The organism is Allobosea sp. P2_B12 (assembly GCF_056404835.1).
In genome coordinates this window covers 329640-383719 of record NZ_JBFUDG010000004.1, presented here as the reverse complement: position 1 = coordinate 383719, position 54080 = coordinate 329640, and the positions used below count along the sequence as shown (strand labels likewise).

Annotated in this window: 57 protein-coding genes and 2 tRNA genes (1 of these 59 only partly in view); 25 read left to right on the top strand and 34 right to left on the bottom strand. The window is 67.5% G+C overall.

Annotated elements, in window-relative coordinates:
* Window positions 1-414: the 5' portion of a TRAP transporter small permease gene (locus AC1DYU_RS13585; RefSeq protein ID WP_158482523.1), read on the bottom strand. Its footprint begins 150 nt before the window's first position; 414 of the gene's 564 nt are visible here — the first part of the coding sequence; its start codon is at window positions 412-414; its stop codon lies beyond the left edge, outside the window.
* A 418-nt stretch (window positions 415-832) separates the two neighbouring features.
* On the opposite strand from AC1DYU_RS13585, the gene AC1DYU_RS13580 reads away from it, so the two are divergent.
* Entirely contained in the window at window positions 833-1798 is a 966-nt protein-coding gene (locus AC1DYU_RS13580) for a Bug family tripartite tricarboxylate transporter substrate binding protein (RefSeq protein WP_476792074.1), read from the top strand.
* A 45-nt stretch (window positions 1799-1843) separates the two neighbouring features.
* On the opposite strand, the gene AC1DYU_RS13575 is transcribed toward AC1DYU_RS13580, so the two are convergent.
* From AC1DYU_RS13575 to AC1DYU_RS13550, 6 genes are all read right to left on the bottom strand, one after another.
* Complete coding sequence (locus tag AC1DYU_RS13575; RefSeq protein WP_476792073.1) at window positions 1844-2311, bottom strand: YHS domain-containing (seleno)protein; 468 nt, start codon at window positions 2309-2311, stop codon at window positions 1844-1846.
* 26 nt (window positions 2312-2337) lie between these two features.
* Window positions 2338-2826, bottom strand: coding sequence for a hypothetical protein (locus tag AC1DYU_RS13570; protein WP_476792072.1), 489 nt, complete (start codon window positions 2824-2826; stop codon window positions 2338-2340).
* A 51-nt stretch (window positions 2827-2877) separates the two neighbouring features.
* Window positions 2878-4278 (bottom strand): tetratricopeptide repeat protein, encoded by a 1401-nt coding sequence (locus tag AC1DYU_RS13565; RefSeq protein ID WP_476792071.1) that lies wholly within the window; start codon window positions 4276-4278, stop codon window positions 2878-2880.
* 70 nt (window positions 4279-4348) lie between these two features.
* Window positions 4349-5548 (bottom strand): OpgC family protein, encoded by a 1200-nt coding sequence (locus AC1DYU_RS13560; RefSeq protein ID WP_476792070.1) that lies wholly within the window; start codon window positions 5546-5548, stop codon window positions 4349-4351.
* Window positions 5548-7194 carry a thiamine pyrophosphate-binding protein gene (locus tag AC1DYU_RS13555; RefSeq protein ID WP_476792069.1) on the bottom strand — a complete coding sequence of 549 codons (1647 nt, stop codon included), beginning with the start codon at window positions 7192-7194 and terminating at the stop codon, window positions 5548-5550. Before AC1DYU_RS13555 ends, AC1DYU_RS13560 begins: the two co-directional genes overlap by 1 nt.
* Before the next feature lie 71 nt (window positions 7195-7265).
* Window positions 7266-8186, bottom strand: coding sequence for a CE1 family esterase (locus AC1DYU_RS13550; RefSeq protein WP_476792068.1), 921 nt, complete (start codon window positions 8184-8186; stop codon window positions 7266-7268).
* A 165-nt stretch (window positions 8187-8351) separates the two neighbouring features.
* Between AC1DYU_RS13550 and AC1DYU_RS13545 the strand changes: the two genes are divergently transcribed.
* Both AC1DYU_RS13545 and AC1DYU_RS13540 read left to right on the top strand, forming a co-directional pair.
* Complete coding sequence (locus AC1DYU_RS13545; RefSeq protein WP_476792067.1) at window positions 8352-8924, top strand: sigma-70 family RNA polymerase sigma factor; 573 nt, start codon at window positions 8352-8354, stop codon at window positions 8922-8924.
* An 84-nt stretch (window positions 8925-9008) separates the two neighbouring features.
* Window positions 9009-9650: an NrsF family protein gene (locus AC1DYU_RS13540; protein ID WP_476792066.1), complete on the top strand. Its 642-nt coding sequence runs from the start codon at window positions 9009-9011 to the stop codon at window positions 9648-9650.
* 12 nt (window positions 9651-9662) lie between these two features.
* On the opposite strand, the gene AC1DYU_RS13535 is transcribed toward AC1DYU_RS13540, so the two are convergent.
* Entirely contained in the window at window positions 9663-10565 is a 903-nt protein-coding gene (locus AC1DYU_RS13535) for a LysR family transcriptional regulator (protein WP_476792065.1), read from the bottom strand.
* Window positions 10566-10684: 119 nt separating this feature from the next.
* Here AC1DYU_RS13535 and AC1DYU_RS13530 point away from each other — a divergent pair, with 119 nt between their 5' ends.
* Both AC1DYU_RS13530 and AC1DYU_RS13525 read left to right on the top strand, forming a co-directional pair.
* Window positions 10685-11320 carry a pyridoxamine 5'-phosphate oxidase family protein gene (locus tag AC1DYU_RS13530; protein ID WP_476792064.1) on the top strand — a complete coding sequence of 212 codons (636 nt, stop codon included), beginning with the start codon at window positions 10685-10687 and terminating at the stop codon, window positions 11318-11320.
* Between the two features lie 87 nt (window positions 11321-11407).
* Window positions 11408-12220 (top strand): DUF72 domain-containing protein, encoded by an 813-nt coding sequence (locus tag AC1DYU_RS13525; protein ID WP_476792063.1) that lies wholly within the window; start codon window positions 11408-11410, stop codon window positions 12218-12220.
* 21 nt (window positions 12221-12241) lie between these two features.
* On the opposite strand, the gene AC1DYU_RS13520 is transcribed toward AC1DYU_RS13525, so the two are convergent.
* The 6 genes from AC1DYU_RS13520 to htpX form a co-directional block, all read right to left on the bottom strand.
* The gene (locus tag AC1DYU_RS13520) at window positions 12242-12709 is read right to left on the bottom strand and encodes a YbaK/EbsC family protein (protein WP_158482536.1); all 468 of its coding nucleotides are present in this window, start codon (window positions 12707-12709) and stop codon (window positions 12242-12244) included.
* Window positions 12710-12713: 4 nt separating this feature from the next.
* The gene (locus AC1DYU_RS13515) at window positions 12714-12980 is read right to left on the bottom strand and encodes a hypothetical protein (protein WP_158482537.1); all 267 of its coding nucleotides are present in this window, start codon (window positions 12978-12980) and stop codon (window positions 12714-12716) included.
* A 23-nt stretch (window positions 12981-13003) separates the two neighbouring features.
* Window positions 13004-14596: a bifunctional phosphoribosylaminoimidazolecarboxamide formyltransferase/IMP cyclohydrolase gene (gene purH, locus AC1DYU_RS13510; protein ID WP_476792062.1), complete on the bottom strand. Its 1593-nt coding sequence runs from the start codon at window positions 14594-14596 to the stop codon at window positions 13004-13006.
* Window positions 14597-14699: 103 nt separating this feature from the next.
* Window positions 14700-16445 carry a heparinase II/III family protein gene (locus AC1DYU_RS13505; RefSeq protein WP_476792061.1) on the bottom strand — a complete coding sequence of 582 codons (1746 nt, stop codon included), beginning with the start codon at window positions 16443-16445 and terminating at the stop codon, window positions 14700-14702.
* Between the two features lie 63 nt (window positions 16446-16508).
* Window positions 16509-17882, bottom strand: a complete 1374-nt coding sequence (locus AC1DYU_RS13500) for an RsmB/NOP family class I SAM-dependent RNA methyltransferase (protein WP_476792060.1) — start codon at window positions 17880-17882, stop codon at window positions 16509-16511.
* A 4-nt stretch (window positions 17883-17886) separates the two neighbouring features.
* Complete coding sequence (gene htpX / locus AC1DYU_RS13495; RefSeq protein ID WP_476792059.1) at window positions 17887-18816, bottom strand: zinc metalloprotease HtpX; 930 nt, start codon at window positions 18814-18816, stop codon at window positions 17887-17889.
* Between the two features lie 142 nt (window positions 18817-18958).
* Here htpX and AC1DYU_RS13490 point away from each other — a divergent pair, with 142 nt between their 5' ends.
* The gene (locus AC1DYU_RS13490) at window positions 18959-19189 is read left to right on the top strand and encodes a DUF1674 domain-containing protein (protein ID WP_476792058.1); all 231 of its coding nucleotides are present in this window, start codon (window positions 18959-18961) and stop codon (window positions 19187-19189) included.
* A 115-nt stretch (window positions 19190-19304) separates the two neighbouring features.
* Here AC1DYU_RS13490 and AC1DYU_RS13485 read toward each other — a convergent pair whose 3' ends face one another.
* The 3 genes from AC1DYU_RS13485 to AC1DYU_RS13475 are packed head-to-tail and all read right to left on the bottom strand — an operon-like array spanning window position 19305 to window position 22379.
* On the bottom strand, window positions 19305-20501 hold the full coding sequence (locus AC1DYU_RS13485) for an ABC transporter substrate-binding protein (RefSeq protein ID WP_476792057.1): 1197 nt from the start codon (window positions 20499-20501) through the stop codon (window positions 19305-19307).
* A 56-nt stretch (window positions 20502-20557) separates the two neighbouring features.
* Complete coding sequence (locus AC1DYU_RS13480; protein WP_476792056.1) at window positions 20558-21619, bottom strand: N-acetylglucosamine-6-phosphate deacetylase; 1062 nt, start codon at window positions 21617-21619, stop codon at window positions 20558-20560.
* Between the two features lie 16 nt (window positions 21620-21635).
* Window positions 21636-22379 carry a glucosamine-6-phosphate deaminase gene (locus AC1DYU_RS13475; RefSeq protein ID WP_158482543.1) on the bottom strand — a complete coding sequence of 248 codons (744 nt, stop codon included), beginning with the start codon at window positions 22377-22379 and terminating at the stop codon, window positions 21636-21638.
* A gap of 141 nt (window positions 22380-22520) precedes the next feature.
* Between AC1DYU_RS13475 and AC1DYU_RS13470 the strand changes: the two genes are divergently transcribed.
* The 13 genes from AC1DYU_RS13470 (at window position 22521) to AC1DYU_RS13410 (ending at window position 35632) form a co-directional block, all read left to right on the top strand.
* Window positions 22521-23705, top strand: a complete 1185-nt coding sequence (locus AC1DYU_RS13470) for an ROK family protein (RefSeq protein WP_476792055.1) — start codon at window positions 22521-22523, stop codon at window positions 23703-23705.
* Window positions 23706-23868: 163 nt separating this feature from the next.
* Window positions 23869-25041, top strand: a complete 1173-nt coding sequence (locus AC1DYU_RS13465) for an ABC transporter substrate-binding protein (protein ID WP_476792054.1) — start codon at window positions 23869-23871, stop codon at window positions 25039-25041.
* Window positions 25042-25050: 9 nt separating this feature from the next.
* Window positions 25051-26076: a Gfo/Idh/MocA family protein gene (locus AC1DYU_RS13460; protein ID WP_476792053.1), complete on the top strand. Its 1026-nt coding sequence runs from the start codon at window positions 25051-25053 to the stop codon at window positions 26074-26076.
* A gap of 13 nt (window positions 26077-26089) precedes the next feature.
* Window positions 26090-27112 carry a Gfo/Idh/MocA family protein gene (locus tag AC1DYU_RS13455; protein WP_476792052.1) on the top strand — a complete coding sequence of 341 codons (1023 nt, stop codon included), beginning with the start codon at window positions 26090-26092 and terminating at the stop codon, window positions 27110-27112.
* A 174-nt stretch (window positions 27113-27286) separates the two neighbouring features.
* Complete coding sequence (locus AC1DYU_RS13450; protein ID WP_476792051.1) at window positions 27287-28033, top strand: GntR family transcriptional regulator; 747 nt, start codon at window positions 27287-27289, stop codon at window positions 28031-28033.
* Entirely contained in the window at window positions 28030-29571 is a 1542-nt protein-coding gene (locus tag AC1DYU_RS13445; RefSeq protein WP_476792050.1) for a xylulokinase, read from the top strand. The genes AC1DYU_RS13450 and AC1DYU_RS13445 overlap by 4 nt, the downstream gene beginning before the upstream one ends.
* Window positions 29572-29577: 6 nt before the next feature.
* Window positions 29578-30390 (top strand): BtpA/SgcQ family protein, encoded by an 813-nt coding sequence (locus tag AC1DYU_RS13440; protein ID WP_476792049.1) that lies wholly within the window; start codon window positions 29578-29580, stop codon window positions 30388-30390.
* A gap of 3 nt (window positions 30391-30393) precedes the next feature.
* Complete coding sequence (locus AC1DYU_RS13435; protein WP_476792048.1) at window positions 30394-31173, top strand: SDR family NAD(P)-dependent oxidoreductase; 780 nt, start codon at window positions 30394-30396, stop codon at window positions 31171-31173.
* Window positions 31174-31178: 5 nt separating this feature from the next.
* A complete protein-coding gene (locus AC1DYU_RS13430; protein ID WP_476792047.1) occupies window positions 31179-32135 on the top strand; it encodes an ABC transporter permease in 957 nt (318 codons plus the stop codon).
* Between the two features lie 38 nt (window positions 32136-32173).
* Window positions 32174-33115, top strand: a complete 942-nt coding sequence (locus AC1DYU_RS13425; protein ID WP_476792046.1) for a sugar ABC transporter substrate-binding protein — start codon at window positions 32174-32176, stop codon at window positions 33113-33115.
* Between the two features lie 136 nt (window positions 33116-33251).
* Window positions 33252-34016, top strand: a complete 765-nt coding sequence (locus tag AC1DYU_RS13420) for an ATP-binding cassette domain-containing protein (protein ID WP_476792045.1) — start codon at window positions 33252-33254, stop codon at window positions 34014-34016.
* A 142-nt stretch (window positions 34017-34158) separates the two neighbouring features.
* On the top strand, window positions 34159-35088 hold the full coding sequence (locus AC1DYU_RS13415; RefSeq protein WP_476792044.1) for a nucleoside hydrolase: 930 nt from the start codon (window positions 34159-34161) through the stop codon (window positions 35086-35088).
* A gap of 22 nt (window positions 35089-35110) precedes the next feature.
* Window positions 35111-35632: a hypothetical protein gene (locus tag AC1DYU_RS13410; RefSeq protein ID WP_476792043.1), complete on the top strand. Its 522-nt coding sequence runs from the start codon at window positions 35111-35113 to the stop codon at window positions 35630-35632.
* A gap of 9 nt (window positions 35633-35641) precedes the next feature.
* Here AC1DYU_RS13410 and tsaA read toward each other — a convergent pair whose 3' ends face one another.
* From tsaA to AC1DYU_RS13385, 5 genes are read right to left on the bottom strand one after another with little or no spacing between them, the layout of a single operon-like run.
* Window positions 35642-36124 (bottom strand): tRNA (N6-threonylcarbamoyladenosine(37)-N6)-methyltransferase TrmO, encoded by a 483-nt coding sequence (gene tsaA / locus AC1DYU_RS13405; RefSeq protein ID WP_476792042.1) that lies wholly within the window; start codon window positions 36122-36124, stop codon window positions 35642-35644.
* Window positions 36125-36136: 12 nt separating this feature from the next.
* Window positions 36137-36958, bottom strand: coding sequence for a molybdate ABC transporter substrate-binding protein (locus AC1DYU_RS13400; RefSeq protein ID WP_476792041.1), 822 nt, complete (start codon window positions 36956-36958; stop codon window positions 36137-36139).
* A 4-nt stretch (window positions 36959-36962) separates the two neighbouring features.
* Window positions 36963-37841, bottom strand: a complete 879-nt coding sequence (locus AC1DYU_RS13395; protein WP_476792040.1) for an ABC transporter substrate-binding protein — start codon at window positions 37839-37841, stop codon at window positions 36963-36965.
* 52 nt (window positions 37842-37893) lie between these two features.
* Window positions 37894-38616 carry an ATP-binding cassette domain-containing protein gene (locus AC1DYU_RS13390; protein ID WP_476792039.1) on the bottom strand — a complete coding sequence of 241 codons (723 nt, stop codon included), beginning with the start codon at window positions 38614-38616 and terminating at the stop codon, window positions 37894-37896.
* Complete coding sequence (locus tag AC1DYU_RS13385; RefSeq protein ID WP_476792038.1) at window positions 38609-39334, bottom strand: ABC transporter permease; 726 nt, start codon at window positions 39332-39334, stop codon at window positions 38609-38611. The genes AC1DYU_RS13390 and AC1DYU_RS13385 overlap by 8 nt, the downstream gene beginning before the upstream one ends.
* Window positions 39335-39412: 78 nt before the next feature.
* On the opposite strand from AC1DYU_RS13385, the gene AC1DYU_RS13380 reads away from it, so the two are divergent.
* Window positions 39413-40303, top strand: a complete 891-nt coding sequence (locus tag AC1DYU_RS13380) for a substrate-binding domain-containing protein (protein ID WP_476792037.1) — start codon at window positions 39413-39415, stop codon at window positions 40301-40303.
* 4 nt (window positions 40304-40307) lie between these two features.
* Here AC1DYU_RS13380 and AC1DYU_RS13375 read toward each other — a convergent pair whose 3' ends face one another.
* Together AC1DYU_RS13375 and AC1DYU_RS13370 are read right to left on the bottom strand one after the other, a co-directional pair.
* Entirely contained in the window at window positions 40308-41099 is a 792-nt protein-coding gene (locus AC1DYU_RS13375; protein WP_476792036.1) for a hypothetical protein, read from the bottom strand.
* A 10-nt stretch (window positions 41100-41109) separates the two neighbouring features.
* Window positions 41110-42246: a DSD1 family PLP-dependent enzyme gene (locus tag AC1DYU_RS13370; RefSeq protein WP_158482563.1), complete on the bottom strand. Its 1137-nt coding sequence runs from the start codon at window positions 42244-42246 to the stop codon at window positions 41110-41112.
* A 136-nt stretch (window positions 42247-42382) separates the two neighbouring features.
* Here AC1DYU_RS13370 and AC1DYU_RS13365 point away from each other — a divergent pair, with 136 nt between their 5' ends.
* Window positions 42383-44203: an ABC transporter ATP-binding protein gene (locus AC1DYU_RS13365; RefSeq protein WP_476792035.1), complete on the top strand. Its 1821-nt coding sequence runs from the start codon at window positions 42383-42385 to the stop codon at window positions 44201-44203.
* Between the two features lie 40 nt (window positions 44204-44243).
* Here the strand turns inward: AC1DYU_RS13365 and AC1DYU_RS13360 are convergent, their stop codons facing one another.
* Window positions 44244-45566: an MFS transporter gene (locus tag AC1DYU_RS13360; RefSeq protein ID WP_476792034.1), complete on the bottom strand. Its 1323-nt coding sequence runs from the start codon at window positions 45564-45566 to the stop codon at window positions 44244-44246.
* Window positions 45567-45616: 50 nt separating this feature from the next.
* Entirely contained in the window at window positions 45617-45976 is a 360-nt protein-coding gene (locus AC1DYU_RS13355) for a MarR family winged helix-turn-helix transcriptional regulator (RefSeq protein WP_476792033.1), read from the bottom strand.
* 142 nt (window positions 45977-46118) lie between these two features.
* On the opposite strand from AC1DYU_RS13355, the gene hisE reads away from it, so the two are divergent.
* Together hisE and AC1DYU_RS13345 are read left to right on the top strand one after the other, a co-directional pair.
* Complete coding sequence (gene hisE, locus AC1DYU_RS13350) at window positions 46119-46493, top strand: phosphoribosyl-ATP diphosphatase (protein WP_476792032.1); 375 nt, start codon at window positions 46119-46121, stop codon at window positions 46491-46493.
* Window positions 46494-46667: 174 nt separating this feature from the next.
* A tRNA-Arg gene (locus tag AC1DYU_RS13345) sits at window positions 46668-46744 on the top strand.
* Window positions 46745-46925: 181 nt separating this feature from the next.
* Here AC1DYU_RS13345 and AC1DYU_RS13340 read toward each other — a convergent pair.
* From AC1DYU_RS13340 to AC1DYU_RS13330, 3 genes are all read right to left on the bottom strand, one after another.
* Window positions 46926-47795 (bottom strand): dienelactone hydrolase family protein, encoded by an 870-nt coding sequence (locus AC1DYU_RS13340; protein ID WP_476792031.1) that lies wholly within the window; start codon window positions 47793-47795, stop codon window positions 46926-46928.
* A gap of 154 nt (window positions 47796-47949) precedes the next feature.
* A complete protein-coding gene (locus tag AC1DYU_RS13335) occupies window positions 47950-49425 on the bottom strand; it encodes a M48 family metalloprotease (protein ID WP_476792030.1) in 1476 nt (491 codons plus the stop codon).
* A 25-nt stretch (window positions 49426-49450) separates the two neighbouring features.
* Window positions 49451-50269: a hypothetical protein gene (locus tag AC1DYU_RS13330; RefSeq protein ID WP_476792029.1), complete on the bottom strand. Its 819-nt coding sequence runs from the start codon at window positions 50267-50269 to the stop codon at window positions 49451-49453.
* A 28-nt stretch (window positions 50270-50297) separates the two neighbouring features.
* On the opposite strand from AC1DYU_RS13330, the gene AC1DYU_RS13325 reads away from it, so the two are divergent.
* Window positions 50298-50374: transfer RNA gene (locus AC1DYU_RS13325), tRNA-Arg, on the top strand.
* Between the two features lie 69 nt (window positions 50375-50443).
* On the opposite strand, the gene AC1DYU_RS13320 is transcribed toward AC1DYU_RS13325, so the two are convergent.
* The gene (locus tag AC1DYU_RS13320) at window positions 50444-51082 is read right to left on the bottom strand and encodes a hypothetical protein (protein WP_476792028.1); all 639 of its coding nucleotides are present in this window, start codon (window positions 51080-51082) and stop codon (window positions 50444-50446) included.
* 78 nt (window positions 51083-51160) lie between these two features.
* On the bottom strand, window positions 51161-51418 hold the full coding sequence (locus AC1DYU_RS13315) for a hypothetical protein (protein ID WP_158482394.1): 258 nt from the start codon (window positions 51416-51418) through the stop codon (window positions 51161-51163).
* Window positions 51419-51738: 320 nt separating this feature from the next.
* On the opposite strand from AC1DYU_RS13315, the gene AC1DYU_RS13310 reads away from it, so the two are divergent.
* Entirely contained in the window at window positions 51739-52074 is a 336-nt protein-coding gene (locus AC1DYU_RS13310; RefSeq protein ID WP_476792027.1) for a hypothetical protein, read from the top strand.
* A 56-nt stretch (window positions 52075-52130) separates the two neighbouring features.
* Here AC1DYU_RS13310 and AC1DYU_RS13305 read toward each other — a convergent pair whose 3' ends face one another.
* The 3 genes from AC1DYU_RS13305 to AC1DYU_RS13295 form a co-directional block, all read right to left on the bottom strand.
* A complete protein-coding gene (locus AC1DYU_RS13305) occupies window positions 52131-52409 on the bottom strand; it encodes a DUF6894 family protein (RefSeq protein ID WP_158482396.1) in 279 nt (92 codons plus the stop codon).
* A 34-nt stretch (window positions 52410-52443) separates the two neighbouring features.
* Window positions 52444-53187, bottom strand: a complete 744-nt coding sequence (locus AC1DYU_RS13300) for a Crp/Fnr family transcriptional regulator (RefSeq protein ID WP_476792026.1) — start codon at window positions 53185-53187, stop codon at window positions 52444-52446.
* Between the two features lie 132 nt (window positions 53188-53319).
* The gene (locus AC1DYU_RS13295; RefSeq protein WP_158482398.1) at window positions 53320-53922 is read right to left on the bottom strand and encodes a CarD family transcriptional regulator; all 603 of its coding nucleotides are present in this window, start codon (window positions 53920-53922) and stop codon (window positions 53320-53322) included.
* Between the last annotated feature and the right edge of the window lie 158 nt (window positions 53923-54080).

The following is a 54080-nucleotide window of genomic DNA, read 5'->3' as shown; positions in this document are numbered from 1 at the left end:
GAGCCCGCAGAGCAGCCCGGCGATATAGGTCACGGCGAGCGGAATGCCGGTGACCGGCGCGTAATTGTCGATGTTGATGACGCTCTGGCGCCAGCAGCCGGCGACCAGCAGCGCCATGCAAAACAACGACAGCGCTTCGGCGGCGACCCTGCACCACCAGCGGCCATTGCGGCCGAGCATGACGACGACGGTGGTCATGCCGAGATGGTTGCCGTCCTTGGCGACGAGGAAGGCGCCGCCGAAGGTCAGCCAGACGAAGATCATGCGTGAGGCTTCTTCGGACGTGGTGATACCGGAGCTGAAGACGTAGCGCAGCACGACGTTGCCGAAGACCATCGCGATCATCGCGACGAAGCCGATGATCAGCAGATTCTCGACGCTGCGCAGGAGGGCGGCCCGGATACGGCCGCTCATGGCCCGCCTCGCCGGTGATCCCTGCGCATGCGAAGACGCTGCCGGCTTTGCGCCAGCAGGGCGTGGTTTTTCACCATCGCCTTCTCCTCGTTCGTTTCCCTGGCCGTGGCGCTAAACCGCCCGGTCCCGATTATCTGTATGCAGCATACTGCGTGCGAAGGGCGTGTCAAACGCGGTTCGGCGCGTTGGCATAGTGCCGAACGAAAAGTTGCATGCAAGAAATTGAGGCCGTCAAGCGTGCCTCCGGAATGCCGGCCCAGCCATGGCTACATTCCCGGAGATGCTGTCTCCTCTCCATCTTAGGCAACGCCAATGTCGGAATGCTGTATGCAGTATATCTTGAACAGGCGGGAGAAGCTGCTAATCTCGTCGGGCGGACCGCCGGTAAACGGGGCGGCCGATCCCTGGGGAGGGACGCATGAAGCTCGTCGCAAAAGCTGCCATCGGCATGGCGGCAATGCTGGTTGTCGTCGGCCCGTCCTGGGCCTTCCCTGATCGTCCGATCCAGTTGATCGTGCCCTGGGCAGCGGGCGGCGGCATGGATTCCGTGATGCGCATCTTCGGGGCCGGCTTCGAGGCGGAGCTGAAGCAGCCCGTCAACATCGTCAATCGCACCGGTGGCGGCGGCATCACCGGTCACACCGCGATCGCGCTTGCCGCCCCCGACGGCTATGTCGTCGGCGGCATCAGCCCCGAAATCTCCTTCTTCAAGACGCTGGGCATGGACGAACTGACGATCGACAGCGTCGACGCCTTTTCACGCGTTTCGGTCATTCCTGCCGGCGTCACGGTCAAGGCCGACAGCCCCTACAAGACCATCGCGGACTATCTGAAGGCGGTGAAGGACAATCCCAAGGGCACGCTGATGGCGTCGGGAACAGGTGTCGGCGGCTCCTGGCACATCGCGTCGGGCGGCCTGCTCAAGGCGGCGGGCATGGCTCCGGACGCGGTGAAATGGGTTCCGAGCAATGGCGGCGCCCCGGCGCTCAACGATCTCGTCGCCGGCGGCCTCAGCGTCTTCACCGGCTCGCCGATCGAGGCCAAGGCCATGCTCGAGGCCGGGCGCGTGCGCACTCTCCTGCTGATGACCGCCGAGCGCCATCCGAACTTTCCCGACGTCCCGAGCGCGAAGGAAGCCGGCCTGGACTGGACCTATCAGAACTGGTTCGCGCTGGCCGGTCCCAAGGGCATTCCCGCTGACCGCCGCAAGATCCTGTTCGAGGCGGCCGCGCGAACGATGCAGCGCCCCGAGGTTCGCAAGGCCATGGCCGATCGCGGCATCACGCCGGTCTGGGATAAGCCCGACGAGTTCGCGGCTTATGTCTCCACCTTCACCGAGCGCGGCAACGGCATCCTCCGCGATCTCGGTCTGGCGAAGAACTGAGACGTTCCGCGGCCGGGATGCGGGCATTCCGGCCGCGGCGTCGCTTCAGTGCGTGGTTTGCGGAAGCAGGTTCGGCCAGTTGGTGTCGGCCCGGGCGATATAGGTCTGGGTTTTCGCCAGCCAGGTCTTCCGTACGGCCAGGTCGTAGTTGAGATAGAGCCTCCCGTTCACGATCGACCAGGCTTCGGGCTCGATCTTGACGAGATAGCCGCGCGAGGTGCCGTAGGCGCAAAAGCCGCCATAGGCCGGCAGGTAGCGCTGCGGATCGGCCTCGAACAGCGCCTTGTGCTCGGCGCTGGCGAAACGCCAGGTCGCGCCGCCATGGTTCACGGAGAATTCCGGCTTGCCGGGACGCGGACCGCCATCGCGGAAATAGGCGACAGGGTCGTAGCCGCGGATCGCAAGCCCGTCCGGAGAGTTCAGGGTGTTGACCGGGCGGGGCGTATCGGCCCGGACGCCGGGCGCGGCCAGCACCGCGCCGGTCAGCAGTATGAAGCTTCGCCTGTTGAGCATGGCAGTGTCTCCCTCGATGCGGGTGTTCAGGAGGTGCGCGCTTCCAGCGCTTCGAAGATATAGGCGGCGAGCCAGCCATAGATCGCGTGCCCGACAAGGCTCATCACCGAGAGGCGGGGCACGTCATTGAGCAGGAAATGCTGACCGGCGAGCGGTGCGAAGAAGCCCAAAGCGATGAAGTAGGTGATCACGCCCCAGATCCAGCCATCGGCCGGCATGCCGAAGCTCTTCACCCAGCGGGTCAGGAGCCAATACCCGAGCGGGTAGAACAGGAAACCGGTCAGGAAATGCAGCAGCTTGGCCACCGGCGGCGACAGCGTCAGGCCGAACTGATGGGCAAACAGCGATTTCACCAGCTCCGGCGGCTCCAGCGGATATTCGGCGAACCAGGCCGTTGGCACGGCCGAGAACAGCTCCCAGAAGCCGAGCCCGGCGAAGCCGCCGAGGGCGAGGTTGATGATGGTCCGGCCGGAGGGCAGCGCAAGGCTGCGGCCGGCGATGGTGGCGGTGGTCATGATCTGGTTCTCCGTGTCGGGTGTTGGCGCGGGCGCGGTGAGCGCTGGATGTCAGTGGGCGATCGCGAGCGGGGTCGATGCGACGGCCAGCGCCGCGAGGCGGCCCGCGGGGCGGCTGCGCAGTTGCGCCAGGCGCCGGGCGGCGAAGAGGTTCGTGCCGCCGCGTCGGGCGAGACGCTCGCCCAGCACATGGGCGGCGCGGTCATGCTGTCCGGCGCGGATCAGGCTCTCGGCATAGGCCTGCTCGAACAGGTCGCGCTGGGCATGGCTGCCGCCGATCGCGACGAGGCCGTTGCGGGCGGCACCGAGCAGGCGGGCGGCTTCCGTATAATCGCCCTCGCTGAAGGCGATCAGCCCGAAGGCTGATAACGCGCCGCTGTGGGCGGCCTCGCGGCGCTCGCCGCTGGGATGGGCATGCGCGTCCTGCGCCAGGCTGCGCGCGATGGCCTCGGCCCCGTCATGATGGCCGGCCCCGAGCAAGGAGAGGGCGTAATGCAGGTCGGCGAAGACGAGGCGGCCGTCATGAACCCGCGTCTCGGCCTTCGCGGCGAGCTCTTCCCAGCGATTGCCGACATCGACGCCGGCATAATCCAGCCGCGCCAGCAGCGAGGCGCCATTGGCGATATCGCGATAGTCGTCGGTCGGCTCGGCGCGAAGCTCCTCGTCGTAAAGGCGCAGCACCTCGGCGGTCTCGCCGCGCTCCAGCCGGAACAGAGCGAGGTGCCAGGCGATGTGGAAGCGCAGATTGTTGGCATGGGCGACGTTGCGGCCGTCGCCCAGCCAGACCACGCCTTCATCGGCCCGGCCGGTCATCTCCAGGACATGGGCGACGGCGTGGCGGCCCCAGGCGTCGCGCGGGCTGAGCTCGACGGCGCGGCGGCCGACACGCTCGGCCTCGGCATAAAAGCCGCGCTCCTCCAGCGCGAAAGCGTAGCAGCCATTGACGTAGCCAGCGAGCGGATGGGTCGCGGGGAAACGGGGCACCACGCGGCGCAGACTCGCCAGCATCTCGGCCTGGTCGCCAAGCAGGAAGCGCAGGCCATGCGCGAGCTTCAGCGCCAGCACGTCGAAGGGGTGGGCGAGCAGGATCGCTTCCAGGCGCTGGGCTGCCTGCCGCGGTGCGTCGTCGAGCCAAAGCGCCAGCGCCTCGACCACCATGGTCTCGCGCCGCGTGATCGGCCGCAGCGCCGCGGAAGCGCGTGCCTTGACCATGCAGTCGCGTGCCGGGCCGAGCAATTCGGGGCGCGCCAGCGAGAGCAGCATCATGCCTTTGGCGGCATGGGCCAGCGCGAAGTGAGGGTCGGCCTCCAGCGTGCGCGCGAGATGCTCGGGCGTCGCGGCGGCATGGGCGAGCAGGGCTTCGAGCGTGTCGTTCCAGGCGAGTCGGGCGCCATCATTCGCGGTGCTGATGCAGTCGCCGGAGAGGTCGTGATTGGAGTGGTCGGAAACCATGGGCTGCTCCATTGCGGCGCTCGTCGCGAGCACTCATCAGGGAGTTCGCAGCGAACCGATCAAACGGCGTTCAACTCACTTCACGGACGCGTGTCGGCAGGGCGATGGCGGCGGACTCCGGATTGGCCCGCGGCCGGGCTTCGGATTCAGGCGCCGGCTTGGCCCAGGGCGCGCCCTTGAACCAGCCGACCACGACCGCGACGCCAAGGATCAGCGCAAAGCCGGTGAGATTGAGCAGGGCCACGACGAGCTCGCCGCGCCCGGCCATGTCGGCGGCGGTGCCCAGCAGGCGAGACAGCACGACGCTGGCGAGGAAAGCCGCGAGCGATTGCCGGCCGATCAGGATGAGCAGATGCCCCACTCCCCGATCGAGCTGCCGGCGCCAGGGCTCGATCAGGCTCAGCACGAGATAGGCCAGCGCCAAAAAGTGCAGCACGCGCAGGATGTGCAGGTTGCTCTTCTCGGCATCGGGTAGGATCAGCGCGCGCAGGGCCTGCGCTGCCGGCCAATGCTCGAGGATGCCCCAGAAGGAGAGCGGGACCGAGAGCGCGATGAAGATCGCAGCGCCGGTCATCAGGCGCCGGTCGCCGAGCTCGGGCACCGGCAGCCACTTCATCGCGATGAAGAAGCCGATGAAGAAGATCAGTTGCCAGGCGAAGGGATTGAGGAACCAGCCCGCGCCGTTCCAGGGATTGCCGGGCAGGTTGAGACCCTCGCTCCAGACCAGCGCATAGAGCAGTCCGGCCAGCAGGAACGGCAAGGCGGCATGGACGCGCCTGAGCGCCATCATCACCGGCACCAGCGCCAGGATGACGAGATACATCGGCAGGATGTCGAGATAGTCGGGCTGCCAGGTCAGGGTGGCCAAGCCGAGCAGGGCGGTCTCCGCATCGCTCAGCAGCGGCGCGAATTGCTTGGCGACCTCGGCGAGGCCGAAGCTGCGATCGAGCAGCGCGGCGAGCGCGATCAGCGCCAGCACAACGCCGAGCTGGGCCCAGTAGACCTGCCAGATCCGGTAGGCGATGCGCGCCGTGCCGAGCGCGAGCCCGCGCCGGACGAAGACGCTGCCGAAAGCGAGCGCGCTGGCGATGCCCGAGCAGAAGACGAACAGTTCGGCTCCCGAGGAGAAGCCGAAGCGCGCCGGGATGAAGGCGTTCCAGCTATTATCCGGCACATGCGCGACGAAGATGATCAGCATCGTCAGGCCGCGGAAGAAATCGAGCCGCTCGTCGCGCGGCCGCTTCGTTGTCTGCGGAGCCTGCTGTTGCATCAGAAGGCTCCCTCATAGCTGTCGGCGTCGATCCGGCAGGCCAGCACGGTGAAGCCGCCGCGCCTGAACGCGGCATCGGCCTCGCGCCGCAGGCTGTCGCGGTCGGACAGGGTCACGCCATGGCCGCCCATCGCCTGCGCCACCGCGGCGAAATCGGTCGTGCCGAAATCGACGCCGGCCCGTTTCAGCCCAAGCTGGCGCTGCTTCAGCGCGATCAGGCCGAGGCTCTGGTCGACGAGCGCGACGATGATGACGGGGAGTTCGAGGTCGCGCAGGGTTGCGAGTTCGCCGAGCACCATGTCGAGACCGGCATCGCCGACGAAGCAGAGCGTGTGCCGGTTCGAGCCCAGCGCCGCTCCCGTGGCGAGCGGCAGCGCGCAGCCCATGGTGCAGAGCCCGGTCGATTGCAGCAGGCCGCGCGGCCGGTCGCAGGCCCAGATCTGGCTGAGCAGGATGCGGTGCGCGCCGGAATCGGCGGTCGCGACCGTGCCGGCCGGGGCGGCCTCGCGCAGGGTCTCGAACACCGCATGCGGCCCCCAGGCCCTAGGCGCGGCGAAGGCCCTGTGGAAGCTGTTCCGGATCGCGGCCGGCTCGCGCCCGGGCCATGTCGGCTTCGGCGGCAGCCCTTCGGAGAGCCGGGTCAGGATCGCGCCGACATCGCCCTCGAGCAGCACGGTCGATGCATGCATGCCGTGCTGGAGCGGCTCGGCGACGATGTCGATGACGCGCTTGCCGGCCGGCCAGGGATGGCGCCAGCCCTGCCGCATCTCGATCGGGTCGTAACCCGCCAGCACGATCAAATCGGCGGCCTCGACCAGCGGATGCACGATCGCGTCGGCCTTCGGCGACAGGCCGATGCCGCCGATCACACGCGGGTCGCCCTCGGGCACGAGCCCCTTGGCCTTGTAGGTGGTGAGCAGCGGCGCGCCCGTCTGCGTCAGGAAGCGGTCGAGCGCCGCCGCGCCGCCCTGGTTGACGAGGTCGAGCCCGGCGATGACGAGCGGGGTCTTCGCGCTCGCGACCAATTCGCGGGCAAGAGTGAGGTCGGCCGGCAGGGAGGGCTGCGCCAGCGGCATCGCGAGCGAACTGCGCCGCGGGCTGCGCGCCTCGGCGACGGAAATCGGCAGGTCGATATGGACCGGGCCGGGCCGGCCGCGCAGGGCTGCGGCGATCGCCTTCTCGACGACGAGGTCCTCGGTGCACGGCGCGGCGCGGAACGTCGCCTTGACCAGCGGGCGCAGCACCGCCTGATGGTCGAAGACCTGATGCGTGTAGCTCTCGGCCAGAGCGTGGTCGACGCAGCCCGTGATGAAGATCAGCGGGACGCGATCCTGCTGGGCATTGGCGACGACATTGATCGCGTTGGCGACGCCGGGTCCGAGCGTCGCGACCAGAACGGGCAGGGCGCCGGTCGTGTGCCAGAGCCCCTCGGCCATGAAGCCTGCAGCGTTTTCGTGCCGGGCGAGCAGGAAGCGGATGCCGGCGCGCTCCAGCGCATCGACCAGCGCCAGCACCTCGCCGCCGGGAATGCCGAAGGCATGGGTCGCGCCGGCCGCCGCTAGCCGGCCGGCGACAAGGTCGGCGCCGGTGACGGTCTCGTCCCGGACCGTGCTGGGGTGGGCTGTTGCGATGGTTTCGTGGCGCATGCTGTCGTCCCGGCTGGCCGCACCGGCGGCGCGCCGGGAAGATCGCGCGGCGAGGGCGTTTGGTTACATCTTCACGGAGATGTGAGCTTGGCACCCGCCATCGCGGACGGGGTGTTTGCCGTTGCGGGCGAGGCCTGTGCCGGCATGGCGAGCCGCCAGGCGCGCTCGACCCAGGCCGGATCGGCCATGTGGCCGCCGGCATGCAGGCAGAGTTCGAGCCGCTCCGGGCCGCCGCAATTCTCCGCGACGCTGCAGGTCAGGGTGGCGGCTGGCGCGGCCTTCAAGACGGCGGCCAATGGCACGGTGCAGCCGCCGGGCGCGAGGATGGCGAGGCTTCTGAAGACGTCGCCCTGCCGGGAGCCCTGGCGCAGGGTTCGCCCGGCCATCGGCACCGTGGTGTCGGTGGTGCCGTGGACATGGATCAGGTTCGGGCGGGGGCCGGCGCAGCTCTCCGGCACCGGCTCCCAGAAGGCGCCGGCGATCGGCGCGAAGGCGGCGAAACGCGCCGGCATCCGGCAGGCGAGATACCAGACCATCGAGCCGCCCTGCGAAAAGCCCGATGCCAGGATGCGGCCCGGATCGACGGGAAAGCGCCGGGCGACATCGTCGAGCACCTGGCCGACATAGGAGAACTCGTCGCGATTTTGCGATGGCGAGCCGGGAAAGGACCAGCTCCGACCCATGCCATCCATGGCGATCAGCGCGACGCCGAGGCGCTGCGCCACCGCGACCAGCCCCCGATCGGCGACGATCTCCTCGGCCGAGCCCTGATAGCCGTGGAAATACATGATCGCGCCGACCGGCTGCGAGCCTTGCGTCTGCTGCGGCAGGACGATGCGGTAAGAGCCACCATCGACCTGGCAGCCGCCCTCAGCGGGGCAGGAATCGACGGGCTTCAGATCGGCCGCCGTCTGAGCCCGAACCGGACCCGTCAGGGCGCAGGCGGTGGCGAGCGCCAGCAGCCAACGTGTCGAATGCCATGCCGCTGCCATCGCCGAAGCTCCCTGGCGAGCGCGCCCGCGGGGCGCTCTCGCGGGCTCGAGCGTAGCGGGGCTGCCGGCGCGGTTCATCTGCGGGTCACGGGCTTGTGAGCCCCGTGTCGGCATGCGACGGAATAGGCCGGATTCCGCCATACCTTCCGGGAAAAGCGCCTGGCCTTGTCGCTCGCCGAACTCGAAACGCAGTTGCGACCGGTCTTCCTCGCCGCATTGGCGGGCGATGCTGCGGCATACCGGCTCTTCCTCGACACGATCAGCGCCCGGCTGCGCGGCTATCTCAGGCAGATGCTGCTGCGTGTCGGTCGCAGCGAGGCGAGTGAAGCCGAGGATGTGCTGCAGGAGACGCTGCTGGCGCTTCACATCTCCCGCCACACCTATGATCCGGCGAGCCCGGTGACGGCTTGGGCGCATGCCATCGCGCGCTACAAGCTGGTGGACCATCTGCGCCGCAGCGGGCGTCACGCCGCGAACCTCCCGCTCGACGACGAGGTTTATCAGCTCGCTGCTCCCGACGGCGCGGCGCCCGATGCCAGGCTCGATCTTGAGAGTGCCATGCAGGCCCTGCCCGAGCGCACGCGCGTGCTGATCGACAGGGTCAAGATCCAGGGCGCGAGTATCGCAGAAGCGGCAAACGCCGAGGGCATGACCGAGACGGCGGCCAAGGTCGCGATCCATCGCGGCCTGAAAGCCATGGCCCGGTTCCTGACAAAGCGCGGGACGCGGCCGACATGAAGCGATGCGACGCCAAGGCCCTGTAACCTTTCGCCGGCTTGCGGCGAATTCCCTTTCGAACCGAACTCATTTTCAAGACCGGACATGCAAACCGACGACCTGATCTCCCTGATGACCGCAAGCCACCGGCCGGTGGATACCGGCTGGCTGAAGCGCGCCACCTGGATCGCGGCGCTGGCGACGCTTGCCGCCACGGTTGCGCTCGTTCTCCTGACGCTCGGCCAGCGGCCTGATCTCGGCAGCGCTTGGATGACGCTTCCGGTCGTCGCCAAGGCGCTGCTGGGCGCCAGCGTCGCGACCATCGCGCTGGTGCTGTTTCAAAGGAGCCTGCGTCCCGGGCTGAAACCGGCACGTCTCCTGCCGCTGGTCGCGATTCCCGTGCTGCTGGTGGCGGCGGGCGCCGTGCTGACCCTGGCCCAAGTGCCGGCCGAGCAGTGGAGCGCGCTGGTCTTCGGTCGCTACTGGCGCGCCTGCCTCATCGCCGTGCCGCTCTATGCGCTGTGCCCGCTTGTCGTTCTGCTGATCGTGGCACGCTCCGGTGCGCCCATGAACGGGCGCCTCACAGGCGCCTGCGCCGGCCTTGCCTCGGCCGGTCTCGCCGCGGTGGCGTATAGCGTGCATTGCCCCGACGACACGGTGCCGTTCCTGGCGACCTGGTACACACTGGCGATCATGATCGTGACGGGGCTGGGCGCGCTCGCCTTCCCGCGCCTGATCCGCTGGTGAGGGGCTCGTCCATCAGCCCAGATCGGTGAAAGACCAGTCCGCTTCGGTCACGATCATGTCGATGAAGGCCCGGACCTTGGCCGAGAGCAGACGCTGCGTCGGATAGACGATCTGGATCGGAAGCGGCGGCAATTCATGCTCCGCCAGCACGATCCGCAATGCGCCCGTGCGGATGGCCTCCGCCGCCTGATAGGCCAGCACCATCGTCAATCCGCCGCCACGGATCGCATGCTGGATGGCGGTGTCGGCGCTGTTGGTGACGAATGGTGGGCTGATCGCGACATGGGTCCTGCTTCCGGATCGCTCGAACTCCCAGTCGCCCCTGGCGCGAAACCCCGAAAAATGGATGCAGCGGTGCCGGGCGATCTCGGCGGGGTTGCCGGGCACGCCCATCTCCCCGAGATAGTCCGGCGCGGCGACGACGACGCGACGCGTCTCGCCGATGCGACGCGCCTTCAGGCTGGAATCGGCGAGATGGCCGATCCGGACCGCGGCATCGATGCCGTCATCGACGAGGTTGATCATCCGGTCGGAGAGGGTGAGTTCGCCGTGAACAGCGGGGAAGCGCGACAGATAGGTCGAGAACAGCGGGCCGACATGCAGGCGGCCGAAGGCCAGCGGGGCGGAGACGGCAAGACGCCCTGAGGGCTCGGCCTGCGTCGCCTGCAGCGAGGCGTCGGCCTCCTCGAGTTCACCGAGGATCCGGCGGGCCAGCAGGAGATAGCGCTCGCCTTCGTCGGTCGGCGTCACCAGCCGCGTCGTGCGCTGGAGCAGGCGGACGCCGAGATGCTCTTCGAGCCCCGCGACGAAGCGCGTCACGGCCGATGGCGACAGACCGAGCTTGCGTGCCGCCGGCGCGAAGCCGCGCAACTCCGCGACCTTGACGAAGGCGGAGAGCATCGCGAACCGATCCATGGCGATTACTCCGCTGTGCGCAACAGTGAGATGATAAAGCGAGCGATTATCATTTCGAGGTGCGAGTGTCATCTCTCCGGTCAGGCTGCGCCGAAGGCGCGAGACCGGGAGTTTTCCAGATGTCCGAGACGGCATTTTCAAGCGACATCGCCTTCACCCCCGCGGTGAAGACGATACAGAGCCGCAAGGGCTCGCGCGGCGGCTACCACAAGATGGAGGAGCGCGGCGGTTGGCAGACGACCGTCACGCCCGATCTCGCCGCCTTCATCGCGGCGCGCGACAGCGTGTTCATGGCCACGGCGAGCGCCGACGGCCAGCCCTATATCCAGCATCGCGGCGGGCCGCCCGGCTTCCTGCGCGTGCTCGACGAGCACACGCTGGGCTTCGCCGATTTTCGCGGCAACCGGCAATATGTGACGCTCGGCAACCTGTCGGAGAACCCGAAGGCCTATCTTTTCCTGATCGACCATGCGCGCCGGCAGCGCATCAAGATCTGGGGCACGGCGCGGGTGGTCGAGGACGATCCGGAGCTGATCGAGAAGCTGCGCGTCCCCGGCTATAGCGGCGTACCCGAGCAGGCGATCCTGTTCGATATCGCCGCCTGGGACGCCAATTGCCCCCAGCATATTCCGCAGCTTCTGCCAGCCGAGAAGGTGGCCGCCGTGCTGGACGAGCGCGACCAGCGCATCGAGGCCCTGGAGGTCGAGATCGCGCGACTCAGAGCCGGGAGCCTGCAGGCAATGCAGAACTCCTGACGCGATCTGTCGCGATGGGCTTCCAGCGCGGTGGCTGGAGGGCAGCGGGCGATGCTAGGCTGAGCTCCAACGCAGGAGGCTCAAGACATGGCGGCGTCACAAGGGACGATCCGGGTCGGCATCGGTGGCTGGGTCTTCGAGCCCTGGCGCGGGGTGTTCTATCCCGATGGCCTGCCGCAGAAGCGCGAGCTGGAATATGCCAGCGGCAAACTCGGCTCGATCGAGGTCAACGGCACCTATTACGGTTCGCAGAAGCCCGAGAGCTTCGCCAAATGGCGCGCCGAGACGCCGGACGGCTTCGTCTTCGCGCTCAAGGGCTCGCGCTATTGCACGAACCGGCGCGTGCTGGCGGAGGCCGGCCCCTCGGTCGAGAAGTTCATCACCAGCGGGCTGACCGAGCTGAAGGAGAAGCTCGGTCCGATCAACTGGCAGTTCATGCCGACGAAAGCGTTCGACCCCGCCGATTTCGAGGCCTTCCTGAAGCTGCTACCGAAATCGCATGACGGCATCACGCTGCGCCACGCCGTCGAGGCGCGCCATGACAGCTTCCGCTCGCCCGATTTCGTCGCGCTGCTGCGCGACTACGGCGTCGCGGCGATTACCTCGGCCGATTCCGACTACACCCAGATCGCCGATATCACGGCGCCCTTCGTCTATGCCCGCATCATGGGCACGAAGGAGGCGCAGCCCAACGGTTATTCCGATGCCGATCTCGATGGCTGGGTTCAGCGCGCCCGCATCTGGGCTGCCGGCAAGGTGCCCGACGGGCTGGAGACATTCGGCGCAGCCCCGGCGAAGGCCGGCCCGCGCGACGTCTTCCTTTATGTGATCAGCGGCGACAAGGTGCGTAATCCGGCCGCCGCGATGGCGCTGACGCAGCGGCTAGCGGCCAAGGGCTGACGGCGATCGCAGCTGGTCTCGTCAGACGATGTCCTGGCAGACATCGACCCATTCCGCGCCGGTGAGCGCGGCCATGCGCTCCGGCGAAATGCGGACTGCGCTCTGCGTCGAACCGGCCGCCGGCACGACCTCGTCGAAGGCCTTGAGCGAGATGTCGCAATAAACCTGTAGCGGCGTGGAGAGGCCGAAGGGGCAGACGCCGCCGACGGGATGGCCGGTCAGCGCCACGACCTCGTCGGCATCCAGCATGCGCGGCTTGGCCCCAAGCGCGGCCTTGACCTTGCGGTTGTCGAGCCTGGCATCGCCGCGCGCGACCACGAGCACGACGCGGTCCCCGATGCGCAGCGAGAGCGTCTTGGCGATCCGCGCCGGCTCGACGCCATGCGCAGCGGCGGCCAGCGCCACCGTCGCGCTGCTCTCGGGCGTCTCGATGATGGCGATGTCGGGGGCGTGCTGTGCGAAGAAGGCGCGGACGGAATCGAGGCTCATCGCGCTACCTGAACCTGAGGAAGAGCAGGATCGCGAAGGCCGCCGGCAGGCCGAAGACGAGCGAGAAGAACGGCATCTCCTGCAGAAGCGTATAGCCGGTGCGATTGACCCCGACCCAGAGATTGACCAGCGACGCTACCAGCCAGAGCGGCAGGAAGAGCTTCACGGCCAATCCGGTCGGATCGCCGCCGCCGAGCTTGAGCCGGCGCGCCAGGAAATGCAGGGCTCCAAGCAGAGCGAAGCCGGCGGCGATGAGCTTCAGCGTGTGCATACCGACCCCCGATTTTGAGTGCTTCAATGCCGGAAATGGCGATGCCCAGTGAAGACCATGGCGAGGCCGGCCTCATCGGCTGCCTTGATGACCTCGTCGTCGCGCATCGAGCCGCCGGGCTGGATCACGGCGGTGGCGCCGGCCTCGGCAGCGGCCAGCAGGCCGTCGGCGAAGGGGAAGAAGGCATCCGATGCCACGACCGAACCCTTGGCCAGCGTTTCGCCGAGTCCGGCGGCCTTGGCCGCCTCGCTCGCCTTCCAGGCGGCGATGCGCGAGGAATCGACCCGGCTCATCTGGCCGGCGCCGATGCCGACGGTGGCGCCGGCCTTCACATAGACGATGGCGTTCGACTTGACGTGCTTGGCGACGCGGAAGGCGAAGCGCAGATCGGCAAGTTCCGCCTCGCTCGGCTGGCGCTTGGTCACGACCTTGAGCTCCATGTCGTCGACGACGGCGTTGTCGCGCGCCTGCGCCAGGAAGCCGCCCGAGACGGTGCGCAGCGAGAGGCCGGGTGCGCGGACGTCGGGCAGGCCGCCGGTCAGGAGCAGGCGCAGATTCTTCTTGCCCGCGATTACCGCGATCGCCTCCTCATCGGCGTCGGGCGCGATGATCACCTCGGTCAGGATTTTTACGATCTCGCGGGCTGTAGCCCCGTCCAGCGTGCGGTTGAAGGCGATGATGCCGCCAAAGGCTGAGACGGGGTCGCAGGCGAGCGCACGCGCATAGGCCTCGCCGAGATCAGAGCCGGTGGCGACGCCGCAAGGATTGGCGTGCTTGATGATTGCGCAGGCGGCCGAGACGGCGGGATCGAATTCGGCGACGCATTCGAAGGCGGCGTCGGTGTCGTTGATGTTGTTGTAGGAGAGCTGCTTGCCCTGGAGCTGGCGCGCGGTCGAGACGCCCGGCCGGTGCCCGGGCGTGCTGTAGAACGCGGCCCATTGATGGGGGTTCTCGCCGTAGCGCATGCTCTGAACGAGGGTGCCGCCAAGCGCGCGATAGGCCGGCGCGGTGTCGCCGAGTTCGTTGGCGAACCAGTTCGAGATCGCGGAATCATACGCCGCGGTGCGGGCATAGGCCTTCTGGGCGAGCTTGCGGCGCAGCGTCAGCGTGGTCGCGCCCTTGTGGGACTGGAGATCGCCGAGCACGGCGGCGTAGTCGGCGGCATCGACGACCACGGCGACGTCGTTGTGGTTCTTGGCGGCGGCGCGGATCATCGCGGGACCGCCGATATCGATGTTCTCGATGCAGTCGTCATAGGGCTTGCCCGCCGCGACGGTCGCCTCGAAGGGGTAGAGATTGACGACGAGCAGGTCGATCGGCGCGATGCCGTGGCCGAGCATCGAGGCCTGATGCTCGGGGTGGGAGCGGATCGCCAGCAATCCGCCATGGACCTTGGGGTGCAGCGTCTTGACGCGCCCGTCCATCATCTCCGGGAAGCCAGTGAGATCGGTGACGTCGGTCACCGGCAGTCCGGCCTCGGCGATCGCCTTGGCGGTGCCGCCGGTCGAGACCAGCGCGATGCCGAGCCGGTTCAGCGCGCGCGCGAAATCGATCAGCCCGGTCTTGTCGGAGACGGAAAGGAGCGCGCGTTCGACGCGGCGAAGCTCTGTCGGCATCGGGGCATGTCCGGGGCTGGTCTACAGGGGAACTGCAAGGCAGGTGTCGGGCGCGAGCTATCATGCTGCGGCGCGCAAAGCAAAGTTGCGCCAGGCAGATTGATTATGCGTCCGGTGCCGGTTCGGGCGGCGTTCCGGCCTCTGGAGGCGCGGGCCTGAACCGCGCGGTTGTCGGCGCGGCCGCGCCGACGCGGCTGAAGCGCCAGACGATCCGGGGCGTCGCGACCGCGTCGAAGGCGAGGCTGAGCTGTTCCGTGCGCCGCCGTCCATCTGTCGCGGCGAGGAAGATGCTCTCCTCGATCGAGACCGTCAGGCCCGAGGCCTCGAAGGCCCAGACCTCGCCATTGGGCAGCGCCAGCATGGCGCCCTCGCCCTCGCGGATCAGGCTCGGCCTGACGGATGGGTGCAGATGGAAGCGGGCAATCGCCGGTAAGCCGGCGGGCGTACCGGTGAGCGTGATCTCGTCCTCGCCCGACAGCGACGCACCATCGCGCGAGAGCAGCAGGCGGCGCGTATGCACGGCTCCCAGGCCGCGGCGATAGCCGTCATGGCTGCCGACCCATTCCTGGCCCTCTTCCGCATCCTGCCGGGCGACGCGCACATCGGACGGACCGGAGATGACCCGCATCTCGCCCAGGACGAGGCCGAAAGCGGCGCTGGAGCGGTCATTCAGCGTGACAGTGGAATGCGCCGCCGTGCTGCGCGCCGCGAGGCGGAGTTCGTCCGAGCCGTAGCGGCTGGTGCCGCAATTGACGACGAGGCGCTGGGCGCCGCTGGAGAATTCGAACGCAAGGCAGCCGGCATGCGCCTCGATCGAATGGGCACCGCGCGGCGGTGCGCCCGCATCGATCACGGCGATGCTGCGCTCGCCGGAAAGCCGGCTGTAGCCGGAATAGGCGGCCTGCTCGTTCGGCCGCGCGCGGGCATCGTCATAGGCCGCAAGCGTCGCCATGAGATCGGGTGGCGTCGTGCCCATGCCGTTGAACAAGGCGAGCGCGCCGTCGCCATGCCGGAACAGCCGCAAATGCGGCATCATCCGCTCGATTCCCATTAGCACGCCGCGTGGTGGCTCGATGCCGCGCGCCATGAAGGTCTCGCGCAGCGGCAGGAGGTCGAGCAGCAATTCGATCAGCAAGCGCGGATTGCGGCTGAGATGGCCGCCATCGGGCAGGATCTGGTGGTCGAGTTCGTCGGAGAGCAGGAACTCCAGCCGCCGCCGCCGCGCGTCCTGACCATCGAGGCAGACCGCGGCGAAGGCCACCGCGATCAGGCAGTTCAAGCGCGCGGCACCCTCGACCGCGCCGGCGAGCGCGAGGTTCAGCCGGTCGGCCAGCCGCGAGACATGGCGCACGAAGCGCTCGTAAAAGACGTGGTCGGCGCCTTCCAGCAACAGCGGCGAATGCGACAGGAAGGAGATCAGCCGCCGTGCCGCGACCGCCGGGCGGCGCGCGATCTCGTTGCGGTCGCGCTTCTTCGAGATGAAGTCGTCGACCAGCGCGCGGGCATTGGCGCGGGCGATGGCGGTGTCGGCGGCATGCATATGGCGCAGCCAGCCGAAGCCGTGAAGCGCCTCGGCCCAGGCCTCGCTCGGCGGCTCGCTGTCGAAGGGCGATTCGCCATGGGTGCGCAGGGTGCGGCCGGCGAAGGCATAGTAGCCGGCATAGATATCGCTGGCCGTCGTCGGGTCCGAAGTCCGCAGGTCATGCGGCGCGAAGAGCAGGCGGGTCGCCGTGGCACGGCCGAAGGGCCAGAGCTTGCGCGCGAAGCCGACGAACTGGCCACGGGTGCGCCGCGCCGCTCGGCCGATGGCGGCCCGGGCCAGTCCCTTGCGCTCAGACCAGCCGTTCAATGCCCCGATACGCCCCGTACCCATTACGCCTGGTGCCGTCTGCCAACGCGAATCCCCGCATCGTCATAGCCTGATCAGGCGGCTTGCGTAAAATCCGCTCCATCCAGAAAGGCGCGGCGTTTCGTTGCGGAGCTGGTGGGGCAGGGTGCGCAGGTCGCCGTTGCGGTCGATCGCCTCACTGAGCCCGCCGATCTCGGCGGCTTCGATCGGCTTGCGGGCGAAGTCGGGATGGCCTGCCAGAAAGGCCTCGATCTGCGCTTCGCCCTCCTGCGGCTCGAGCGAACAGGTGCAGTAGACAAGCCGGCCGCCCGGCCGCGTCAGGCGTGCCGCAGCTTCAAGCAGTCGCGCCTGCAGGGCGACGAGCTTGTCGCGATCCTCAGGCGATTTGGTCCAGGCGACGTCGGGGTGGCGCCGGATCGTCCCGGTCGCACTGCAAGGCGCATCGAGCAGCACGGCGTCGAAAGGCTCCGTCTCCCACAGGGTGGCGTCCTTCGTGACGATCTCGGCGGTGAGGCCGAGCCGCTCCAGATTGGCCCTGAGCCGGCGCAGGCGCGGGCCCGAACGGTCGACCGCCGTCACCTGCGCGCCGAGCGCTGCGAGCTGTGCCGTCTTGCCACCGGGCGCGGCGCAGAGATCGGCGATGCGCTCGCCGGCTTTCGGTGCGAGCAGGCGCACGGGCAGCGCGGCGGCTGCATCCTGCACCCACCAGGCGCCTTCGTCGAAACCGGGCAGGCTACTGATGCCCTGGCGTTCGCGCAGCCTGATCGAGCCCGTCGGCAGGAGCAGGCCATCCAGCTTCGCGGCCCAGCCCTCGGCATCGTCCTTCACCGAGATGTCGAGCGGCGGTTCGTCGCGATGGCTTCGTGCGATGGCGGCGGCCGTGTCCTCGCCATAGCTCTCCATCCAGCTCTCGGTCAGCCATTCGGGCGTGTCGAGGAAGGGATCGATGGCCTCCGCCAAGATCGCCTCGCGCTCGCGGGCGAGCCGCCTCAGCAGCGCGTTGCCGAGCGACACATAGCGCGAGGAGCGGGCATCCTCGTGGAGATGGCGGATGGCGAGGTCGACGGCGGCGTGATCGGGAACATCGAGAAAGAGGATCTGGGCGGCGGCTGCGACCATGATCGGCTCGAAGGGGCCGGAATTGCGGGGGCTGCCGCGCTCGAGCCGGGCGTTGATCGCCTCCTGGATCGTGCCGAGACGCCGGAACGCCGTGATGGTTATGGCCCGCGCGAGCGCGGCATCGGCGGCGTCGAGTCCGAAGGACGGCGCCAGCCGCTCATGCGTGTCGTCGAGCGCGAGCCCCGCGCGCAGCACCTCGTCGATGACGGCGGCTGCGAGCTTGCGTGCGGGAAGGCCCGGAGCGGTTGCGCCCTCGGCGTCGCTGCTCTCATCCGGCTGCGCGGGTTTGCGGTCGTCGTCCTTGATCGCCTTAGCCACCGGTTCAGCCCCAGGGGCCGGGCTGATGGCCCGAGCCCGTGCCGCCCCAGGGAGTCTGGGAAGCCTGATTCATGAAGCCGCCGGCATTGCTGCCGATACCCATGGCACGAGCCTGCTCCATCAGCGCGGCGATGCGGTTTCCGGTGTCGGGATGTGTCGAGAACAGGGAATCCATGCCGCCGCCAGTCAGGGGATTGATGATGAACATGTGCGCCGTAGCAGGCTTCGCCTCCGCCGTCTCGTTTGGAATATGCGCGACGCCGCCGGCGATCTTGGCCAGCGCATCGGCCAGCCAGACCGGATTGCCGGCGATTTCGCCGCCGAGCCTGTCGGCCTCGTATTCGCGCGAGCGCGAAATCGCCATCTGGATCACCATGGCGGCGAGCGGTGCCAGGATCGACAGCAGGATCTGAGCGACGAAATTCGGCCGGTTCTCGCGTGAGCCGAACATCATGCCGAAGGTCACGAGCGACGAGATAGCGCCGGCCATGGTGGCGGTGATCGTCATCGTCAGCGTGTCATGGTTCTTGATATGGGCAAGTTCATGCGCCATCACGCCGGCCAGCTCCTCATAGCTCAGCGTGCGCATGATCCCTGTCGTCGCCGCGACGGCGGCGTTCTGCGGATTGCGGCCGGTGGCGAAGGCGTTGGGCTGGTCCTCGTCGATCAGATAGACGCGCGGCATCGGCATGTTCGCGCGGGCGGCGAGGTCACGCACCATGCCGTAGAGCTCGGGCGCTGTCTGCGCATCGACCTCATGGGCGTTGTGGGCGGCCAGGGCCAGCCGGTCGGAGTTCCAGTAGCTGAAGAGATTGGTGACGGCGGCGAAGCCGAGCGCCATCAGCATGCCGCCGCTGCCGCCGAGCAGGTAACCGACCGCGCCGAACAGCGCGGTGAGGCCGGCCATCAGCATGCCGGTGCGGATATAGTTCATCGTCGTTCCCGTTGTTCGCAGGCCAGATTTGCCTCGCATGCGCGGGTCGCGGCGACATGCCCCTCCCCGGATGCGGATTTGCGCCTTATGTGGTGAAGGCGGTGCCGATCCCGCAAGAGAGTGGTGAGAAGAGAGCGATCCGATGAGCCAGCCGCCCGACGAGACGAAGGCTCCCGAAGCGCCCGACGAGGCGCCTGCCCGGACGCTGTCGCCCGCAGCCCGGCGCGCCCTGGCGGAAGCCGAGGCAAGGCGCGCGGCGATCGACGCGAAGGCCGCCGGGGTGACGGGGGCACGCGAGATCAATGGTCGCGGCGGGCTGGAGCCGGTCCGCTACGACGACTGGGAGGTCAAGGGGATCGCCAGCGACTTCTAAAGCGTGATGTCGATGACTCCGTCGGCAATCAATTCCTCTCCGTCATTCCGGATCGGCGCCGCTTCGCGGCTTGTCCGGAATGACGGCGCGTTGAAACGCTCGGGGCTGTTTCCGTTTATTTCGCCCGCTTCGAGCCGACCAGTTCGTCCCATTTGCGGAAGGCGACGACCATTTTCTCGGGCTTCAGCGGCAGCTCGATTGGGTTGTTGGCGATCAGGTCGGCATATTCGGGGCGGCCGAACTCGGCGATGACGTCCTGGCTCGCCTTGGGCGCGAGCGAGAGCGGCACGTTCTTCACCGCCGGACCCGGGTAGAGATAGCCCTCGTCATAGGCATAGGCCTGTGCCTTGGGGGTGAGCACATAGGCCATCATGTCGAGCACGACGGCGAGCCGGTCGTTGGGGATGCCCTTGGGCACGCACATGAAGAAGGCGTCCGAGACCCAGTGGAAGCCCTTCAGCGTCTGGATCTTCGCCTCCTTCGGCACGATGCCGAGCGCGCGCGGATTGATGTCCCAGCCGGTGGTCGAGATGATGATGTCGCGCGAGCCGTCGCCGAACTCCTTCATCGTCGCGCCGGTGCCGGCGGGATAGTATTCGATGTACTGGCCGAGTTCCTGGAGATAGGCCCAGGTCTTATCCCAGCCGCCAACGGGGTCCTGCGGGTCCTTGTCGCCGAGGATATAGGGCAGGCCCATCATGAAGGTCCGGCCCGGGCCGGAATTGGTCGGGCGGGCATACATGAACCTGTTGGGGTTGGCCTTGGCCCAGGCGAGCAGCTCCTCGGCCGTGGTCGGGACCTGCTTGACGCGGGTGGGCATGTATTCGAGCAGCGGGCCGGACGGGTAGTAGTTCACCACGACGCCGAAGCCGTCGCCCTGGACCTTGTGCAGGTTGAGCGCGGCCGGCTCGTAATTCGCCTCGATATTCGGGAACTTGTCGTTGAAATCGGGCAGGACCTTGAGCCAGAGCTTCTGGTCGAGGCCGGCCGCAAGGCCGTCGCTGCCGGTCAGGACGAGATCGAGATCGGCGCGGCCGGCCTCCTGCTGCGCCTTGATCTTGCTGGCGAGTTCGGGCGCCGGCGCCTTCACGAAGGCGATGCGCGAGACCAGCTTGGGATTGGCGGCGCGATAGTCTTCAAAAGCCTTCTGCATCAGGGCGAGCGCGCCGCCAACATCGATGACGCTGATCGTCACCGGCGCGGAGGGCAGGGGCGGCGAGGCGGCGCCCGCGCCGCCCGCGCCTGTCGCCATGGCGGTGAGGCCGCCCAGGACTGTGCGGCGATCCAGGACGGTGCGGCGGTCTTGTTTCATGATGCCATCTTGGCCTGTCGGTTTCCGGCTCATCTGGTATCTCCCCTTTTTATGGTTCAGGCGTCAGTCGTTGCGTGCGTATCCAGATTTAAATCATGGCCGAAGCGACGCTCGATCTCACCGAGGCGGATGCGGGTCACAGTCAGGTCGCGAGACCATTCGACCTTGCCGCGATCGAGCGTCACGCCGTGCGCCTTCAGCGCGGGCTCAAGCACCGCGAGCGGGTGGTCGGAGGCCATCGCGATCGCCTCGCCCGGCGTCGCGAACCCCCAGGCGACGAGATTGCGCATGGCCTGATCGAGACAGAGCGCCGAGCCCGCGAGCGACAAGGCGCCCGGCTGACGCACCGAGCCGTCGGGACGCAGCTCCACCGTCATGCGGGCGAAGGGATAATGGCCCGGCTTCGAGGCTGCCGCCGAAACCGCGTCGGTGACGAGGATGGTGCGCCCGAAGCCCTTGGCCCGCAGCAGCGAGCGCAGTGCCTTGGGATGAAGATGGATGCCGTCGGCGATGAAGCTCGCCCACAGCCGGTCCTCGGCGAGCTGGGCGAAGATCGGGTTCACCAGCTTGTGCAGCTGCTGCGGCATGCCGTTGCCGAGATGGGTCGAGAGGGTTGCGCCGGCTGCCGCCGCGCTCGCGACCTGGTCAAAATCCGCTGCGGTATGGCCGAGCGCAACGATGCGGCCAGCCTTTGCCAACGCGGCTATCAAGGCGGCCGCGCCGTCGATCTCCGGCGCCAGCGTCACCATCAAGATCGGCCGGGTCAGCCGGCTTTCCAGCCGCTCGACGAGGCCCGGATCGGCGGCCGTCATCGCCTGGGGCGGATGGCAGCCGGCATAGCCGTTGGCCGGGTTCAGGAAGGGGCCTTCGAGATGGTAGCCCGGGCACATCAGCGGGCCGAGCCGGCTCGCCGCGATCGCCGCGTCGAGCGCCTGGAAGCGTTGGTCGAGCTCGTCGGGCTGGGCAGTGATGATCGTCGGCAGGCAGATGGCGACGCCGGTCGCCAGCATCGCCTCCAAGGCGTGGTCGATTTCGGCTGGCGTCACCGTGCCGGAATTGAAATCGATGCCGGCAAAGCCGTTGACCTGAAGATCGACGAGGCCAGCCGTGCGCATCATCGCCTGCTTCCCCCTTTCAGGCGCTTTTCAGCAGCGACGCCGCCGGCGGATCGATGAACATCACTGTGTTGGGATGCGTCTGCAGGATCGAGGCCGGATGCAGGTTGCTGACCGGGCCGTCCAGCGCGTCGCGGGTGGCTATCGCCTTACGCGTGTCCGAGACGGAGGCGATGATCAGCGCGCTTTTCAGGATTTGCCGGACGCTCATCGAGATCGCGCGTTGCGGGACTGATTCGAATGTCGGGAACCAGCCCTCGCCGAATTGCTGCTGGCGGCAGCCCTCGTCGAGCGTGACCACGATATAGGGCTGCTCCGTGTCGAAATCGGCAGGCGGGTCGTTGAAGGCGATGTGGCAGTTCTCGCCGATGCCGGCGAAGCAGACATCGATGCGCTTGCCGGCGATCAAGGCGTTCAGCCGCGCCGTCTCGGCCTCCGGATCGCCCTCGCCATCGACGGGAATGAACTCGGGTGCATTGCCGAGCGGGGCCAGGAAACGCAGGCGCAGATAACGCCGGAAGCTCGCGGGGTGCTCCTCGGTAAGGCCGACATATTCGTCGAGATGGAAGGCCGTGACCTTGGTCCAGTCGATGCCCTCGGCCACGACCAGGTTCTGCAGCAGCTCGAACTGGCTCGCACCGGTGGCGACGATGATATTGGCATGGCCGAAGCGAGCTTGAGCCTCGCGGATCGCCTGGGCACCCAGGGCGGCGGCCTGCGCGCCGAGCGTCGCCTTGTCGGGGACGATGCGAATATCGACCATGCGATTTTTGAACCTTTGCCTATGTGATTGTTTTTTATATCGTCTTGGGAGCTTATGGGGCGTGCCCGGAAAGGCAACAGCTATTTTTGAACCGCCGTGTTCTGAATAAAGACATGGTCTCAATAGGGAATCTGGCCGGCCGTGATTCTGGCGACGCTCGACGACAGCCGTTTTTCGGTTGCCCATGACCGCGACTGCGCTCGGATCTACCGGCTCGTGCTGGGCGGCCTGGCCCATTCCCGCTCCGATATCGGCCGGTTGCTCGGCCTGCGCTCGACCTCAATCTCTCGCGTGGTCGCCGATCTGGTCTCGCGCGGCCTGCTGCTGGAGACGATGGGTGAGATCGCCGGGCGCGGCCGCCCCGCGGCTATGCTGCTCGCCAATACGCGGCGGATCGGCGCCTCTGTGATCTACGTCTCCAGCCAGTCGCTGTCGGGGGCGTTGGTCGATCTGTCGGGCCATCTCGTCACGCAACGGTCGATCACGATCGCAGGCGAGGCTGATAACGGCGCGATCGCCGCCGTGATGGCCGAGCTTGCCGTGCAATTGCTCGCCGCCATGCCTGATGGCATGAGCCATGCGGGCACGGCGGTCTCGCTGTCGGGCCTGCTCGACCTGTCGCGCGGGCAATGGCTGATGGCCTCGCGCTGGCCACGGATGCGCGGGCTCGACATCGGCGCCGCGTTGGCGCCGATCGCCGGGCCGGTCGAGATCTGTCGCAATCTCGATGCCGAACTGCGGGCGCGGGCCGTGCGCGAGCCCGAGCAGTTCGCCGGCAGCACGCTGTTGCTGCATTGGGGCTGGGGCATCGGCCTGTCCTATGCCGTCGATGGGCGCTCCTTCGCCCCGGCCGGCTCCTTCGGCGAAATCGGGCATTGGCGGCTGACGGCCCTGGGCGAGCGCCGCTGCGGCTGCGGCAATACCGGCTGCCTCGAAACCGGGGCGGCGCTGTGGTCGCTGCTGCCGGCGCTGCGCCGGCATTGGCCCGATCTCGACGAGGACGAGGTGCGCCTCGCCCTGCAGCTTGCCGGGCGCGATCTGGTGAGCCTGCCGGAAATCGATGCGGCGACCCGGCTGGTGGCGCGGGCGCTGGCCAATGCCTGCCGCATCTTCTTCCCGACCCGCATCGCCGTCAGCGGGCCATTCGTGGCCAATCCCGGCCTCTGGGCGCATTTCGATGGGTTGTTGCGGGCAGAGGGAACGATGGACGGCCTTGCCGCGCCGCAGCTTGCCAGCGTGCGCGCCAGCCAACTCCACGAAATCCATGGGGCGGCGGCGCCGCTGCTCGGCCGCGCCATGGAGGCGCTGCTGCGGCAGCAGGACTGAGCGGTCGCAGCGCGCTTGCCACGAGGGTTCGGCATGTTCCGGGAGAGGCACAAGACGCCGCCCGATGCACTGGCGTCCGATTTCTTGGTGCACTAGTATGCCAGTCAAGGGTCCGCAGTGTGCGCTTCGCATGCATGAAGAGACCTCAACCCAGGGAGAAGACATGACCCATCTGACACGTCGCAGCGTCGTGGCCGGCGCGGCCGGCCTTGCAGCCCTCGGCGCGAGCCGGGCTGAGGCCCAGAGCGCGCCCGTCGCGCTCAACATCATCGATGTCGCCGGCAACCTGCAATTGACCCAGGTCGCGATCGAGCGCTTCGCCAAGGAAAATCCGAAGATCATCTCGCGGCTAAATTTTTCGCGGGCGCCATCGCCGGAATTGCCGGCGAAGCTCAAGGCGCAGCAGGAAGCCAACCGCGTCGACATCGATCTCGTTCTGACCGGTCCGGGCGCGATGTCGGACGGAATCCAGCAGGGCCTGTGGGTCGATGTCTGGAAGTCCCATGCCGCAAGCCTGCCGAAGGCCGAGGAGGTCTATCACGAGCAGGCGTTGATGATGCAGCGCAATTTCGGCCAGAACGAAGGCGTCGCGGTCGCCTATTCGCCATCGGGCCCGCTGTTCGAATACATGCCCGATCGCCTCAAGGTCGTGCCGAAGACGGCCGAGGAGTTCCTTGCCTATGTGAAGCAGAACAAGAACCGCTTCACCTATGCGCGCCCTGTCAATTCCGGCCCCGGCTGGACCTGGCTTCAGGGCCTGCCCTACATCCTCGGCGATTCCGACCCCAGCGACCCGATGAAGGGCTGGGACAAGAGCTGGGCCTATCTCAAGGAGCTCGGCAGCGGCATCGACTACTATCCCGGCGGCACCACGCCGACGATGAAGGAGCTCGGCGAGGGCACGCGCGACGTCATCGTTTCCACCTGCGGCTGGGACATCAACCCGCGCGCGCTCGGCATCGTGCCGAAGGAAGCGGAGGTCTTCGTGCTGGCCAACACGCACTGGATTCCCGACACCCAGTTCATGTGCATCCCCAAGGGCGTGCCGGCGGACAAGGTCAAGGCGCTGCTGGCGCTGATGTCCTACATGCTGAAGCCGGAGGCGCAGGCCGCGACCTATGACAAGGGCTATTTCTATCCCGGCCCGGCGGTGAAGGGCGTGACGCTCGCCATGGCGCCGCAGGAAAGCCGCGACGTGCTCAAGGAGTATGGCCGTCCGAAATATGACGACCTTATCACTCAGTTGCCGACGCGGCCGCCGCTGACGCCGGAGCGCCTCGTCGCGGCCTTCCGGCGCTGGGATCAGGAGATCGGCGTCGGCCATACGCCGAAGTAGGGACCGGCCATGCGGTTTGCTGCCATCGGCCTCGACCATCGCCATATCTACCACATGGTCGGTGGCCTGCTGGAGGCCGGCGCGGAATGCGCCGGCTTCGATCCCAAGACCAGCGACGCGCGCGTGCTCGAAGGCTTCCGCGAGCGCTTCCCCGACCTTCAGGCCGTGGAAGCGCAGCGGCTGCTCGACGATCCGTCTGTTGATCTGATCGTCTGCGCCGGCATCCCCAGCGAGCGCGCCGCGGTCGCGGTCGCGGCGATGCGGGCCGGCAAGGATGTCATGGTCGACAAGCCGGGCGTGACGAGCTTTGCGCAACTCGCCGAGGTCGAGGCGGCTGTCGCGCAGACCGGCCGCATCTTTTCGGTCTGCTTCTCCGAGCGCTTTATCGTGCCCGCGACGATCGTCGCGGGAAAACTGGTCGCCGATGGTGCGATCGGCCGCGTCGTGCAGACGATCGGGCTCGGGCCGCATCGCCTTAACCGGGCGATTCGGCCGGGCTGGTTTTTCGACGCGGCGGCCTGTGGCGGTATCCTGACCGACATTGCCTCGCACCAGATCGACCAATTCCTGCATTTCACCAGTTCGGACAGCGCTGAGATCGTGACGTCCGGCATCGGCCATTTCGGCGTGGCCGACCTGCCCGATTTTCAGGATTTCGGCGAGATCCTGCTGCGCAGCGACAGGGCCGGCGGCTATATCCGCGTCGACTGGTTCACCGCCGACGGTCTTTCGACCTGGGGCGACGGGCGCCTGACGATCCTGGGCACCGAGGGCACGATCGAACTGCGCAAATATGTCGACATCGCCGGGCGGCCGGGCGGCGACCATGTCTTCCTCGTCGACAAGGCCGGCACCCGCCATATCGATGCCTCGCGCGAGCCATTGACCTATTTCCGCAACCTGATCGCCGATATCGGCGCGCGCGGCGAAACCGCAGCGCCACAGAGCCACACCTTCACAGTCTGCCGGCTGGCGCTGGAGGCGCAGGCGCAGGCGGCCTGGCTGCCGGCGAAGCCACGCGTCGCCCATTCCTGAGGATGCTCTCGTCATGACACGCAAGCTCGGCATCGCCGTGATCGGGCTCGGCCCGGCCTCCCTGCCGCATTCCAAGAGCCTGCTCGATCTCACTGACCGGGCGGAGGTGCGCTACGCGGTCAGCCGGTCGGCTGCGCGGGCGCAGGCCTTTGCCGGGCAGTTTCCGTTTCCGACCACGACCGATCTCGACGCCGTGCTGGCCGACGGTTCCGTCGATGCGATCATCGTTCTGACGCCGCCGAGTTCGCATCTGGACGTTTCCGCCCGCTGCCTCGAGGCCGGCAAGCATGTCCTGGTCGAAAAGCCGCTGGAGCTGACCAGCGAGCGCGGCCAGCGTCTCGTCGATACGGCCCGGCGCACCGGCAAGATCTTCGGCGTCGTGCTGCAGCACCGTTTCCGTCCCGCGAGCCTGCGATTGAAGGTGGCGCTTGATGCCGGCGAACTCGGCAGTGTCGAGGCCGCGTTCCTGCAAGTGCCCTGGTGGCGGCCGCAGAGCTATTACGACGAGCCGGGACGCGGCACGCTGGCGCGCGATGGCGGTGGCGTGCTGCTGACGCAGGCGATCCATTCGCTCGACCTGTTCCGCTCGCTGGTCGGCGTATCGAAGGTGGTCGCGGCGCAGGCGCTGACGACCGGGCTGCACCGCATGGAGACCGAGGATTACGTCTCGGCGCTGCTCGAAACCGGCAATGGCGCGCCAGCGACACTGGTGACGACGACGGCGGCCTATCCGGGGTATCCTGAGCGAATCGAGATCACTGGGACGAAAGGCTTTGCTTCGCTGATCGGCGGGCGCCTGCGCCTCGCTTTCCTCGACGGGCGCGAGGAGATCGTCGAGGCCGAGGGCTCGACGGGAAGCGGCGCCAACATCATGGACTTCCCCCATGACGCCCACCGCGCCGTCATCGCCGACTTCCTCGACGCCATCGAGCAGGGCCGCGACCCGGTCGTGACCGGCGAGGAGGCGCTCGCCTCGCAACGCCTGGTGGATGCGATTCTCTCGGCTGCAGGCTGGAAGGCGACACCGAGCGCCTGAAGCGCCGCCTCCCGTCATGGTCGGGCCTGTCCCGACCATCCACGTCTTCGCTCGCCGAGCGCTACGTTCAAGACGTGGTGCTCGCCACAAGGGCGAGCATGACGAGCGACGCACACAGCCGCTTGACTTGTATTGGATTTGTATCTTTCATGAGGTGTCCCGCCGAGGTCGCCCGTGATCCGTTATCAGGAAATCGCCCACAGCCTTGAGCTCGGCCTTGCGGCCGCTGGTGGCGATTCCCGTGCGATTCCCTCCGAACACGAGCTTTGCGAGCGCTATGGCGCGAGCCGGACGACGATCCGGGCCGCGCTGAAACAGCTTCAGGACCAGGGGCTGGTCGAGCGCCGGCAGGGCAAAGGCACCTTCTACCGGCCGCGTCACATCGCCAAGAATCTCGGCAGCATCGTCGATTTTCACACCGAGGCGCGGACGGCAGGACGCGTGCCGACGACACGGGTGATCTCGTTGGCCGTCCGACCCGCCGCGCCCGACGAGTTCGCGCTCTTCGGGCAGGCGATCGCCGCGGGCGGGATCGTCGACCTGACCCGCCTGCGCAGCCTCGACGACGAGCCCGCCGTGCTCCAGCGCTCGCGACTCGGCAAGGCCGTGCTCGGAGAAGCGCAGGCCCGCGAATTGGTGAACGCCTCGCTCTACCGCTACCTCGCCGAATGCCGGGACGTCCATGTCGCCACCGTCGAGGAGACGCTGGAGCCGATCGCAGCTGGCCCGGAGGAGGCGGCTCATTTGCGGGTCGCGACCGGGGCCGCCGTGTTCCGCTCGCAGCGCGTGGCTCGCGACGTCACCGGCGCCGTGATCGAGGTCAGCGACAACCTGATCCGGGGCGACATCTACCGCTTCACGATTCATCGGCAAGTCAAAAGCCTCGAATCCGCGGGCCAAGCCTCGGGAGTGGCGTCGTGAGCGTCGTCCTGGCCTGCGACCTTGGTGGAACCAGCTTTCGCGCTGCGCTGATCGATGCAGACGGTGCGACGCGGGCGCAGGCCATGATCGTTGGGCCGACCGCGATCGACCGCATGGGCTGGTCGGAGATCGATGCAACGGAATGGTGGCGCATCCTGATCGAGGCAGCGGGCCAGCTTGCCGAGGCCGAGCCCACGCTGTTTACGGCGATCGAGGCGGTGGCGATCTGTGGCGTCACCCGCACGCAGGTCTTTCTTGGACGCGACGGGCGCCAGTTGCGCCCGGCGATGACCTGGAAGGATACGCGCTCGGAAGCCGCCGCCATGCGACTGCGCGAGAGGCTGGGCGATTCCCATCCCGAGAGCGCCCGGATCAACGCCTTTCACCCGCTGGCGCGGCTCGCCTGGCTGCGCGAGGAGGAGGAAGCCTGTTTCCGGGCGCTGGCCTGCGTGCTGGAGCCGAAAGACTACCTAAATGCGCGCCTGACCGGCCGGCAGGCGGGCGATCCTGTTTCGATGGCGCGGCTTCTGGCGTCGAAGGCAGTCGTCGCAGGCACCGATCCCTTCGCGGCGATTGGCCTGTCGGCATCGATCCTGCCGCCGGTGCTGGAGCCCTGCGACCGTGTCGGGCCGGTGCTGCCCGGCCTGCCGGCGCCGCTCGACAAGCTTGCGGGCGTGCCGGTGTTCTGTTCGTCAAGCGACACCTGGGTCGCGGTTGCCGGGCTCGGCGCGCTGCGGCCGGGCTATGCCTACAACATCTCCGGCACGACGGAGGTTCTTGGCGCCGTCGGCCTGGAACCGGTCGAGGCCGAGGGCCTGCTGAGCGTCGACTGGCGCGGCCTCTGGCAGATCGGCGGCCCGAGCCAGAACGGCGCCGATACCGTGTCCTGGCTGCTCTCGTTGCTCGGGCGTCAAACCGACGAGCCCGGCTCGGTCGGCCGCGAGATCAAATCCCTGCTCGCAGGCCGGCGCCATCCGCAGCCCTTGCTGTTCCTGCCCTATCTCCAGGGCGAGCGCGTGCCCTACTGGAACCCCTCCCTGCGTGGAGCTCTGATCGGGCTCAACCGTCAGCATGGCGCGACCGACTTGGCCTATGCGGTGCTGGAGGGCGTCGGCTTCCTGAACCGGATCGTGCTGGAGCGGGCGGAAGCGGCGCTCGGCCAGTCTGTCGCGGAAATCCGCTTCGGTGGCGGGGCGGCCGCGAACCCGGTCTGGAGCCAGATCAAGGCTGATATCTGCGGCCGTCCGGTCGTGGTCGGGGCCTCGAAGGAGCCCGGTCTGCTCGGTGCGGCCATTGTCGCCTGGACGGGGCTTGGGCGCTTCGTCTCGCTGGCGGAGGCGCAAGCCAGCCTCGTCGTATCCGCCGCGCGGTTCGAGCCTGAGCCCGCCCGAAAGGCTGCCTATGACGCGCTTTTTGCGCTCTATCGGCGCAGCGAGGCGGCGCTGGCGCCGATTTCGGCCGAACTCTCGATCCTGTCGCGCAGCGTGGGCGCCCTGCCGGGTATCCACGCGCCGCCGCTCCTTTCCGCGAAGGACTGACCCTGCATGAAGACGCTCATTCAGACCGATTTCGGCCGCGACCACCTGTTGGTCGGCTGTGTTCACACGCTGGCCCTGCCCGGTACCCCGCTTTATGACCGCAGTGGCGGCATGCGAAAGATCGTGAAGCAGGCGCGCGAGGAGGCGAAGATCCTCGAGGAAGCCGGCTTCCACGCGCTGCTCTACACCAATGAATCCGACATGCCCTACGAGGCGAACATGCCGATCGAGGTCGTCGCGGCGATGACAGAGGTGATCGCCGAATGCCAGGCGCAGACCGAGCTGCCGCATGGTGTGAACATGCTGATCGATCCGCCGGCCTCGATCGCAGTGGCCCATGCCACGGGCGGGCGCTTCGTGCGCGCCTTCCTGACCGGAGCCTTGGTCGGCGATATCGGCATGATGACGCCGGATGGCGCACGGGCGCTGCGGCTGCGGGCCAATCTCGGCGCCGAAAACATCCGCATCATCTGCAACGTCACGCCGGGATTCTCGATCAATCTCGACACCCGCCCGGTCGAGCAGCAGGCCTCGGGCGCGGTCTTCATCGGGCTTGCCGACATCGTCTGTGTCGGTGGGCCGGCTGCGGGCAAGGAGGCCGATATCTCGCTGATCGAGCGCGTCGCGAAGCAGGTTTCGAACACGCCCGTGGCGGTCGGAACCGGTGTGGCGGAGGAGAACATCGCGCGCCTTGCCGAGGTGGCGGAGGTCTTCATCGTCGGCACCTCGATCAAATACGACCGCCAGACGCTCAATCCGGTCGAACCCGCCCGCGCCCAGCGGCTGGTGCGCGCCTATGACAACCGTCGGGCGGCCTGAGCGATGCCGGGTCCGGTCACACTCGTCACGGGCGCTTCGGGCGGCATCGGCGGCGCGCTCGCCGTGATGCTGGCGGGGCAGGGACATCGGCTCGTGCTGTCGGGGCTCGACCAGGCCGGGCTCGACGCCGTCGCCGGGGCGGTGAGCGCGCGGGGCGCCGAGGTCGCAACCATCGCCGGCGACGTGCGCGACCGCGATCTGCCCGAGGCTTGCGTCGACCTCGCGGTCCAGCGCTTTGGCCGGCTCGACAATCTCGTCACCGGGGCCGGCGCCTCGCGCCCGGTGCCGATGGTCGAGATGGAGGATGACGAGTGGGACAAGTTCGTCGACATCAACCTCTCGGCGGTGTTCCGCATGTCGAAAGCGGCTTCGCGCCAGATGATCGCGCAGGCTGAGGGTGGCGCCATCGTCCATATCTCGTCGATCGCCCATGCGAATGGCGGCGCCAATCTCGCCTATGGCTCGGCCAAGGGCGGTGTCGCGACACTCACCTACGGCATGGCCCAGCAGCTTGGCCGGCATGGCATTCGCGTGAATGCGGTTGCGCCGGGCATCATCGATACGCCAATGGTGAGGAACGGCTTCGCGCAGCAATTCAATGCGCTGGTCGAGGGTGCGGCGGTTCGCACGCCGCTCGGACGTTTGGGCAAGCCTGAGGATGTCGCTGCCGTGATCGCCTTCCTGCTTTCGCCCGGTGCCGCCTTCGTCACCGGCGCGCTGATCCCGATCACCGGCGGCATCGAGATCCTGTCGCCGATCTCGACGATCGCCAAGGGAGCCTGAGGCGGATGGGCGGGATCGCTGCGCGCGAGGTCATCGGACGCTACGGCACCGCCATCGCCGGGCTGGCGCTGATCCTGTTCTTCCTGATCTTCGCACCCAATTTCGCCAGCACGACCAACATCATCAACGTGCTGAAGGATACGAGCTTCCTCGCCATCCTGGCGCTCGGCTTCGCGCTCGCCTTCACCGTCGCAGAGCTCGACCTTTCGGTGGCGGAGATCGCGAGCCTGGCGGCCGTGGTCTGCGGCTGGCTGGTGCATTCGCAATACCCGCCGGCCCTGGCGGTGGCGGGCGCACTGGCGGTGGGCGTCGTGTTCGGCTCGCTGAACGGTTTCGGCGTCACCGTGCTGCGCATCCCCTCGCTGATCATGACGCTGGGCACCGCGGCGATCGCCAAGGGCTGCGCCTTCATGATCACGCAGGGCGTCGCTTTCGTCGGTCGCTGGCCGGTCGGCTTCACCGGGCTGGCACGCGGCTACTCTTTCGGCGTTCCCAATCTCGTGCTCTGGATGATCGCGGCGACGTTGTTCGCCTGGGGTCTGGTCAAATGGACCCGCACCGGCGCGCATATGGTCGCGACCGGCGAGGCCGACGAGGCGGCCCGGCTCGCCGGCATCGCCACGGCCCGGATGAAGCGGATCGGCCTGCTCCTGGCAGGTGTCTTCGCTGGACTGATGGCGGCGCTGTTGGCGGCCAATTTGTCCTCGGCCGCGCCGAACATGGCCGGCGACTATTTGCTTTATGCGATTGCCGCCGTGCTGCTGGGCATGACGATGTTCGAGCCCGGCAAGCCCAATGTACCCGGCACGGTGTTTGCGGCGCTGGTGCTCAAGGTGCTCGGCAACGGCTTGGTGCTGCTCGGCGCGGCCTATTACATCCAGGACATCGTTCTCGGCGTCATCATCATCGGTTCGGTCGCGTTCTCGGCCAGCGCGATGAAGACGGCGGCCTTCAAGGTCTGACGTTTTCGCAACGATCAAAAACGAGGGGAGTCATCATCATGTTCGGGTTCAGGAAAATGCTGGTCGCGGCGGCGGCACTGGTGGCGCTCAGCCAGTCGGCGCAGGCCTTTGAGGTCGGCATCGTCGGCTTCCAGTTCTCGTCGGAGACGCATGCGCGCGTCGCCAATGCTGCCGCCGCCGCCGCCAAGGCCAGGGGCTGGGGCGTGACGCTGCTGAACTCGGAAGGCGCGCTGCCCAAGCATGCCGAGCAGTTCGATGCGCTGATCGCCAAGAAGGTCGACGCCATCATCATCGCCATGGGCAAGCCGGTCGAGGCCGATGCGCAGTTCCAGGCCGCGAAGGCGGCTAAAATCCCGGTCATCACCGTGCAGTCGGGATCGAGCCCGCATGCGCTGTTCGACATCCAGACCAATGAATACAAGGTCGGCGCCGATGCGGCGCTCTACCTGCTCGGCCAGCTCGGCTATCAGGGCAACATCGTCACCGCCCGCTTCGACCTGAACGTCGCCTCGCGCATTCGCGGCCGCATCCTCGATGCGGTGCTGGCGGAGAACCAGGGCGTGAAGGAGCTCGGCAAATTTTCGATGGCCCGCACCCAGAGCTGGAGGGACGATGTCCGTGCGGGCATGCAGGCGCTGCTGCTGCAGAACCAGGGCAAGATCAACGGCATCTGGGCCTCCTTTGACGGGCAAGCCTACATCATCGACGATCTGCTGCAGGCGCAAGGGATCAAGAAGGGTCAGATCCCGCTGATCTCGGTCGATGGCGGCAAGGAGACCTATGCCCGCATTGCTGACCCGGCCTCGACCTTCCTCGCCACCGTTGCGATCCCCTTCGAGGAGATGGGCAAGCAGGCGGTCGACGCGATCCAGACCATCGTCGTCGAGAAGAAGCCAAAGGAGACCGTGGCGAGCGGGCCGTATCTGTTCACGGACGCCGTGCTGGTCGACAAGACGAATGTCGAGCAGTTTTTGAAGTGAGGAGGCTCCGCCGTCATGCTCGGGCTTGACCCGGGCATCTTGGAAACCAGTGCCTTCTCGGCATGAGATCCTCGGGTCGAAGCTTCGCTCCGCCCGAGAATGACGCCGTGTTGCCCCGTAGCCGGACGGACAGATCATGACCGACACCACCCCCCTGCTTTCGCTGCGCGGCATCGGCAAGGCTTACGGCGCCGTGGTCGCCGTGCGCGAGGTCGATCTCGACATCTTCGCCGGCGAGGTGGTCGCGATCTGTGGCGACAATGGCGCCGGCAAGTCGAGCCTGATCAAGGTGATCTCGGGGGCGGAGGAGCCGACGGCGGGGTCGATCAGCATGCGCGGCAAGCCGGTTGCCTTCGGCTCGCCGCATGACGCGCTGGAGCACGGCGTGGCGACGATCTACCAGGATCTGGCGCTCGCGCCGCGGCTCTCGATCGCCCAGAACGTCTTCATGGGCTCGGAACTGACGCGGCCCTTGCTGCTGCCGTTCCTGCGCGTGCTCGACAAGAAGAAGATGATTGCGGAATCGCAGCGCTACCTTTCGCAGCTCTCTGCTGCAGTCACCGATATGACGCGCGCCGTCGAGCGGCTGTCGGGCGGGCAGCGGCAGGCGGTGGCGATCTCGCGGGCGCTGCGCTGGAACGCCGAGATCATCATCATGGACGAGCCGACGGCGGCACTCGGCGTCAAGGAAACGGCGCTCGTGCTCGACCTGATCCGCAAGCTGAAGGCGGATGGGCGCACCGTCATCCTGATCAGCCACAACATGCGCGACGTGGTGGCGCTGGCCGACCGGGTCGTGATCATGGGAGCGGGCCGCAAATATGTCGATCGGCCGATCGGCGATCTCAGCGCCGACGACATCGCCCATCTGATCATGGCCGGAAATGCGAAGGCAGCGTGAAATGTCCCGCATTCCTTTCTCAGCCCTCATCCTGAGGAGCCGCGAAGCGGCGTCTCGAAGGATGCTCCAGGAGGTTCCGGAGGCATCTGGAGCATCCTTCGAGACGCAGGCTGCGCCTGCTCCTCAGAATGAGGGCTGAGACATGCGCGAGCCGATCATCATCGACACCGATCCGGGGCAGGACGATGCGGTCGCGCTGCTGCTCGCCTTTGCGGCCGGCGACCGGCTCGCCTTGCGTGCCATCACCACTGTGGCCGGCAATGTCCCGGTCGCGCAGACGACGATCAATGCGCTGCGCATCCGCGATCTTGGCGGAGCGGATATCGTCCCCGTGCATGCCGGCGCCGAAGGGCCGCTGGTCTTTCCGCTGGAGACGGCCGAGTTCGTCTGCGGGCCGGATGGGCTTGCCGGTGCCGGCCTGCCGCCGCCGAAGAGCACGCGGGCTCCCGGCCACGCCGTCGAGGCGATCATCGCGATCTGTCGGGCCGCGTCTGATGACGGCATCACGCTGTGCCCGCTGGGACCGCTGACCAATCTCGCGCTCGCCTTCCGGCTGGCTCCCGACATCCTGCCGAAGGTGAAGCGCATCGTGCTGATGGGCGGTGCGCTGGGCCTGGGCAACATGACGCCGGCGGCGGAGTTCAACGTTCATGTCGATCCGCATGCGGCGGCGATCGTGTTCGGCTGCGGCCGGCCGATCGTGATGCTCGGCCTCGGCGTCACGCTGCAGGCGATCGCCAGCCATGAGCAGGTCGCTCGCATCGGCGCGCTCGGCAATGCGACCGGCAGGGCCATCCAAGGCATGCTGACGCGGCCACGTCCCGGCGGGCTCGGCACGGCGGGACACCCGATGCACGACCCTTGCGTCATCGCGTATCTGCTCTGGCCGGAGTTGTTTGCGGGCCGCGATTGCTTCGTCGAGGTCGAGACCAGCACGGGGCTCTTGCGCGGCCGCACCACGATCGACTGGAACGGGCGGCTGAAGCAGCCGGCCAACGCCCATGTCATCGGTTCCGTCGAGGCGCATGAGCTGTTCGAGTGGATGATCGAGTGCCTCGCCACCCTTCCTTGATTGTGCCTGCCGAGGATACGCCATGCCCCATTTCGTCGAGGACTTGCGCCGGGACGCCGAGGCCGCCATCGCCGCGATGCGCGAGGCGGCGCTATCCGCGCGCCACATCCACGCTCGCGCCGAGCTGATGCGCCATATGCTGACGACGGCGCGCAAGGTCGCGGCCAAGTCCAAGGCGGAAGCCGTCGAGACCGTCGTGCGCGAATGGATGGACGCGTGGAATCTCGATCGGCACGAGTGGCCGCATATCGCCCGCGAGATGGAAAGCTTCACGGCAGCCTTCCACGACTATGCCAATGAGCCATCCGACGCGCATGACGCGGCTTTGCGCTTGAGCTGCACGGCGCTCGATGAGGCGCTTGCGCGCGAGGGCACCTCGATCTCGGAACAGATGGCCTTCCGCTCGCAATGCGCCCATCGCTGGTGGGAGCTGGTCGCGCCGACGCCGGCCGATCTGCCGGGTGCCAAGCTGCGCCCGTCGATGCCGGCGCCGCGCTCCGACGCCCCGTTCTGGGAAGCCGGCTGCGCGGATTTCTGCCGGTAGGCGCGGCGGTCAGGCCGATCTATCGTGGTGCTCCGGTCGTGGGACCGTGTGCGCGCAGCGATACGGCTTCACGTCGAGCAGCGGCGTGCCGTCGAGGCAGTCGAGCCCGCGCACCAGCAAGATGCCGTCCTCGACGCCGAGCAATGCGACACGCGAGACCGCGATCGGATTGGGCCTGACCGGCGAGCGCAGCGCGAAGGTGCCAAGCGGCTGGCCGCCGCGCGGGGTTTGCGTCACGAGGTCGCGTCGCGCCTGATGCATCCAGTAGAGGAGATCAAGCTGCGCGAAGCCCTCGATGCCGACCAGTGCGGCGTGCCAGGGCGCGTCGATCTCGACGCGGCAGATCGGGCCGTCCTCGGCATCGCCCTGACGCGGGCACTGGTCGCGCGAGGCGAAGGGTGTGCGCAGGCAGCCGATGAAGACGAGATGCGCGTCCTGCCGGTCGGGCAGCGGCGCACGCGTCTCGCCCGGTCGCGTCGCCTGCCAGTCCATCGGATGCTCCGGTCAGCCCGTCTCGCGTGGCAGCGTCGGCGCGGAAAAGCCGTGTCTTGCCAGGATCGCCTGCCCGTCGCGGGACAGGATGAACATGGCGAAGCGCCAGGCATTTGGCGAGGCCCCGGTCATCACCGTCAGACCATAATCGGCGCCGACGGCCATTGCAGGCGGCAGCCGGACGAGCTTGAGAGTGGGCTGCTCCTTCGCGATCGGCCCCGCGTTGGTGCAATAGGCGAGGAAGATGTCGGCCTCGCCCTTGGCGAGCTTATAACCATAGACATTGGCGCCATCAGGCGCCGGCGTGCTGCTCGCGCTGCCGGTGAGTTGCAGCGCCTTCGCCTCCAGCGCCGCTTTCGCGCCCGGCTTGACAGCCTCGGCCCTGGCGAAGACCTGAAAGGCGTAATCGCCCGATGGGTCTGCCTTCGGTGTCGAAGTGCCGAGCTTGATGCCGGAATCGAGCATCCGCTCCAGCAGGGTCTCCGGCGTGACCGCGATCTCCGGCCGTGCGAAGGCGCAGAGTTCGTTGCGGGCGAACAGCACGACCGGCCCGGCAAGCCCGGCCTGGCCCAACGCATGCGGATTGCCGAGATCGGCCGAGGCGAAGACCTCGGCCGCCTCGCCCCTGGCGATACGATCCTTCAGCAGGCCCGACGCGCCGAAGACCGGCTTCACCTCGAGCCTGGTCTGGACGGTGAATGCCTCCGCGACCTCGGTCAGCGCGGCGCGCAGGCTGCCGGCGGAATGCAGCAGCACCGGCTCCTGAGCGCGGGCGGCGGACATCGTTGCCGCGCCGGCCATCAGCAGGATGCCGGCGATGAGGGGGCGGTGCATGAGATCACGCGCCTGCCTGCGTCGCATTCGGGAAGAAGAGCTGCTGTCCCTCGATCTTGTAGTCGGAGATCACCTTCTGGCCCTCCGGGCTGACCAGCCAGTTCACGAAGGCCTGGCCGTCATTGATCTTCACATGCGGGTGCTTGGCCGGGTTCACTGCGATGACGCCGTACTGGTTGAACAGACGCCGGTCGCCCTCGACGGCGATGACGAGATCGCCCCGGTTCTTGAAGGAGATCCAGGTGCCGCGATCGGCCAGCACATAAGCGCCCATGCCGCCGGCGGTGTTGAGCGCCGCGCCCATGCCCTGGCCGATCTCGCGGTACCAGGCGCCCTTCTTGGCGTCGATGTCGATGCCCGCGACCTTCCAGAGCGCCAGTTCGGCGGAATGGGTGCCGGATTTATCGCCGCGCGAGACGAAGGGCGTGCCCTTTTCCTGGATCGCCTTGAGGGCGGCTGCGATGTCCTTGGTGCCGGCGATGCCGGCCGGGTCGCTCTTCGGCCCGATCAGGACGAAGTCGTTGTACATCACCGGCTTGCGCTCGAGCCCGAAGCCCTCGGCGACGAATTTTTCCTCCTGCGACCTGGCATGGACGAAGACGACGTCGGCATCGCCGCGCCGGCCGGTATCGAGGGCCTGACCCGTGCCTTGCGAGACGACGCGGACATCAATGCCGCTCCTGGCCTTGAACAGCGGCAGAAGATAGCCGAACAGGCCGGAATCCTGGGTCGAGGTCGTCGAGGACACGGTGATGAAGCGGCTGTCGGAGGCTACAGGCGCGGTGGCTGCCGGCGGGGTCGCTGTGGTCGTCTGGGCCAGGGCGAGGCCGGTCAAGCTGATGCCGAAGCCAGTCGCGAGCAGCAGGCGGCGGGTCGTGGTCATGGTCGTCTCCTGGGGGCGTTTTCTTGGGGTTTCTTGTTGGGCATGGCAGGGCTCACCAGATCAGCTCGCCGGCGAGGAAGGCTCGCGCTTCCGCCGAGTTGGGGCCTGCGAAGAATGACGGCGCGGGCGCGTCCTCGATGAGCTTGCCGCGATGCAGGAAGAGCACGCGCGAGGCGAGGCGCCTGGCCTGGCCGAGATCATGGGTCGACATCAGCACCGTGATGCCCTCGGCGACGAGACCGGCGAGCAACTCTTCAATCTGGCGCGTCGCGGCGGGGTCGAGCTGCGAGGTCGGCTCGTCCAGGAAGAGCAGTTCGGGCCTCAGCGCCCAGGCGCGGGCGATGGCGAGGCGCTGCTGCTCGCCGCCCGAGAGCAGGCGCGCCGCCTGCGCCGCGCGCTCCGACAGGCCGAAGCGGGCGAGGGCGGCCGCACTGCGCTGGCGGCGTTCGCTGCCGGAGACGCCGGCGGCTGCCAGTGCATGGGCGATGTTGGCCTCGACCGAGCGGCGCAGCATGATCGGCTTCTGGAAGACCATGGCGTGGCGTCGGCTCCGTCCCTCCGCGCCGGCGGCCCAGCGGACTTGACCCTCGTTTGGCGTCAGCAATCCGTGGCAGAGCCGCAGCGTCAGCGATTTGCCGGCGCCGTTGGGGCCGAGCAGCACGGTCAGTCCGCCGGCCGACACGCCGAAGCTCAGCCCGTCGATCAGCCGGCGGCCATCGCCGAGGAAGGACACGGCGTCGACCGCGAGCGGGAGGATCGAGGCAACATCACGCATAACGTGCGCCGATCCGGCTGGCGCCGAAGGCCACCGCGTTGATGGCGAGCGTCAACGCGATCAGGACGATGCCGAGGCCGAGCGCCAGGGCTAAGTCGCCCTTCGAGGTCTCCAGCGTGATCGTCGTCGTCATGGTGCGGGTATAGCCGGCGATGTTGCCGCCGACGATGAGCACCGCGCCGACCTCAGCGCTGGCCCGGCCGAAGCCTGCCAGCAATGCGGTCGCCAGCGCGAAGCGTCCGTCGAAGAGCAGCGTCGGGATGGCCCTGATGCCTTCGAGTCCGACCGAGCGGAGATGGTCGCGATACTCGCTCCAGAGATCCTCGACCGTCTGGCGCGTCAGGGCGATGACGATCGGCAGCACCAGGATCACCTGCGCTGCGATCATCGCGGTCGGGGTGAAGAGCAGGCCGAACGGTCCCAGCGGCCCCGAGCGCGACAGCATCAGGAAGACGAAGAGCCCGGCGACGACCGGCGGCAGGCCCATCAGCGCGTTGAGGCAGACGATGACGGCGGAACGGCCGGGGAAGCGCGCCAGGGCGAGCGCGGCGCCCAGCGGCAGCCCGACCACGGCAGCGATCAGCACGGCGGTCAGCGTCACCCGCAGCGACAGGCCGACGATCGTCAGGAAGCCGGGGTCGAGCCCGACGACCAGCGCGAAGGCTGCCTTGAAGATCGCTCCGAATTCCAACGCCTTGTCGCTCCCGGCTGTGTTCATTCTGCAAAGCCTTGCGATTTCTAGAGTTCAATGCGACAAAAGGCCAATCACGGAAATTCCGCATATTGGCGCAGCTTCATGCAGGATCATATCTACCTGACGACGGAGGAAGCAGCCGGATATCTGCGGCTCAAGGAGCGCAAGCTCTACGAGCTGGTGGCCGGCGGCGCCGTGCCCTGCACCAAGATCAGCGGCAAATGGCTATTTCCGCGCGCCGCGCTCGACCGTTGGCTCGAAGCCGGGCTGGCGCATCCCGAGGGGATGCTGCCGGCGAGCCCGCCACCGATCATTGGCGGTAGCCAGGATTCGCTGCTGGAGGTGGCGGTGCGTGATTCCGGCTGCGGACTCGCGCTGCTGGCAGAAGGTTCGCAGGCCGGGCTCGACCGTCTGGTGCGCGGCGAGGTCGCCATTGCCGCGATCCATCTCCATGCCACGCCCGACGACGACGAGGCCAATCCGGCGGCTATCCGGGCGGAAGCCGGCCTGTTCGATGCCGTCGTGATCGGTTTCGCCCGGCGCGAGCAGGGACTTCTGGTCGTGCCCGGCAATCCGCGGGGCCTTGCGGGCGTGGCCTCGGCGGTTGCGAAGCGCGCCCGCTTCGCGCGGCGTCAGAAGGGGGCGGGTGCGCAGCTCCTGCTGAACAGCCTGCTCGAGCGCGAAGCCGTGCCAGAGCAGGCGATGGTCCTGGCCGAGGGCATCTGCGCGACCGGACAGGATCTGGCGCTGGCGATCCGGACCGGCCGGGCCGATTGCGGCATCGCCTCGCGCGCCGTTGCCACCGCTTTCGGGCTCGATTTCCTGCCGCTGGTCTGGGAGCATGTCGATCTGGCGATGCGCCGACGGACCTATTTCGAACCCGGCACGCAGAAGCTGCTGGTCTGGATGCGCGACAGCGCGATGACTGCGCGGGCGGCCGAACTCGGCGGTTACGATCTGTCGCGAAGCGGCGAGGTCAGGCTGAACCGCTGAACGGCTACCGCTTGATCGCCGCTCCGAAATCGCGCCAGCCGTGGACGCTGTGGACCGTCTCGCGATCGGCCACTGCCTCGCCGAAGGGGGCGACGCACCAGTCCCAGCTTTCGTCTTGCGGCGGCAGGACGGTTCCGCGCATCAGGTCGAAGTGCTCGACGGCCGTGCCGCTCCTGTCGCGCTCGACCATCTCGACATCGGTGAGCAGGACGACGCGGCGGGGAAAGCGCGCGAGATCGTCGCGATGCCAGGCGATGCAGCGGGTCGGCAGATCAGAGGGCAGAGCCGCCGCGCGCGCCGGGTTGTCGTCGAGCCAGTCCGCCACTGGCCAGCCGAGCTGCGACATCAGATTGGCTGAGATCACCAGATCGAGTGTCACGTCGGCGACGAGATCGGCGACCGGATCGACGCGGCCGTCACGCTTACCCTCGAGCCAGCCCAGCACCCCGCTGAGATCTCGCGTCACCAGCCTGACGTTGGGCTGAAAGGCGGCGGCGAGCCTGACCTGCGGCAGATGGACGGCGTCGATCAGTAGAACGCGCTCGAACCGCTCGCGGAGCAGAGACAGGGGAATGTCGCGCAGCAGGCCGGAGCCGAGCACCGCCACGGTCCTGCGTCGGGGCAGGTCCGCGACGACGCCTGCCACCAGCGCCCGGCAGTGCTCGTGGTGCTCCGCCCAGGCCCTGTGCTGGCGCCGGCCGCGCGCCCACAGCGCGACGCTCTCCGTGACCAGGCCGAGTCGCCGCGTCATGCGGCTGGCTGGCGTGCCCAGCCAGAGAGCGAGTTCGGCGAGCAATTCCGGGTCGTCAGGTCAGGGCGCCGCGCGCCGCCACCGGCCAGAGCGCCTCGACATGGGCGTCCGCCGTATGGAGCCCGCGCACGCAGACATACCAGTCGTGAAGATTGACGGTCGGGTCGCAATGGCCCGGTACCAGCAACAGCTTGTCGCCGCGATGAGGCAGGGCGATCGGATCGCCCGTCAGCACGCCATGCTCGTCGGAAGGCTTGGTATAGATCACGCCCTCGCGCCGGAACGGCGTCGGCAGGCCTGAATCGATCGCTGCCGCCTTGTGGCCGGCATCGACGACCGCGCGGTCCGGCACCGGCTTGCTCATCACCCCGGTCAGGATGAACAGCGCATGCTCGAAGGTGCGGAAGGGCGTGCCGTCGGCCTGCCGGTTGCGGGCATAATCGGCGTCCATGAAGATATAGGAGCCGGCCTGGATCTCGTTCCAGATGCCCGACTGGCTCTCGATCTCGAAGGTGCCGGTGCCGGCGCCGCTGACGACGCCGCAGGCGAGCCCGGCCTGGGCCAGGCGTTCGACGGTGTTGCGCGCGCCAAGCCCTGCGCGCTCGATCGCCTCGCGGCGCTCGTCGATCGAGCGCATGTGCTGGGCCGTGCCATGATAGGCCTGCAGCCCGCCGAAACGCAGGGTGTTGCTGCGCGCGATCGCCTCGGCCAGACGCACGGCGGTTTCGCCCGGCGCGACGCCGCAGCGCCGCCCTCCGACATCGATCTCGACGAGAATATCCAGCACCACGTCCTGACGCGCAGCCGCTTCGGCCGCTTCGCGGACGCCGTCGAGATGGTCGATGCAGAGCGTGATCTTCGCCTGGCGGGCGAGTTTGGCGAGGCGGTCGAGCTTGGCTGCGCCCGCGATCTCGTTGCTGACGAGCACATCGGTCACGCCGCCCTCGACCAGAATCTCGGCCTCCGAGACCTTCTGGCAGCACTGGCCGACCGCTCCATGGGCGATCTGGCGCAGCGCTATCTCCGGGCTCTTATGGGTCTTGGCATGAGGCCGCAGCCTGACGCCATGGCCCTGCGTATAGGCAGCCATGGTGACGAGGTTGCGTTCGAAGGCGTCGAGATCGAGGATCAGGGCCGGGGTGTCGATCTCGTCAAAACTCTGGCCGGCCTGGGCCGGTGGATGCAAGGGCATGGGCTGTCGCGCTTTCCTGAATCAGTGGCAGCCATGGGACGCCAGCTTCTTGTCCGGGGCAAGGCCCGTTGGCCGCGACCGGGGGAACGCCGTGCTGCGGTAGCGCTTCCGCCGCCTCCATGATACGTCGCGCGGCATGAAGATAGGCCGCGTTACCGACGATACCTTCGCGCTTCTCCTCCGCGTCTGGCGCGAGCAGGTCAAAGCCTATCTGCCGCAGATGGCGATGATCATGGCCCTGGTGGTGGTGATCGCGGCGACGACGAGCTTCTATCCGCTATTGATCAAGGCGGCTTTCGATGCCTTCGCCGACCCACTGACGGCGGAATCGACAGGCTTCGTGCGCCGGATGGAACGCCTCGTCTCGAAGTCGATCGGCATCGAGATTGGCGTGGTCAACGCGGTCGCAATCGTCGTCGTCATCGTCACGGCGATCAAGGGCTTCTCGCTGCTCGCCCAGACGGTGATGACCAACAGCGTCGTCAGCCGGATCGAGGCCGACATGCAGACCGCGCTCTACTCGCATCTGATCCGCGCCGATCTGGCGCAGCTTCACCGCGAGAACCCGGCCTCGCTGACGCAGCGCTTCACCACCGACTTCACCTTCGTCAAGGAGGCGCTGACGCGACTGATCAACATCGCCGTGCGCGACGTGCTCACCGCGATCGCGCTCGTCGGCGCGATGTTCTGGATCGACTGGCAGATGACGCTGGTGGTCGTGCTGATCGCGCCGATCGTGGCGCAGCCGATCGGCAAGATCGGCCGGAAACTCCGCCGCATGGCAACCTCGCAGCAGGAACAGACCGGGCAGATGGCGAGCTTGGTGACCGAGAGCCTGCAGGGCGCCCGCGCCGCCAAGACCGATACACTGGAGCCGTATCTCGAGCGCCGCGCTGCTGCAGCCTTCGAGAGCATCCGCGCCCTCAAGATGAAGGCCGCCAATGCGCGCGGCCGGCTCGACCCGCTGCTCGAGGTTGCCGGCGGCATGGCGGTGGCGGGCGTGCTGGCGGCGATCGGCGTGCGCATCACCTCGGGCGGCTCGACGGTCGGCGATTTCACCGGCTATGTCTCGGCGCTGCTGCTGGCGGCGCAGCCGCTGCGCTCGCTCGGCAATCTCAACGCCATCGTCCAGGAGGCCGGCGCCTCGCTGAAGCGCTACTACGCGCTGCTCGACGAGTTGCCGCTGATCACCGAGCGGCCTGATGCCAGGCCGTTGCAGGTCGGCGCGGGCGAGGTCGCCTTCCGGCAAGTGCGCTTCCGCTATCGCGACGATGCGCGTGCGCTCGAAGGCATCGATCTCGTCGCGGCGGGTGGCAAGACGACAGCGCTGGTCGGCCGTTCGGGTTCGGGCAAGTCGACGCTGCTGGCGCTGGTGCCGCGCCTCTATGATCCCAGCGAAGGCCGGGTCGAGATCGACGGGCAGGATCTGCGCGACCTGACGCTCGCTTCGCTACGCGCGCAGGTCGGGGTGGTCAGCCAGGACGTCGTGCTGTTCGACGACACGGTGCGCGCCAACATCGCCTTCGGCCGGCCGGGCGCCAGTGACGAGGAGATCGTCGCAGCCGCCAAGGACGCCGCCGCGCATGACTTCATCATGGCGATGCCGGAGGGCTACGACTCATCCGTTGGCGAGCGCGGCCAGAAGCTCTCGGGCGGCGAGCGCCAGCGCATCGCGATCGCGCGTGCCATCCTCAAGGACGCGCCGATCCTGCTGCTCGACGAGGCGACGAGCGCGCTCGACACCGAATCCGAGCGACTGGTGCAGCAGGCGCTGGCCCGGCTGATGAAGAACCGCACCACGCTCGTCATCGCCCACCGGCTCTCGACCGTGCGCGAGGCCGATCTCATCGTCGTGCTCGAAGAGGGCAAGATCGTCGAGACCGGCAGCCACGAGGCGCTGCTGGCGCGCGACGGCTCGTATGCAAGGCTGCACCGGCTACAATTCGTCGAAAGCTGAGGCGCTTCGCGGCTTCTGACGTGAAGCGCCTCGCACTGTCTCAGGCCGCCGCAGCCTTGGCCGCACGGGCCGGCATCGCCGTTCCGCGCAGCGTGATCGAGAAGGCGGCTGCGAACAGGCAGAGCGCGCCGGCGATGAAGAAGGCCGGCAGGTAGCTTTCATAGACCGTGCGGCTGAAGCCGGCGCCATAGGCGGCGAAGGCCGCGCCGAGCTGGTGCCCGGCGAAGATCCAGCCGAAGACGAGGTTGGACTTGTCGCCGAAACGGTCGGCCGCGATCTTGATCGTCGGCGGCACGGTCGCGATCCAGTCGAGGCCGTAGAACACCGCAAACAGCGACAGCCCGTAGAAGGTGAAGTCGGTGAAGGGCAGATAGAGCAGCGAGAGCCCGCGCAGGCCGTAATACCAGAACAGCAGCCAGCGGCTGTCATAGCGGTCCGAGAGCCAGCCCGACCCGACCGTCCCGGCGAAATCGAAGATGCCGATCATCGCGAGCACGCCGGCCGCCGTCACCGCCGCCATGCCGAAATCGCCGCAAAGCGAGATGAAATGCGTCTGGACGAGGCCGTTTGTGCTGGCGCCGCAGACGAAGAACGTACCGAACAGCACCCAGAAGGTGTGCGTGCGCGAGGCGTCGCGCAGGGCCAGCAGCGGCGACATCAGCATGGCGCCTATTCCGCCTTGCTGCACGGGTGCGGGCACGATCGCGTCGCCGCCATAGGGCGCGAGTCCGACATCGGCCGGCCGGTCACGCATCAGCACGAGCACGGCGAGCGCCGCGACGATCAGCATGACGAGCACGACGATGAGCGCGCTGCGCCAGCCGAAGCGGTCGGTCAGCGAAGCCAGCAGCGGCAGGAAGACGAGCTGTCCCGTCGCACTGCTTGCGGTCAGCAAGCCGAGCACGAGGCCGCGCCGCGTCGAGAACCAGCGCGTCGCGACGGTGGCGCCCAGGACCATGGCGGTCAGGCCGGTGCCGAAGCCGACGACGACGCCCCAGAGCAGCACCAGATGCCAGAGTTGCGTCATCACGAAGGAGCCGAGGATGCCGGCCGCAATCAGGCAGAGCGCCGTGCTGGCGACGCGGCGAACGCCGAAGCGGTTCATGAAGGCGGCAGCGAAGGGGCCCATCAGCCCAAACAGCAGGAGGCGCACGGCGAGCGCCGAGGAGATGTCGGCGGTTGCCCAGCCGAACTCGCGCTGCAGCGGGCCGATCAGCACGCCGGGCGCTCCGACCGCACCTGCCGTCACCAGCATGGTGAGGAAGGTCACGGCGGCGACGACCCAGCCATAATGCCAGCCGCGCCGCGCCATGGCGGCGGGAAGTCCGGGGGAGGGGCCGGCGGGGGCGGCAAGCGAGGACATGGCGATCTCCTTTGCGGGTATCTGCCCGCATATCTGCGAAAAAGAAACGGTCAGAGGACGTTCAATGCGGCGCGCAGGCTTTCGGCATGATCGGGGCCGAGCCGGGCCTCGATCTGGCCCTGGACTCCCTCCCAGAGCGGGGCGCCCTCGTCCAGCGCGCGCGTTCCGACCTCGGTCAGCGAAACCGTAGCCTCGCGCTGGTCCTTGCCGCGTCCCACGGCAAGGTGGCCCATGCGCTCCAGCACCCTGACATTGCGCCCGATCGTCGAGCGATCGAGTTCGGTCAGACGTGCGAGTTCCGTCAGAGTCACCGGCGCAGCGCGTCTCACCGTTCTGAGCAGGCTGAACTGCGCGATGTTGACGCCAACGGGCTCCAGTGCGGCGTCATAAGACGCTGCGATTCGGCGCATGGCTGCGCGAAGAACGGTGCAATAACAGGGGCCACTCATGATGCGGGTATATGCCCGCGTCTCGATCTTTGCAAGCGCCCCTGCAGCGAGAATCGTCCGACGCTGTCATGAAACCCTCATCAGTCGCGCGGATTCTCCAGCGATGGCTGATTCGATCCTCCGGCTCCATACTGCCGTGCTTGCCGCACGCTCGCGCGACCCCGCATTGTCCCGAACGGCGCGGCTGGTGAGCGAGGGCCTGCCGAAGATGGCCAAGAAGCTGGCGGAGGAGGCGTTCGAGGTCGGGCTCGAAGCCGTCCAGGGCGACCGCCGCCGCACCATCCTCGAAAGCGCCGACCTGATCTACAATCTCGTGGTGCTGTGGAGCGAGATCGGCATCGCGCCGGAGGATGTCTGGCGCGAGATGGATCGTCGCGAGCAGCTTTACGGTATCGCCGAGAAGCTGCCGAAGACCCGGGGCAAGCCGGGGGCACGTCCGGCGCCGGGGCGCCGGACGCTGCTCGGCGTCGAAGGCTGAGCCCTCACGCATCTGGAACGGCACTGCGGCGCCTGTCGTCCCGGCATTCCATGGGGCGGCGGCGCCCGCCGGCAAAACTTTCCGAACCCTGAGAGTTTCAGGGTTGCCAAGACGCAGGAGAGCGGCTATTTCCGCCGACATCGGGGCCACGCCAAGCGCTGCGCCCGCCGATATGCGCTCGTAGCTCAGCTGGATAGAGCATCAGACTACGAATCTGAGGGTCGGGCGTTCGAATCGCTCCGAGCGCGCCACTACTATTTCCAGCCACGAACTAGCGTCTCCCATAGAAGTCGCGCTACGCGCCCCCGCAGTCGGATTGGTGAGCGGAGCGCGTTGTCGCTACCGTGCTCGCCAGCAGCACGATCGCTACTCCTCCGACTCGACGCTGCGATTTTCGCCAACGGCGCGGCTGCGTCCCTCCGCTTGCTGCCGTCACGCTGCCCCCGTCTCGGCTGCGAGGAGGGCGACCGAACGCTCCCAGGCCTGCTTGGCGGTGGCAGCGTTGTAGCGCTCCGCACTGGTATCGTTCAGGAAGGCATGGTCGACGTCCGGATAGACGATGGCCTCATAGCGGATGCCTGCAGCCTTCAGCGCCGCCTCGTAATCCGGCAGCGCCTGCACCAGCCGCGTGTCGCGCGCCGCATGCTGGATCAGCATTCGCGCCTTGATCTGGGGCACGCCCGCGAGATTGGGCGAGCGCCCATAGAACACGACGCCGGCCGCGAGTTCGGGCGCTGCGACCGCAAGATCGTTGACCGCGCCGCCGCCCCAGCAGAAGCCGATCGCGCCGGTCTTGCCTGTCGCATCGGGCCGCGAAGCCAGGAGCTTCAGTGCCGCCCGGCCCTGCCGGGTCACATCCTCCGCCGGCAATCGCGGGAACAGGCTGCGCGCCTCGTCGGGATCGGCCGGAGTGCCGCCGAGCGGCGTCAGGAAATCCAGGCCCAGCGCGGTGAAGCCAGACAGCGCCATTCGCCGCGTGATGTCCTCGATATGCGGATTGAGCCCGCGATTCTCATGGATGACGAGGACGCCGCCGCGTCGGCCTGCTGTTTTTGGCGCGACGAGATAGCCCTTGAGCGCAACGCCATCCATGGTGACGTCGAGGCGTTCCGCCGTGATCCGGGCATCGTCGGGCGCGACCTGCTGGGCATGGGCATAATTCGGCTCGAGCAGGGCCAGCGCCGCCTCGGCTGCGGCCGCCGAGCCGGCCAAAGTGAGCAGGCGGTTGAAGAAGACGCGACGGTCCAGCGGCTTATGGGTGTATTCGTCGTAGAGTTCGACGATCCGGCGATCGAGCGCCATGGTGACCTCCAGCGTGGGCGTTGCAGACCAAGGTTGACGTTCCCCTCGTTCCTCGGGGAGCGGAGCCATCCTAGCGCCTGCGATCGCTGGCGGAGGGGTCGGCGCCGCTCATCGCGGCTTCGTGAAAATCACGCCCTGTGGCGGGCCTGACGCGCTATTCCGCGACGATCTTGTAGCGTTGGCCGGGCGTCAGGGCGCCACCGCGCTCGATGCCGTTGAGCACCATGAACAGCTCCTGGGCGCGGTCCTGCTCCGGCATTCGCGCCGCCATCGTCGCAGGCGTATCGCCGGCGGCGGCTGCCACGGTGCGCACCTGCATCGGCCTGACCGACTGCGCCTCTTCCGTGCTCATCACGCGAAAGCTGGAGAGCAGCGCGCGCATCGGCCGCTCCGGATCGCCGCCGCCGCGCGCCGCCAAAATGAAGCGGTAGACGCGGTTGCCGGCCTGCACGGCAGCAAGGCGGAAGGTCCAGTCCGTGCCCTTGCCGACGGCAATCACTGCCGGCTGGCCGGCGATGTCGAGCGTCTCGACGACGGTGGTCTCAACGCCGTCGATCCAGCCGGCCGCGACATAGGATTGCAGCGTCTGGTCGGCCTTCAGCGTGACGGAATCGAAGCGCAGCGCCTGGCTGCCATTGCCGCTAACGCCGATCACCATGTCGCGCGCCGCCTCCAGCCCGAAGCCTTCGGGCGCGGAAAAGCCGATGCGGAGCGCGCTGTTGAGATAGTTGCGCCCGCGCACCACCCCGTCACGCGGGTCATCGCCATAGGCGATGCCGTCGATCGCCTGCAGCCAGCGCGGGCCATCGCGCTCGCCGATGCCGGGCGCACCGATCTGGCGCGCGGCGGCGGTGACGGCCGCGATGCGCTCGGGCGTCTGCGGATGGCTCGACAGGATGTCGAGGCGCTTGTCGTCGGCGCTCTGGTTCTGGCTGCTGTTGCGGAAGGCGGTGTTGCGCCCGAGCGCGGCGAGGAAGCGCCCGGCGCCATAGGGGTCGTAGCCGGCGCGCGAGATGTTGCGCACGCTGATCTGGTCGGCGGTCAGTTCCTGCTGCCGTGAGAACTTTGCGAGCGACAGCTTCGAGCCGGCCTGCACCGCGGCACCCTGCGCCGGATCCTTCAGAACCTGTGAGACGACCTGGCTGACCAGCGCCGATTCGAGCTCGCGCTCGGCCCGCTCGACCGCATGCTGGGCGGTGACATGCGCGATCTCATGGGCAAGCACGGAGGCGATCTCGGCGGTGTCGTTGGCCAGCACCAGCAGGCCGCGCGTGACGTAGAGCCGGCCATTGGGCAGCGCGAAGGCGTTCACCGCCGGCGAGTTCAGGATGGTGATCTCATAGGAGCCGATCTGCCCCTCGCCGGCCTTCGCCAGCCGCTGCACGACCTCGTCCAGCACGGCCCGCGCCTTGGGCGCCCGAAATTCGCCACCGAAGGCCGAGAGCAGTCGCAAGTGCTCGCTGTCGGAGGCACGCTGGACCGTGCCGACGCGCGGCGCGAGTTCGCCATCGGCCGGGCGCTGCGGCGGCAGCAGCACGCTCTGGTCGCCGGTGCAGGCGACGAGCAGCAGCGCGGGAAGCGCGAGCGCAGCCAGCCGCTTGCGGCACATCAGCCAAGGGAGGAGGGACACGTCTCGCCAGAACGCCAGCATTCCGTCAGTCGATCAATTCCAGGGCGAGCTTCGATGTCACGTCGAGAAGCAGGCCGTCCCGCCCGGAGAGGACGCCACGCGCCCGCAAGCGTTTACCGCCGAGCCCGATCGCGGTCCAGCCGGCATCCTGCATCTCGCGCCAGAGCGTCTTCGACAGCACGATCGACGCGGCCTCCCCACGCCGGCGCGAAAAATTCAGATAGGTCCGTTGCGCGCGCTCGCCGACGGAGGCGATGCGCCCCTCCAGCAGCACGAGACGCCCCTCATGCGACTTGAGCACGGCGATATCATGACCGTCGATGGCGGCTTCCGTCCCCGTCACAGCGGGAATGGCTGCAATGGCTGGTGCCCTTGCTATCGCGGGCGCCTTGGCCGGCTTTGCCCGCGACCGTGAGGTGCGGGCGCCGCCGCTACAACTCGCGGGTCGAGCTTCCGGCAGGGGAGCCGCCACGCCCTCGCCCAGCAGGACCGGGCCGAGTTCGCGGGGCGCTGTATCCGTCTCGCCTGCCGGGACGTAAAGCCGCGCCGGAAGGCGCCCCCAGCGGTCGGCTCCGCCGAGCAGGACGAGCTTCAGGTCGCGGTCGCGCCAGGCAGCGATACCGGCCGAGAATCGCGCTGCCTCGGCATCGTCCTGGCGCGGCGCAAGGCCGACGAGGCGCAGCCGCCGCCCATCGACGAGGACCGGGTCGCCGGCGTCGTCCAGCCCAGCGAGCCGAACCGTCGGGCTGTCCGGGGCAAGCTCGGAACAGGCATCGTTGGCTGGGGCCGCCCCGGCGAGGAGCGGCAGGACGAGGAAAGCAGCAAGAAGAGGCTTCACCGGCATGGCGATTATGCTACACGGTTTGCCGCGCGTCCCGGTAGCTCAGCAGGATAGAGCAACGGTTTCCTAAACCGTAGGTCAGGGGTTCGAATCCCTTCCGGGACGCCATTCATTTTCAATATCAACGGGTTGAAGAACGGTTCACTGCCCGGTTTGTCCTCCGGACCTTTCGCCGTCCTACTGCGGCCATTCCAGCGCGATTGACGAGACGATCGGCTTGACCGCCCGCATGACCGGGCTCGACGATGGGAAGCGTCGGCCGCCCGAGGCATTTCTAGGGGCTTGGTCTCTGGTCTTTGGCTCTGGATCGAAGCGGATCGTCAGGCGGCAGGCGCTGCCGGTTCTGGCCAGCGCTCCGCCTTTCCAATCGACAGCGTACCCGCCGAGATCCCAGCCGAAGCCGTTGATGAGGAAAGGCCTGCCGTTGATCGCCTCGAGCTGGGCCAGCGGCGTGCCGACCGTGATGCGGCGCTGATCCGGAAACATCGCGGCGAACGTCCATGTCGACCCTTCCCGCACCGTTATCGAGCGTGGCTGCCGTCGCTCGTCGATGTCGTGCCATAGCACCTCGATGCGGCGCTTCGCGTCCTTCGGGAAAATAACGGCCCCGGGTTCGGTCGTCATTTCGCCGATGTCGATGTCATCGCGCACGACATTCCCGGCGCCAAAGGCATGGATGAGAGCCGCTTCATCCGCGTCCCTTCGAAAGGGCCCGGAGCATTCCAGCACGTCGTTCGCAGGCTGTGCATCAGCGGGCACCGACAAAACGATCGCAAGACAGGCCAAGACAGCACGGAATCTGGTTGCGGCAGGCATTGCGGTCCACTTCGGCGATAGCGGGGCGATGTCTGCGCATCTAAGCATGTTTCGTCCTGGTCGGCAGCCGGTGGGCGCTCAAGCGCAGTCGGACGGCTCCTTGCCATCGCGCGCGCCATTCATCACGCCGTAGGAGCCGGACTTCGCGCCGGGATGAATCGCATATCCAACGCCCTGCAGGCCACGCCTGAGCAACTCCCGCACGGCGGAGGCGCGGCTGGGCATCCGGTTTGAAAACCGGAAATCGTCCAGGGCCTGGAGTTCTTCATCGTCGAGCATGACCTGCAGGCGTTCGCCTCTCGTCAGATCGTTGCCCTTGATCGTCTTCTCGGACATCGCCTTTGCCTCACCTTCCATCTGAATGATGAAGACGCGCCACTTACTCATTTGTTCCAACGTCTCAATCCTGTCATTGCGAGCAAGCGCCCTCGAATGAGCAGCCTAACCCACTGACACAATTGGTTTTTGCTGGGCGCCAAGGCGTGATTGCCGTATGGTTGGACCATGCCTCGCAGATTTCGAGGCGCCCTCGATGGCAAATTTTCTTGATCGAGGGAAGCGGTCGCTGGCCTGTCGCCGCGTACCGCCCACGAAGGCAAGCGTTCATTGCTGGCCCTCGTCCGTCAGGCAAAGGACGGACCTTGAAAGCATTCGATATGACGCATCAAGGCATCATGATCTTTGGAAATGGCAGCCGCCTCGAGATCAAATACAAGCTCGCCATGCCGGGCGCGGACGGTGTTCGCAACGGTCATGTGATCGGGGATCTGATCAGCGTCGATCAGGCGTTGCTCGCCGGAAGTATTCGACTGGTCTGCCAGGACGGGCTGACGCTGACGACACTGATCACCCATCAGACGGCGAGCGGTGCGACATTCGTCGGGACCATCGCGCAGAACGGACATCATGTTCCCAGCATTCTCGCGCAGTTGCCGGCTTCGGGAGGTGCCTGGGGCGGCGCTGCGGTCCATGGACCCGAGCAATCGTCATAGGTCTCGCAAACGATCGCAGAGAGTGCGGCAGCGAGGACGCGCGTCGGCGAAACCCATCACAGGTCGAGCAGAGGTCCATCCTGGGGCTCGGCCTTGCCGTCTTCGCGCCAGCCACCTGCCAGGGTGAGGCTGGCGCTGTAGATCACCTTGCCCAGTTCATCGCGCACGCAGACGGCGAATTCGCGGCTGTCGCCATCTGGCAGAACCTCCCGCACCATATCGGGAAGAGCGTCGAGCGCGAGATGGCGGGCGTCCGCAGCGCCGGTCAACTCGACGCCCTCGCTGTCGATATGGGAGAAATTGCCGTCGGAGCTGTCGATGAAATAGCGGGGCATCTCGCAGCAATCTCCTGCAAGGGGGTCGGTTCCGTCAGCGTGGCAACTTGACCAGGTTGAGATAAGTCGGATCGAACTGTGAGAGCGCAGCCAGCCCGTCGAAATCGACGATGGTGATGGTGCTGCCTTTCCATCTGACGAAGCCGGTGGCGCGAAGCTCCTGAAGCGTTCGATTGGCATGCACAAGGGAGAATCCGAGCGCGTCGGCCAGTTCGACCTGGGTGACGGGAAAAGCAAAGCTTCCATCCCGCGCCAGATCGACCGCATGCAGGCGAAGATAGAGTTCGCAGATCAGATGACCGAGATGAGCGGTCGCTGCACGACGCCCGCTGGAGGTGATCCAGGCCCGCTGGATGGCGCCATCGATCACGGTTGACAGCCAAAGCAGACGACCCAAATGAGCCGACCGCTCGATCACACGCAACAACTCGCGATGCGGGACATAGGCCGCCTCGCAATCCGTGAGCGCCACGACGCTATGGTCCATGACTTTCAGCAGGAATGCATGCAGATCGACGAAATCTCCGGGAATATGAAGCGCGGTGATCTGACGCTTGCCGTCGTCGAGAAGGACTTCACGAGCGGTAAAGCCGCTCAGGACGATGCAGCTCTCCGAGGGATGGGAATGCTGGGCGACCAGCTCCTCGCCCTTGCGCAGCAGCCTCCGGCGCATCGTCATGCCCTCGATGAGAGCCTGCTCTTCCGGAGTGACCTCGTCGCGAAGCGCCAGCGAGCGCACGAGGAACTGCAATTTCGGTACGGTGACGTCTTGAGGCATCCGTCATCCAACGCCGCGTGACGGGCATCGTTCCCAATGACCGCAAAGGCCGAGCAGGCCAGGCAGCCCTGAAACGGCAGAACCCGGCGGTTGCCCGCCGGGTTCTGGTTCGTCTGGACGGCGATGCCGCGATCAGGCGGCCTCTTCCTGGATGTCGTCGTTGTCGCTCTCGGCTTCGCCCTCGGCGGCCTCGACGACTTCGCCCTTGCCGGGACGGCGTGGCGACTTGGCGAGTTGGCCCTCGATCTTCTTCAGCGCTTCGGTCTCGGTGACGTCGTCGACGACCGCGATCTCGCGGGTCATACGATCGACAGCCGCCTCGTAGAGCTGACGCTCGGAGTAAGACTGCTCGGGCTGGGCCTCGGAGCGATAGAGGTCGCGGACGACCTCGGCGATGGCGACGAGATCGCCCGAATTGATCTTCGCCTCGTACTCCTGGGCGCGGCGCGACCACATCGTGCGCTTGACGCGGGCGCGGCCGGTCAGCGTGGTCAGGGCCTTGGTGACGCTCTCGGCATCGGCAAGCTTGCGCAGGCCGACGCTGGCGGCCTTGGCGGTGGGAACGCGCAGCGTCATCTTGTCCTTGGCAAAGCTGACGACGAAGAGTTCGAGCTTGAAGCCCGCAACTTCCTGCTCCTCGATCGCCGTGATCTGACCGACGCCATGGGACGGATACACGACGAATTCACCCGTCTTGAACCCCTGGCGCATAACAGCTTTCTTCACCGTGGACATGCCGTTACGACTCCTGACCGGACCGCTTGACGCGGGCTCGCACTTCTCAATCTCCGGCCGGATGACCGGAGACACTTTGCCTGACGCCGGCGGGTCGGCCCGCCGCTCATGCTCCCTCAGCCGATCGTCCTTCTGTGCAACCCAAGCCAAAGACATCG

Coding starts and splice junctions, on each gene's coding strand:
- AC1DYU_RS13580 (WP_476792074.1), top strand. CDS start 833: ATGAAGCTCGTCGCAAAAGCTGCCATCGGCATGGCGGCAATGCTGGTT.
- AC1DYU_RS13575 (WP_476792073.1), bottom strand. CDS start 2,311: ATGCTCAACAGGCGAAGCTTCATACTGCTGACCGGCGCGGTGCTGGCC.
- AC1DYU_RS13570 (WP_476792072.1), bottom strand. CDS start 2,826: ATGACCACCGCCACCATCGCCGGCCGCAGCCTTGCGCTGCCCTCCGGC.
- AC1DYU_RS13565 (WP_476792071.1), bottom strand. CDS start 4,278: ATGGTTTCCGACCACTCCAATCACGACCTCTCCGGCGACTGCATCAGC.
- AC1DYU_RS13560 (WP_476792070.1), bottom strand. CDS start 5,548: ATGCAACAGCAGGCTCCGCAGACAACGAAGCGGCCGCGCGACGAGCGG.
- AC1DYU_RS13555 (WP_476792069.1), bottom strand. CDS start 7,194: ATGCGCCACGAAACCATCGCAACAGCCCACCCCAGCACGGTCCGGGAC.
- AC1DYU_RS13550 (WP_476792068.1), bottom strand. CDS start 8,186: ATGGCAGCGGCATGGCATTCGACACGTTGGCTGCTGGCGCTCGCCACC.
- AC1DYU_RS13540 (WP_476792066.1), top strand. CDS start 9,009: ATGCAAACCGACGACCTGATCTCCCTGATGACCGCAAGCCACCGGCCG.
- AC1DYU_RS13535 (WP_476792065.1), bottom strand. CDS start 10,565: ATGGATCGGTTCGCGATGCTCTCCGCCTTCGTCAAGGTCGCGGAGTTG.
- AC1DYU_RS13530 (WP_476792064.1), top strand. CDS start 10,685: ATGTCCGAGACGGCATTTTCAAGCGACATCGCCTTCACCCCCGCGGTG.
- AC1DYU_RS13525 (WP_476792063.1), top strand. CDS start 11,408: ATGGCGGCGTCACAAGGGACGATCCGGGTCGGCATCGGTGGCTGGGTC.
- AC1DYU_RS13520 (WP_158482536.1), bottom strand. CDS start 12,709: ATGAGCCTCGATTCCGTCCGCGCCTTCTTCGCACAGCACGCCCCCGAC.
- AC1DYU_RS13515 (WP_158482537.1), bottom strand. CDS start 12,980: ATGCACACGCTGAAGCTCATCGCCGCCGGCTTCGCTCTGCTTGGAGCC.
- purH (WP_476792062.1), bottom strand. CDS start 14,596: ATGCCGACAGAGCTTCGCCGCGTCGAACGCGCGCTCCTTTCCGTCTCC.
- htpX (WP_476792059.1), bottom strand. CDS start 18,816: ATGAACTATATCCGCACCGGCATGCTGATGGCCGGCCTCACCGCGCTG.
- AC1DYU_RS13490 (WP_476792058.1), top strand. CDS start 18,959: ATGAGCCAGCCGCCCGACGAGACGAAGGCTCCCGAAGCGCCCGACGAG.
- AC1DYU_RS13485 (WP_476792057.1), bottom strand. CDS start 20,501: ATGAAACAAGACCGCCGCACCGTCCTGGATCGCCGCACAGTCCTGGGC.
- AC1DYU_RS13480 (WP_476792056.1), bottom strand. CDS start 21,619: ATGATGCGCACGGCTGGCCTCGTCGATCTTCAGGTCAACGGCTTTGCC.
- AC1DYU_RS13475 (WP_158482543.1), bottom strand. CDS start 22,379: ATGGTCGATATTCGCATCGTCCCCGACAAGGCGACGCTCGGCGCGCAG.
- AC1DYU_RS13465 (WP_476792054.1), top strand. CDS start 23,869: ATGACCCATCTGACACGTCGCAGCGTCGTGGCCGGCGCGGCCGGCCTT.
- AC1DYU_RS13460 (WP_476792053.1), top strand. CDS start 25,051: ATGCGGTTTGCTGCCATCGGCCTCGACCATCGCCATATCTACCACATG.
- AC1DYU_RS13455 (WP_476792052.1), top strand. CDS start 26,090: ATGACACGCAAGCTCGGCATCGCCGTGATCGGGCTCGGCCCGGCCTCC.
- AC1DYU_RS13440 (WP_476792049.1), top strand. CDS start 29,578: ATGAAGACGCTCATTCAGACCGATTTCGGCCGCGACCACCTGTTGGTC.
- AC1DYU_RS13435 (WP_476792048.1), top strand. CDS start 30,394: ATGCCGGGTCCGGTCACACTCGTCACGGGCGCTTCGGGCGGCATCGGC.
- AC1DYU_RS13430 (WP_476792047.1), top strand. CDS start 31,179: ATGGGCGGGATCGCTGCGCGCGAGGTCATCGGACGCTACGGCACCGCC.
- AC1DYU_RS13425 (WP_476792046.1), top strand. CDS start 32,174: ATGTTCGGGTTCAGGAAAATGCTGGTCGCGGCGGCGGCACTGGTGGCG.
- AC1DYU_RS13420 (WP_476792045.1), top strand. CDS start 33,252: ATGACCGACACCACCCCCCTGCTTTCGCTGCGCGGCATCGGCAAGGCT.
- AC1DYU_RS13415 (WP_476792044.1), top strand. CDS start 34,159: ATGCGCGAGCCGATCATCATCGACACCGATCCGGGGCAGGACGATGCG.
- AC1DYU_RS13410 (WP_476792043.1), top strand. CDS start 35,111: ATGCCCCATTTCGTCGAGGACTTGCGCCGGGACGCCGAGGCCGCCATC.
- tsaA (WP_476792042.1), bottom strand. CDS start 36,124: ATGGACTGGCAGGCGACGCGACCGGGCGAGACGCGTGCGCCGCTGCCC.
- AC1DYU_RS13400 (WP_476792041.1), bottom strand. CDS start 36,958: ATGCACCGCCCCCTCATCGCCGGCATCCTGCTGATGGCCGGCGCGGCA.
- AC1DYU_RS13395 (WP_476792040.1), bottom strand. CDS start 37,841: ATGACCACGACCCGCCGCCTGCTGCTCGCGACTGGCTTCGGCATCAGC.
- AC1DYU_RS13390 (WP_476792039.1), bottom strand. CDS start 38,616: ATGCGTGATGTTGCCTCGATCCTCCCGCTCGCGGTCGACGCCGTGTCC.
- AC1DYU_RS13385 (WP_476792038.1), bottom strand. CDS start 39,334: ATGAACACAGCCGGGAGCGACAAGGCGTTGGAATTCGGAGCGATCTTC.
- AC1DYU_RS13380 (WP_476792037.1), top strand. CDS start 39,413: ATGCAGGATCATATCTACCTGACGACGGAGGAAGCAGCCGGATATCTG.
- AC1DYU_RS13370 (WP_158482563.1), bottom strand. CDS start 42,246: ATGCCCTTGCATCCACCGGCCCAGGCCGGCCAGAGTTTTGACGAGATC.
- AC1DYU_RS13365 (WP_476792035.1), top strand. CDS start 42,383: ATGAAGATAGGCCGCGTTACCGACGATACCTTCGCGCTTCTCCTCCGC.
- AC1DYU_RS13360 (WP_476792034.1), bottom strand. CDS start 45,566: ATGTCCTCGCTTGCCGCCCCCGCCGGCCCCTCCCCCGGACTTCCCGCC.
- AC1DYU_RS13355 (WP_476792033.1), bottom strand. CDS start 45,976: ATGCGCCGAATCGCAGCGTCTTATGACGCCGCACTGGAGCCCGTTGGC.
- hisE (WP_476792032.1), top strand. CDS start 46,119: ATGGCTGATTCGATCCTCCGGCTCCATACTGCCGTGCTTGCCGCACGC.
- AC1DYU_RS13340 (WP_476792031.1), bottom strand. CDS start 47,795: ATGGCGCTCGATCGCCGGATCGTCGAACTCTACGACGAATACACCCAT.
- AC1DYU_RS13330 (WP_476792029.1), bottom strand. CDS start 50,269: ATGCCGGTGAAGCCTCTTCTTGCTGCTTTCCTCGTCCTGCCGCTCCTC.
- AC1DYU_RS13320 (WP_476792028.1), bottom strand. CDS start 51,082: ATGCCTGCCGCAACCAGATTCCGTGCTGTCTTGGCCTGTCTTGCGATC.
- AC1DYU_RS13315 (WP_158482394.1), bottom strand. CDS start 51,418: ATGTCCGAGAAGACGATCAAGGGCAACGATCTGACGAGAGGCGAACGC.
- AC1DYU_RS13310 (WP_476792027.1), top strand. CDS start 51,739: ATGACGCATCAAGGCATCATGATCTTTGGAAATGGCAGCCGCCTCGAG.
- AC1DYU_RS13305 (WP_158482396.1), bottom strand. CDS start 52,409: ATGCCCCGCTATTTCATCGACAGCTCCGACGGCAATTTCTCCCATATC.
- AC1DYU_RS13300 (WP_476792026.1), bottom strand. CDS start 53,187: ATGCCTCAAGACGTCACCGTACCGAAATTGCAGTTCCTCGTGCGCTCG.
- AC1DYU_RS13295 (WP_158482398.1), bottom strand. CDS start 53,922: ATGTCCACGGTGAAGAAAGCTGTTATGCGCCAGGGGTTCAAGACGGGT.